Raw genomic sequence first — 57,671 nt, forward strand, 5'->3', positions numbered from 1 at the left:
GTTGGGTAGGGGAGCGTTCTGTAAGCCTGCGAAGGTGTACTGTGAGGTATGCTGGAGGTATCAGAAGTGCGAATGCTGACATAAGTAACGATAATGCGGGTGAAAAACCCGCACGCCGGAAGACCAAGGGTTCCTGTCCAACGTTAATCGGGGCAGGGTGAGTCGACCCCTAAGGCGAGGCTGAAAAGCGTAGTCGATGGGAAACGGGTTAATATTCCCGTACTGGTGGTAACTGCGATGGGGGAACGGAGAAGGCTAGGTTGTCCGGGCGACGGTCGTCCCGGTTCAAGCATGTAGGCAGAGTGATTAGGCAAATCCGGTCACTTAATGCTGAGGTGTGATGACGAGCCACTAAGGTGGTGAAGCAATTGATGCCCTGCTTCCAGGAAAAGCCTCTAAGCTTCAGGTTACCAACAATCGTACCCCAAACCGACACAGGTGGTCAGGTAGAGAATACTCAGGCGCTTGAGAGAACTCGGGTGAAGGAACTAGGCAAAATGGTGCCGTAACTTCGGGAGAAGGCACGCTGGCGGTAAGTGAAGTCCCTTGCGGACGGAGCCGAAGCCAGTCGAAGATACCAGCTGGCTGCAACTGTTTATTAAAAACACAGCACTGTGCAAACACGAAAGTGGACGTATACGGTGTGACGCCTGCCCGGTGCTGGAAGGTTAATTGATGGGGTTATCCTTAGGGAGAAGCTCTTGATCGAAGCCCCAGTAAACGGCGGCCGTAACTATAACGGTCCTAAGGTAGCGAAATTCCTTGTCGGGTAAGTTCCGACCTGCACGAATGGCGTAATGATGGCCAGGCTGTCTCCACCCGAGACTCAGTGAAATTGAACTCGCTGTGAAGATGCAGTGTACCCGCGGCAAGACGGAAAGACCCCGTGAACCTTTACTATAGCTTGACACTGAACATTGAGCCTTGATGTGTAGGATAGGTGGGAGACTATGAAGTGTGGACGCCAGTCTGCATGGAGTCAACCTTGAAATACCACCCTTTAACGTTTGATGTTCTAACCTAGGCCCGTAATCCGGGTCGGGGACCGTGTCTGGTGGGTAGTTTGACTGGGGCGGTCTCCTCCTAAAGAGTAACGGAGGAGCACGAAGGTTGGCTAAGCATGGTCGGACATCATGCGGTTAGTGCAAAGGCATAAGCCAGCTTGACTGTGAGAGTGACGGCTCGAGCAGGTACGAAAGTAGGTCTTAGTGATCCGGTGGTTCTGAATGGAAGGGCCATCGCTCAACGGATAAAAGGTACTCCGGGGATAACAGGCTGATACCGCCCAAGAGTTCATATCGACGGCGGTGTTTGGCACCTCGATGTCGGCTCATCACATCCTGGGGCTGAAGTAGGTCCCAAGGGTATGGCTGTTCGCCATTTAAAGTGGTACGCGAGCTGGGTTTAGAACGTCGTGAGACAGTTCGGTCCCTATCTGCCGTGGGCGTTGGAAGATTGAGAGGGGTTGCTCCTAGTACGAGAGGACCGGAGTGAACGCACCACTGGTGTTCGGGTTGTCATGCCAATGGCATTGCCCGGTAGCTAAGTGCGGAAGAGATAACCGCTGAAAGCATCTAAGCGGGAAACTTGCCTCAAGATGAGTCTTCCCTGTCACCTTGAGTGACCTAAAGGAACGTTTAAGACTAAGACGTTGATAGGCTGGGTGTGTAAGCGTAGCGATACGTTGAGCTAACCAGTACTAATGAACCGTGAGGCTTAACCTGACAACACCGAAGGTGTTTTGTCTGAGAGACAAAGATGAATGAAGTAAGCTTGTTTAAGATTGAATATTGCTGGTTATGACGAGAAATCGAAGTAACGAGTAGTAAAATAGACCAGTTTGTCTGGAACAAACTGGAACAGTGCGGAGCACTGGCCCCAAAGGGGTGAGTCTCAGGAAGAGACGAATAATTAAAGAATTTAAAGAATTCTGCTTGGCGGCCATAGCGCAGCGGTCCCACCTGATCCCATGCCGAACTCAGAAGTGAAACGTTGTAGCGCCGATGGTAGTGTGGGGTCTCCCCATGTGAGAGTAGGGAACTGCCAGGCATTAAATAAGACGAAAAAGCCAACCCAATGGGTTGGCTTTTTTGCGTTTGGAGTTTTTAAATCTCAAAAAATGAGCCATCTATTCTATATTTAAGTTGTTAATAAGATAATTGCTAAATAATACCTTGGCTCCAACGAGAAAATTGCTCAATTCCCATTCGATTTAATATATAACGAAACCAAACACTGTAATTTTGTGCATTCTCTTCAATATCTTGATAAAGAGAATCGAGGGAGATCCAGCGGTAATTCATCACTTCATCTGGATTACTCTGGGGTAATTCGTTACTAAACCCAAGAAATAGATGATCAAACTCATGTTCTATAAGATCATCAGTCACTTTTTCGTTATACAGAATAGTTCCAATAGATTGCATATCACATTTCATGCCTAATTCTTCATTTAAACGACGATGAATGGCATCTGAAAGTAATTCGTTTGGAAGAGGGTGACTACAACATGTATTTGCCCATAAACCACCGGAGTGGTATTTGGATATTGCACGTTGTTGAATAAGTAATTGCTTTTTTGAATTAAAAATAAATATTGAGAAGGCTCGATGCAAGGCGCCTACAATATGAGCTTCAAGCTTTGGCATCGTTCCCAGCTCATTATCATTTTTATCTACGAGAATAACAGCGTCTTCCACAAGAAATCACCTTAATAAAATAATATATTGTTATATCGTGAATATAGCATGACTGTATATCAAATAACGATTCATTGTGTTGTTCTTTTTATGGCATCACCGTGATGATGCCTTTATTATCGTAATAAATACGTAGATAATCTGTTTTTCAAAAAATGTAAAATAACTATTTTTTTATATAAATTAAAAATAATTAACGAAAATGATTTAGATAATGATTATTAGAGAGTTTACTAGATTCATATTATGATGAGAGGTAATATGAAATACTAATTCTGCTATTGTGTGTAGCAAAATCTAAAATAAAGGAATTTAGTTATGTCATCTATATTACCTCGCTCTGTAACCTCACCAAAAAAATTCTTTATTGGTAGCCAATTACTGTCTTCTGTCGGTAAATATGTAAAAGATTTTGGTGATAACGCATTTATTATTAGTGATGAGTTTTTTTTAGAAAAAGTAACTAAAGAAGCCATTCCTTCTCTAAAAGAAAATAACATTGTTTCACTAGTTGAAAAATTTAATTACGAATGTACTGAGGCTGAAGTTAATCGCCTCGGTAAAATTGCGGTTGAAAATAAAGCGAACGTGATTATTGGTATTGGGGGAGGTAAGACATTAGATGTGTCTAAAGCCGTTGCTTATTATCAGCACATTCCTGTTATTTTATTCCCAACTATCGCTTCAACTGACGCGCCTTGTACTGCATTGTCTGTGTTATACAAAGAAAATGGTGAGTTTGATAAATATTTATTCTTGCCACAAAACCCGGACGTTGTTATTGCAGATACCGCTATTATTGCATCTGCCCCACAACGCTTTTTCTCAGCAGGTGTTGGTGATGCCCTAGCGACTTACTTTGAAGCTCGTGCTTGCTATCAAGCAGACGGCTTAAATTTGGTCAATCAACGTCCATCACGTACAGGTCTTGGCTTAGCACAGCTTTGCTTTGAAATGTTAAGTGAAAACATTGATAAAGCAATGGACGCTATTCGCCATAAAATTACCACTCCTGCATTAGAGCAAACTATTGAAGCAACAATCTACCTGAGTGGTGTTGGTGCTGAAGCCGGTGGCTTAGCTGCTGCTCATGCAGTAAATAATGGTATGTCAGCGGTTGAGTCTTTACACCGTGTTCAACATGGTGAAAAAGTAGTATTCGGTTTATTAACTCAATTAGTGTTAGAAAATGCACCACAAGAAGAAATTGATGAAGTGATCCGTATTATTAAAGCGGCAGAATTACCACTGACACTTGAAGATATGGGTATGAAAGAATTTATTGAAAGCGAATGGCGTACTGTGGCGAAAATTGCCTGTGCTGAAGGTGATACCATGGGCAATATGCCAATGAAAGTTACTGAAGATGATGTTTATAACGCAATGATCGCGGCTAACGCATTAGCTCATCGCTATAAATAATTCTTAGCTTGGCAAATGATTATCTTAAAACCCCAAATTTATTTTGGGGTTTTTCTTTAATCCAAGGTTGGATTCATGTGGGCAAGATCGAATGGTGTTATCTGATAAACATAGTAATTCAACCAATTTGAAAACAATAAATGCCCATGACTACGCCAAGAAGCGATAGGTTTTTTTCTTGGATCATTATTAGGAAAATAATTTTCTGGTAATTGAGGATCTAGCCCTGCTTTAACATCACGATGATATTCATCTGCTAGTGTATTGGGATCGTATTCTGGGTGCCCAGTTGCAAAGACAACTCTTTTATCTTTTGATGCAAACAAATAAGCGCCAGCTTCTTCTGAAGTCGCGAGGATCTCTAAATCAGTATTATTTTGAATAAGGTCGATAGGAAAACCAGCATAACGAGAATGTGGCGCAAAGAAAGTCTCATCAAATCCGCGAGTTAACAGTGAAAATGGTGAGCAAGTGTTATGATTATATACGCCTGAAATTTTTTGTTCTAGCGTGTATTTAGGCAGGCCGTATAAGATATTCAATCCAGCTTGAGCCGCCCAGCAAATAAAGAGTGTAGAAGTGACATGCTCTTTAGCCCATGTAATTACTTCTTTTATTTCATTCCAATAAGCCACATCTTTAAATTCGACTAGCCCTAATGGTGCGCCAGTGACGATAAGTCCATCGAAATTTTGTTCTTTAATTTGGTTAAAATCGCAGTAGAAAGTATCGAGATGCTCTACTGGGGTATTTTTAGGTATACGAGAGTCAATACGTAATAATTGAATATCAATTTGAAGAGGGCTATTAGAAAGTAATCGCAGAAATTGATTTTCTGTTTCTATTTTCTTTGGCATTAAATTAAGGATAAGCACTTTTAAAGGGCGAATATCTTGAATACTCGCTCTACTGGATGTCATAACAAAGACATTCTCTTTTTGTAAACAACTGACTGCGGGTAGCTCATCGGGTACTCTAATTGGCATTTTAATAACCTCTAAAAACATCTAGACATCTAGAAGCCCAAATTTAGCTAATAACCTTTTGAATGTCGAGGTCTTCATGTTGTATATGAAGAATATTCATATAAGAAAAAGCTATATAGCCAAAATTATCAAACATTAACATTCCTTTTCTCTGTCTATTATCGATCTCTTCCAGAGCTCTCGAATTATTTTGTAATTCTGATTTTTGTACAATAAAAAAACAACGATGTAATCACATTGTTAAAAATTATTTAAATAAAAATGGAATTCATTTTTGATTTTTGTAAAAACTGCATTAATCTTAATCAGGTGTGTAAACGCTTTTAGGGGAATGCAGAATGTCACAATCGTTAACTAAAGAAGAACTAAATTTTACGCAATCTTTTGGTAAACAGGAAAAAGAGATATTAAATCATGATGTTAAGTTGTTTTTAACTGACTTGTTAAATCACTTTTCAGATAGACGCCATACTTTATTAGCTGAAAGAGATAACTGGAAAAACAGAGTTGATAATGGTGAACTTCCTAATTTTATTTCGGAATCAGATTCCATTATAAACTCAGAGTGGAAAGTTAATCCCATACCTAAAGATCTTCAAGACCGTCGTGTTGAAATAACAGGGCCCGTTGATCGCAAAATGGTTATCAATGCATTAAATGCGAATGTAAAAGTCTTTATGGCGGACTTTGAAGATTCCTTAGCACCTACATGGGACAAAGTGATTGATGGTCAAATTAATCTGCGTGATGCCGTTAAAGGCACTATTTCTTATACCAATGAACAAGGTAAATGCTATCAACTTAAAGCGTCACCGGCAGTATTGATTGCCAGAGTAAGAGGACTCCACCTGCCCGAGAAGCATGTGCTATGGAAAGGGGAGCCTATTGCAGGGGGATTATTTGATTTTGCTTTGTATTTTTACCATAACCACAAAGCCCTATTAGAAAAAGGGAGTGGCCCTTATTTTTACATTCCTAAATTGCAAACATGGCAAGAGGCTAAATGGTGGAGCGATGTTTTTCATTTCACTGAAAAGCGCTTTGGTTTAGCAACAGGAACCATTAAAGCCACGGTATTAATTGAAACTTTACCCGCTGTTTTCCAAATGGAAGAAATTCTCTTTCATATGAAAGAGCATATCGTTGGACTTAACTGTGGCCGTTGGGATTATATTTTTAGCTATATCAAGACATTAAAAAATTATCCTGATCGTGTCTTACCTGATAGACAGGGGATCACGATGACTCAACCTTTCTTAAGTGCTTATTCGCGTTTACTGATCCAGACTTGCCATAAGCGAGGTGCTTTTGCTATGGGCGGAATGTCGGCGTTTATTCCAAGTCGAGATCCTGAGCAAAACGGCATTATTTTGAAAAAAGTATTTGATGATAAAGAACTTGAAGCAACAAATGGCCATGATGGCACTTGGATTGCTCATCCAGGCCTTGCTGAAACGGTATTATCTGCTTTTGATGCGGTATTGGGAGCTCGCTCTAATCAGCTCGATGTGCAACGTAATGAAAAAATAACGGCAGAAATGTTATTAGCACCTTGTACAGGTGAACGTACAGAAAAGGGCATGAGAGCTAATATTCGTGTTGCCGTGCAATATATCGAAGCGTGGATTTCGGGTAATGGTTGCGTACCTATCTATGGATTAATGGAAGATGCCGCAACGGCAGAAATATCGCGTACTTCTATTTGGCAATGGATCCGCCATCAAAAAACACTGTCTGATGGGCAAATTGTGACTAAAGATCTCTTTCGTAACATGTTGAAAGAAGAGCTTGAGGTGATACGCCAAGAAGTCGGTGATACTCGTTTTGAAGAAGGGCGTTTTAAAGAAGCGGCTTCTTTAATGGATAAGATCACAACCCAAGATGAATTAGTCGATTTTCTGACTTTACCGGGTTACCAACTTTTAAATTAAAAAAGATACGTCACAACGTATTTATAAACTGCAAACATCATCACTACCGTATTTATAGGAGCTGTTTTTATGACTATTAGTAGATCAGAGCAAATCGCCCAATTAGAGAAAGAGTGGGAACAACCCCGCTGGAAAGGTATTACCCGTCCTTATAGCGCTGAAGATGTTATTAAATTAAGAGGTTCGGTTAACCCAGAACATACCTTAGCACGACGTGGCGCTCAAAGGCTTTGGTCATCATTAAATGGAAAATCGAAGAAAGGCTATGTTAATGCATTGGGTGCTTTAACGGGTGGGCAAGCATTGCAACAAGCAAAAGCAGGATTAGAAGCTGTTTATCTTTCAGGGTGGCAAGTCGCTGCTGATGCAAACACGGCTGCAAGCATGTACCCTGATCAGTCGCTATATCCAGTTGATTCTGTTCCTAATGTTGTCCAACGTATTAATAATACCTTTAGACGTGCAGATCAAATTCAGTGGTCAAATGGCATTGGTCCTCAACATAAAGATTATATTGATTTTTTCCTTCCTATTGTGGCTGATGCAGAAGCTGGCTTTGGTGGCGTATTAAATGCCTTTGAATTAATGAAGGCGATGATTGAAGCGGGAGCAGCCGGTGTTCACTTTGAAGATCAGTTAGCCGCAGTGAAAAAATGCGGTCATATGGGGGGAAAAGTCTTAGTTCCAACCCAAGAAGCTGTCCAAAAGCTGGTTGCTGCACGTTTAGCCGCAGATGTGTCTGATGTGCCTACATTACTTGTTGCAAGAACGGATGCCGATGCCGCCGATCTCTTAACTTCAGACTGCGATCCTTATGATAGTTCGTTCTTAACTGGAGAACGCACACCTGAAGGTTTTTTCTGTACTCATGCTGGTATTGATCAAGCCATTAGCCGAGGGCTTGCTTATGCGCCTTATGCCGATCTGGTGTGGTGTGAAACATCGCTACCTGATCTGAAAATGGCAGCTAAGTTTGCTGAAGCTATTCACGATAAATACCCAGGGAAAATGCTGGCTTATAACTGTTCTCCTTCTTTTAACTGGAAAAAAAATCTTGATGATCGCACGATTGCGCATTTCCAAGATGAGCTTTCTGCAATGGGATATAAATTCCAATTTATTACTTTAGCGGGCATTCATAGCATGTGGTTTAACATGTTTGATTTAGCACATGACTACGCTAAAGGTGAGGGTATGAAGCATTACGTTGAAAAAGTACAAGAAAAAGAATTTGCTGCACTTAATCAAGGCTATACCTTCTCATCACATCAACAAGAGGTGGGAACAGGGTATTTTGATAAAGTCACGACGATTATTCAAGGTGGTATGTCTTCAGTGACGGCACTAACAGGCTCAACAGAAGAGCAGCAATTCTAAAGATCCAAAAATATTATTATCTGTTTTTGTGGTGATAATTCAGGAGCAGGATGCTCCTCTTTTTCGTGAGGTTGCTATGACGCCAGAAGATTTAATTGCTCAAACAATTTTACAAGGCTTTGATGCTCAATATGGTCGTTTCCTTGAGATAACGTCAGGAGCTCAATATCGTTTTGAGCAAGCGGATTGGCATGGTGTGCAAATCGCGATGAAAGAGCGCATCCGTTTATATGATAATCATGTTGGATTAGTGGTAGAGCAACTTAAATGTATTCGACATGACATTGATAAAGATAGTCTTTTTCTACAAAAGGTGAAAGAGAACTATACGCAATTATTGCCCAATTACCCTCGATTTGAGATTGCAGAGAGTTTTTTTAATTCTGTTTATTGTCGTCTGTTTTACCATCGTGAATTGAATAAAAAAAACCTCTTTGTTTTTTCATCACAGCCAGCTTATCGCTTTACACAAGCGCCTCGACCGTTATCAAAGCAGTTTGTTATTCAAAGTGATTTATCCGCATTACTGCAAGATATTTTATCACGCTTACCTTTACGATTGCCGTGGCAAAATAAGCAACGCGATATTCACTCTATTTGTAATGTACTTACCGCTCAGTTCTCTTCGGAACAATTACAGAGCGCAGTATTTCATATCGCAAATGAACTCTTTTATCGCAATAAAGCTGCTTGGCTGATAGGTAAAATTGTTATTGATAATCAATATATTCCGTTTCTATTACCTATTCATAATATTGAACAACAATTGTTGATTGATACTTGTTTGATAACCGCAGATGAAGCCAGTATTGTCTTTGGTTTTGCCCGTTCTTATTTTATGGTTTATGCGCCATTTCCTGCGGCATTAGTCGCATGGTTAAGAGATATATTACCGAGCAAATCTATTGCTGAGCTTTATATGTCGATAGGGTGTCAAAAACACGGTAAAACAGAATACTATCGTGAATACCTTGCCTTTATGAATTTTTCATCAGAGCAATTTATTGAAGCTCCTGGTGTAAAGGGTATGGTGATGTTGGTATTTACATTACCAACTTATGATCGTGTTTTTAAAGTGATCAAAGATAAGTTTGCACCACAAAAAACGATCACGGCGGAGCGTGTAAAAGAATGCTATCAATTGGTTAAAGAGCACGATCGTGTTGGACGAATGGCAGATACCCAAGAGTTTGAGAATTTTATAATCGAGAAGAAAAGAATTAGCCCTGAGTTAATGGCTGTCTTTGAACAGGAGATCCCCAATAAATTGGAAGATCTAGGTGATAAGCTACTGATCCGCCATCTTTATATGGAACGGAGGATGATACCACTCAATATCTATATGGAGCAGTGCGATGATAATCAACTTAAGGCTGTTGTTGAAGATTATGGACAAGCGTTGAAAGAGCTTATTGCTGCGAATATTTTTCCCGGTGATATGCTGTTTAAAAACTTTGGTGTGACTCGACATCATCGTGTGATTTTCTATGACTATGATGAAATTAGTTATATGACAGATATGAATTTTCGTGCGATCCCTCCTGCTCGTTACCCTGAAGATGAATTAGCGAGTGAGCCTTGGTATAGCGTTGCACTCAATGATGTTTTTCCAGAAGAATTTCGCTATTTTCTATGTAGTGATAAGCGAGTTTGCCACTATTTTGAAGCGCAACATCGTGAGCTTTTATCACCCGAATATTGGCAACAACGACAGCAAAAAATTAAAGATGGCTATATTGAAGATGTGTACGCTTATTCTCAAACTAAGCGATTTGCATATCAGGCAAAGTAAGCAAAAAATATGAATAGAAATAAAAGATAGGCGCAAAGGAAAGAACCTATCTTTATTGAATTTAAATCATCAAATTAATGCGTTGCCCCTGCAACGGCTTCTTTCGCTAATTCAGTAATACGCTGGAAATCACCTGCTTTCACCGCATCATTAGGCACTAACCAAGAACCACCAATACAAAGCACGCTCTCAAGTGCAAGGTAATTACGATAGTTTTCTGGCGAGATGCCACCAGTTGGGCAGAAGCGAATTGTTGAGAATGGTCCTGCAATTGCTTTTAAAGCCTTTACCCCACCATTCGCTTCTGCTGGGAAAAATTTAAATTCATTTAAGCCATAACTCATACCGAGCATTAGCTCAGAAACTGTTGAAATACCCGGAATTAAAGGGATTGTTCCAGCCACCGCAGCTTTGAGTAGCGCTTCTGTTAACCCTGGGCTAATAGCAAATTGAGCGCCTGCTTCAGTAACTTGTGCTAACTGTTGTGGATTAATCACGGTTCCTGCACCCACAATGGCTTCTGGGACTTCTTTCGCAATACGTCGAATAGCTTCAATCGCGCAATCTGTACGTAATGTGACTTCTAAAACTTTTACACCACCGGCGACTAATGCTTTTGCAACAGGGACTGCATCATCAATATGGTTGATAACAATAACAGGAACAACAGGCCCTGATTTTAGTACAGACTCTGCACTTGTATTCCAATGATTCATCATTTGTATTTCCTAATTAGAAAATGGTGAGCAAATGAATTAAATCTGCTCCTCGTTAGGCATTAAAACTTGTTGCCATTAAAAATCAATACAACAAGCACCTTGTTCAGCTCCGGATAAATGACGACGCAAATTCACAAACAGTTCACGGCCACAGCCTATATCGTTCGCACTTAAATCAGGCATCTTATCTTGGCGAGCATTGAGTGTTTGTTCATCAACAAGGAGTGTTAACTCACCTGTTTTACCATTAACACGAATGATATCACCATCACGTACTTTGGCTAATAAACCGCTATTTACAGCCTCTGGTGTAACATGAATTGCAGCGGGAACTTTACCTGAAGCCCCTGAAAGTCGACCATCTGTCACTAATGCTACTTTATAACCTTTATCCATTAATACACCTAAAGGTGGCATCAGTTTATGCAATTCAGGCATACCGTTAGCTTGCGGTCCTTGATAACGCACAACAACCACACAATCTTTATTTAGCTCACCGGTTTCAAATTTAGCGGCAATATCATGTTGGCTATTAAACACCACCGCAGGGGCTTCAATAATTTTATTTTCATCAGGTACGGCAGAAGTTTTCATTACAGCTCGACCTAAATTGCCTTGCATCACTTGTGTACCACCATGTGATGAGAATGGTGTATTGATATCAGCAATGACATCTTTATCTAAAGAGCTCGTTGTACCTTCGCGCCAATCCAGTTTACCCTCATTTAACCAAGGTTCTAAGGTATAACGCTCAATGCCAAACCCTGCAACAGTATTGACATCACGATGAATTAAGCCTTTTTTCAGTAGTTCACGAATAATCAGTGCAATACCACCTGCTGCTTGAAACTGATTGATATCGGCAGGACCATTAGGATAAATACGAGCAATAAGTGGCACAACTTGCGAAAGTTCAGAGAAATCATCCCAATTAATGATAATGCCAGCTGCGCGTGCCATGGCGACTAAGTGCATAGTGAGGTTAGTTGAACCACCTGTTGTGAGTAGCGCAATAATGCCATTAACAATGACTTTTTCATCAACTAACTGACCGATAGGAAGATAATTACCTGAGTTTTCTGTCAATCGTACAATCTGACTTGCCGCAGCATCTGTTAATGCATCACGCAATGGTGTATCTGGATGGACAAAAGAAGCGCCAGGTAGATGTAATCCCATCATTTCCATGACCATCTGATTTGAGTTCGCTGTACCGTAAAAGGTGCAGGTACCAATGCTATGGTAAGACGCTGCTTCGGCTTCTAATAAAGCATGGCGATCTACTTTACCTTCAGCATAGAGTTGGCGAATACGGACTTTTTCTTTATTGGGTAAACCGCTAGTCATAGGGCCTGCTGGAACAAAAATCGCAGGAAGATGACCAAAAGAGAGCGCTGCCATCGTCAGTCCGGGAACAATTTTATCGCAGATCCCTAAATAGAGTGCCCCATCAAACATATTATGGGATAAACCAACTGCCGCTGACATTGCAATCACATCACGACTCAGGAGCGATAACTCCATACCATCTTGTCCCTGAGTGACTCCGTCGCACATTGCCGGAACACCGCCTGCTACTTGTCCTACAGCACCAACAGCATGTAATGCTTTTTTAATTTTTTGAGGATAATTTTCATATGGCTGATGAGCAGACAACATATCATTGTAAGCCGTGATAATGGCAATATCATTATGAACCATATTTTTCAGGCGATTTTTGTCGTCAGCCTGACAAGCAGCGAAACCATGAGCCAAATTACCACAAGCCAATTGAGCACGATGTACAGTTTGGCTTTTTGCGGCTTCGATTTTTTTCAGATAAGCACGACGAGTTACATGTGAGCGAGCAATAATGCGCTCAGTCACCTGTTTTACTGTCTCATTAAGCGGAACAAAGTCGTTCTGAATTGGGTCATGGTTTTTAGGGGTCATAATGATGCTTCCTTTATTCACACAGGGTGATGAGCGTTACTATTGGCTATGAAAAGAGAGTATTTGAATTTAGCTATAGTATTTGTTACCGGTAACATTGTTACGGGTAACAAGAAGAGTTGCAATACTCTTAATGCGTCTTAAACAACATCTGTGATCAACATCAATTTTTTTAGGTGATAAATAACAGTTTTTTAATATTTAACGAATATAAAGCCGAAACTCTGTCTTTTTAAAAAGCTGAATCGGTTTAATTAAGGAGTTCCTTCCTCATTGTTTGGTAATGAGGAAGGTGAAAGAGAGGATCAGCTTTTTACCCCACCATATTCACGGCTAATTTGTTTTGCTGCTTTGATAACCATTGCGCCTAATTCAGTGATACGTGAATCAGTCATTCTAGAAACCGGGCCTGAAAGTGAAATTGCTGCAAAAGGCTGGTGGTGTTCATCATAAATACAAGCACCAATACAGCGTAAGCCTAAAGCATGCTCTTCATCATCGAAAGAAAAACCTTGTTTACGGGCTTGCTCTAAGTTTTCTTTTAGTGAAGAAGGGAGTGTTCGGGTGTGAGGTGTATAAGCCATTAAGCCTTTTTTCTGGAGCAAAGGCAGTAATTTATTTTCTGGCAACGTAGAAAGGAACGCTTTACCCGCACCGGATGCGTGCATCGGTAATTTACCGCCAATAGGCGCCGACATTCTCATTAGCGCGTTACATTGCACTTGATCGACAATCACGGCATCAAATTCAATTTGGTCAAGAATAGCCAGATTGACGGTTTCACCAGAATCTTCCATCAACTGACGCAAAATAGGATGCACCATGACCAAAAGATTACGAGTTTGTAGAAAGCTACTGCCAACAATAAAGGCGTGTGTACCAACAACCCACAATCCTAAATCACCAACTTGACGGACAAAACCATGTTGCTGAAGTGTCGTGAGTAAGCGGTGTGTTGTGGAATTAGGTAATCCAGCTTGAAAGGCGAGATCGGTTAGGGCGATACCACCCGGAGATTCGGAAATATATTCCAATAATGTCAGTCCTCGACTTAATGACTGAACGGGGCCTCCTTGTGTAGTGCTTTGAGTGGCAGTTGTTTTCGTCTTACGCACTTTTTTATTTGTAGGGGAAACTGTCATGTATACACTCCAGAAATGCTATCCATATTAGTATCTATTATGAACTATCCCGTGTAATAAAACTCCTCCGATCACTGCATTTTTCAAAACAATATGTGTGATAAGAAATATTTATTAAAAGTATTTATCACTAAGTGAAAATCTCTCATCTTCGTCTTAGAAATCTTTGCAAAAAGATATGGTAGGATAAAAAAACAACGAAAGAAAAATAAAGAAATAAGAATAAAAACATTCTCGATTAAGAGGAAGCAACGTGGCAAACATAAAACAACAACTGGTGGAAGCATTAGAAAAACGCATCTTAGTACTTGATGGCGCAATGGGGACAATGATCCAGCAATATCAACTAACAGAAGCTGATTATCGAGGTGAACGTTTTGCTGATTGGAATTGTGATGTTAAAGGAAATAATGATCTTTTAGTGTTAACACAGCCCCAGATTATTGCGGACATACATGATGCTTATTTTCAAGCGGGTGCTGATATTGTTGAAACCAATACCTTTAACTCAACTTCCATTGCGATGGCTGATTATCACATGGAGTCACTCTGTTTCGAGCTAAATGAAGAGGCTGCAAAATTAGCAAAAGCCTGTGCAGATAAATGGAGTGCTTTAACACCTGATAAACCGCGTTATGTCGCGGGTGTGTTAGGGCCAACAAACAGAACGGCATCTATATCCCCAGATGTTAATGATCCGGCTTTTCGTAATGTTTCGTTTGATAAGCTGGTAGAAGCTTATCGAGAAGCAACGCGCGGATTAATTAAAGGCGGTGTTGATTTAATTATGGTCGAAACTATTTTCGACACACTAAACGCGAAAGCCGCTATTTTTGCGATTAAATGTGAATTTGAATCGCTCAATATTGAATTACCTGTGATGATATCTGGCACCATTACAGATGCATCAGGGAGAACCTTAACAGGGCAAACAACAGAAGCGTTCTATCACTCTTTACGTCATGCTGATGCACTCTCATTTGGTCTAAACTGCGCGTTAGGGCCTAAAGAATTACGTCAATATATTCAAACACTTTCACAAATTTCTGAAACTTATGTTAGTGCTCACCCTAATGCTGGTTTGCCTAATGCATTTGGAGGCTATGATTTAGATGCTCAAGAAATGGCTGAGCAAATTAAAGAATGGGCGCAAGCGGGTTTTCTCAATATTGTAGGGGGATGTTGTGGAACAACACCTGCACATATTCTTGCCATTTCACAAGCAGTAGAAGGTATCGCACCAAGAGTATTACCGACTCTTAAGAAAGCGTGTCGTCTTTCAGGTTTAGAGCCTTTAGTGATTGATGATAATTCACTGTTTGTAAATGTGGGGGAACGAACTAACGTCACAGGTTCTGCGAAATTTAAGCGCTTGATAAAAGAAGGCAATTACCAAGAAGCATTGGATGTTGCACGTCAGCAAGTTGAAAATGGTGCTCAAATCATCGATATCAACATGGATGAAGGCATGTTAGATGCGGTGGAAGCTATGACACGTTTTCTCAATCTTATTGCAGGTGAGCCTGATATTGCCAAGGTTCCGGTGATGATCGACTCTTCAAAATGGGAAGTAATAGAAGAGGGACTAAAATGCATTCAAGGCAAAGGCATTGTTAACTCTATTTCGATGAAAGAAGGAGAAATACCTTTTCTTGAACACGCTAAATTGGTGCGTAAATACGGTGCCGCTGTTGTTGTTATGGCGTTTGATGAAGTGGGGCAAGCGGATACTCGAGAGCGTAAAATCGAAATCTGTCGTCGAGCTTATCAGTTATTAACAGAGCAAGCAGGTTTTCCACCTGAAGATATTATTTTTGATCCTAATATTTTTGCCGTTGCGACTGGTATTGCTGAACATAATAATTATGCTGTTGATTTTATTGACGTCTGTGCAGATATTAAATCTCAACTACCTTATGCCTTAATTTCTGGTGGGGTCTCTAACGTTTCATTCTCATTTCGGGGTAACGATCCTGTTCGTGAGGCTATTCACTCCGTTTTTCTCTATTATGCCGTCAAAAATGGTATGGATATGGGAATTGTGAATGCAGGGCAACTTGCCATTTACGACTCATTACCAGATGAACTGCGTAATGCGGTTGAAGACGTCATTTTAAATCGCCATGAAGAGAGCACCGACAATTTATTAGCACTTGCTGAGCGTTATCGCGGAAGTAAAAGTGATGAGCAAAATCATCAGTTAGCAGAATGGCGACAATGGGATGTAGAAAAACGCTTAGAATACGCGTTAGTAAAAGGGATCACCGAATTTATTGTTGAAGATACGGAAGCTTGTCGTCAACAAGCATCAAGCCCAATTGAAGTCATCGAAGGGCCATTGATGAATGGTATGAATACAGTGGGTGATTTGTTTGGCGAAGGCAAAATGTTTTTACCCCAAGTTGTGAAATCAGCTCGTGTGATGAAACAAGCGGTTGCTTATCTCGAACCTTATATTCAAGCGACAAAACAAGCAGGTACTTCCGCAGGTAAAATTTTACTCGCTACCGTAAAAGGGGATGTTCACGATATTGGTAAAAATATTGTCGGAGTTGTTTTACAGTGCAATAACTACGACATTATCGATTTAGGTGTGATGGTGCCTTGCGATAAAATTTTGCAAACAGCAATTGATGAAAAAGTCGATATTATTGGTCTTTCAGGGCTGATCACACCTTCACTGGATGAGATGGTGAATGTTGCTAAAGAGATGGAAAGGCGCGGTTTTTCTTTACCATTAATGATTGGTGGAGCAACAACATCTAAAGCGCATACGGCAGTAAAAATAGAACCCAATTACAGTCATCCTACCGTTTATGTACAAAATGCATCGAGAACTGTAGGTGTTGTTGCCGCACTATTATCTGAAACACAAAAAGCGGATTTTGTTGCAAAAACACGGCGTGAATATGAAGTCGTACGCCAGCAATATGCCAGAAAAAAACCTCGTACGCCTCCTGTTTCTTTAGAAGCTGCACGACAGAATGCGCTACAAATTGATTGGCAAAATTACATACCACCAAAGCCTAATCAATTAGGCGTGCAGGAGATCGCTGCAAGTATTGAAACCTTGCGTGAGTATATCGATTGGACACCTTTCTTTATGACGTGGTCTTTAGCGGGTAAATATCCTCGAATTTTAGAAGATAACGTGGTGGGCGAAGAAGCAAAACGTGTATTTGCCGATGCAAATGCGATGCTGGATAAATTAAGTCACGAAAAATTATTAACACCAAAAGGAATTGTTGGGTTATTTCCTGCAAATCGTGTCGGTGATGATATTGTGATTTATCGCGATGAAACTAGGCAACAACCGTTGTTATATAGCTGCCATTTACGTCAGCAAACAGAGAAAAAAGAGTTTCCTAACTACTGTTTAGCCGATTTTATTGCTCCTGTAGAAAGTGGTGTTCCTGACTATTTCGGTGCTTTTGCTGTAACAGGAGGGTTAGAAGAAGACACGCTCGCCAATGCTTATGATAATGCTCATGATGATTACAATAAGATTATGGTGAAAGCATTATCAGACCGTCTTGCTGAAGCTTTTGCGGAATACCTTCACCAACAAGTGAGAACAAAAATTTGGGGATATAACCCTGATGAAGCTCTCTCTAATGACGAGCTTATTCGAGAAAAATATCAAGGAACACGACCTGCACCGGGATATCCGGCTTGTCCTGAACACACAGAAAAAGCCAAAATTTGGCAACTGCTTGATGTTGAAAATCGTATTGGTATGAAGCTAACAGATGCTTATGCAATGTGGCCAGGTGCTTCAGTATCCGGTTGGTATTTTAGTCATCCTGAAAGTAAATATTTTGCAGTTGCTCAAATTCAAAAAGATCAGGTTGACGATTACGCAAAACGTCGAGGGATGAGTGTTAGTGAAGTTGAACGTTGGTTAGCGCCTAATTTAGGGTATGAGTCTTAATTTGTCTTTATTCTAAGATCTCAACAATATAATAATCTAGAGGGGATAGCGATATCCCCTTGTTATTTCCTCTCGCAGTTCCCATTAAAGGTGTATAAGCTATAAGCCTGTATCAGAAAAAAGGACATGACGATGAACTATACTTTGTACCTTCAGAAAACCCCACCTGCTGGCGTTGAGGTGCCGTTTCCTTCTTTAGCAAAAGGGAATTATCCATTAAGTGAAGTTTTAATTAATGCTTTTTTAAATCTGATGCAATTAACAGGAAGTTTAGATACAGAGGCAATTTTAGACGAAAAAGCATTTGACAATATTTGGCTAAAAGCAGAAATGACGCCTGCACGAATTGAAGAAGTTGGAGACTATATTTATCATAAAATTCCTACTTCTCCTGAGCCTGTTGATGAAGAAATTGTGTTATTTAAGCAAGCCATGAAAGAAGAAGAAGCGTTATTAGCCAAAGAAAGTGACAAAGAAGGTCATATTCCTATTCATAAATTTGCCACTAATGATGGTTGGATTGTCACTCCGAATGAGTGTGAAATCATTGCAGTTACGCTTACCGCTAAGTTACTAGAAGATAACCGAGTTTTTGTTGAGAAAATTGCAAAGATGTCTCATCTAGCTCATCGTTCTTTAGAAATTGCTTTAATTGATTTTGGTAAATTTAACCAATTTGCGAAAAAATATGGCGGTTATCGAGTCTATTAAAAAAATAAAGTATTTTTAATGTAACGTATGAAAAGTAGAAGAGAAATAATGTATTATCTCTCTTCTATATCTTGAAATTAGTCATTAATTAAAACAGTGTATCATGTAATTTACGCACAATATTATCCGCATCTTTCCCATCAACCAATAAGCATAAATTATGGGTACTTGCGCCGTGACTTATCATTCGAATATTGTAGCTTTCTAATGCGCCAAAAATCTGGCTTCCTAAGCCATTCACTTGTGAGAGTGAATTACCGATAATCGCAACCAGAGCCAAATTTTCTTCTACTTCAACACGACATAATGCGGATAGTTCCGTTAAGAGCGCATTGGTTAATAAACTACCTGATGCGCTGGTGGTACCTGTTGTATCGAGGGTTAACGCAATGCTTACTTCAGATGTGGTTATCACATCAACAGAGATATGATGACGCGATAAAATAGTAAATATTTCTGCTAAAAAACCGCGTGCATGAAGCATTTTCAGGCTATGTAACGTGAGTAAAGTTTGTTTTCTACGTAGCGCAATCGCGCGAAATACAGGTGGATTTTCTGTTTGAGCACAAACTAATGTGCCACCTTCTTCGGGGGCTTTACTTGAGCCAACAAATACAGGAATACCACTACGAACTGCGGGTAATAATGTCGCAGGATGCAAAATTTTAGCGCCAAAAGTTGCCATTTCTGCGGCTTCATCAAAGGCAATTTGATCAATACGATGTGCCTCTGGCACTATTCTTGGATCAGTGCTGTAAATACCCGGTACATCCGTCCAGATATCTACACGAGACATTCCCAGCGCCTCACCAATCAGAGCAGCCGTATAATCACTACCACCACGACCTAGCGTTGTTGTTCTACCTTTTGGCTCTTGACCAATAAAGCCTTGTGTGACAATCACTGTTTCCTCTAAACGAGGTTGAATAAGGCTTTGTGTGAGCTCTGTTAATTGCATCATATCGGGTTCAGCATGGCAAAACAGATCGTTGGTTTTCATCACTTTTCTGACATCAAACCAGTCTGCTTGTACACCTTTTTCACGCAATAGTTCAACAAAGAGCAATGTCGACATTAATTCACCGTGGCTGACTAATTCATCTGTTAATGCATCAGATGTGGCAAGTGACGCTGCTTCTGAGAGCATCTCAATATTCTCAAGCAGGCGATTTATTTCTTGAGAAATAATTTCTGGCTGAGAAAGCTGATTGATAATCGCATACTCAATATCACGCACTTGTGAGAGTAAAGCTTCTCGTTGTGAAAGTTCAGTCCCTGATGCAAGTTCAATTAATAAATTAGTTATTCCCGCAGATGCCGAAAGAACGACGACACGAACTGATTTTTGTTTAAGAATAATATCTGCACACTTTTCCATTGCTGAATAGTTAGCAACACTAGTGCCACCAAATTTAGCGATAGTGTATGGCGATGATGCAGATGAAGGCGTAGCAGTATTATCAGTCATTGTCGTATTCCTTTAGGCAAAAATGAGATGTTGGACACAACTTAGAAATATCGGTTATTAAGTAGAGAGTCAATGTAGAGTGAAGAATAATCAATTTAATTAATAATCAGCTCTGCATTATCGGTTTTACCTATGAAAGTAATTAGTACTAGATTTGTTGAATGGTTTTGACCAATATCATCAAATGAGAAAGAATTGACTGTAACTATTAAATGTCAGGCTACAATCTGAGAATATCAGATTGTAATCTTAAGAGAGTATTGTGAATGAAAAATGTAAACCCAACCCAAACACTCGCCTGGAAGGCATTAGAAAACCATTTTTCGGTTATCAAAGATACCGAGATGAAAACACTTTTTGCTCAGGAACCATCACGCTTTGAGCAATTTTCAAAAGTATTTTCAGACCAAATTCTAGTGGATTTTTCAAAAAACCGTATTACGAAAGAAACATTAGATAAATTGCAGGCTTTGGCTAAGGAATGTGACGTAGAAGGTGCGATACATAGCATGTTTACGGGTGAAAAAATCAACCGTACTGAAGATCGTGCTGTATTGCATACCGCATTACGTAATCGTAGCAATACTCCCGTCATCGTTGATGGCAAAGATGTCATGCCAGAAGTTAATGCCGTGCTGAATAAAATGAAACAGTTCAGTGAACGTATTATTAGTGGCGAATGGAAAGGTTATACAGGCAAAGCAATTACTGATGTTGTGAATATTGGTATCGGTGGATCCGATCTCGGCCCTTATATGGTAACAGAAGCATTACGTCCGTATAAAAACCACCTTACTATGCATTTCGTTTCGAATGTTGATGGTACACATATTGCCGAAACACTGAAAAAATGTGATCCCGAAACGACATTATTCTTAATTGCGTCAAAAACATTTACCACACAAGAGACCATGACAAATGCGCATTCAGCAAGAGATTGGTTCTTAGCATCAGCGAAAGAGAGTGCTTTTGTCGCTAAACATTTCGTCGCGTTATCTACGAATAGCACCGAAGTTGAAAAATTTGGTATTGATACGGCCAACATGTTTGAGTTTTGGGATTGGGTCGGTGGTCGTTATTCATTATGGTCAGCAATTGGTTTATCTATCGCGTTATCTGTTGGTTATGACAACTTTGAGCAATTACTGGAAGGTGCTCATGCAATGGATAACCACTTTAGAACCGCTGATGCTGAAAATAACATCCCAACAATCCTTGCACTGATTGGCATTTGGTATAACAATTTTTTTGGTACAGAAACTGAAGCGATTCTGCCATACGATCAGTACATGCATCGTTTTGCTGCTTACTTCCAACAAGGCAATATGGAGTCAAATGGTAAGTATATTGATCGCGATGGAAATAAAGTCAGTTACCAAACAGGGCCTATTATTTGGGGCGAACCGGGTACAAATGGCCAACATGCGTTTTATCAACTGATCCATCAAGGTACAAAAATTATCCCTTGTGATTTTATTGCACCTGCAATTAGCCATAATCCTCTATCTGATCATCATGCAAAACTGATGTCTAACTTCTTTGCTCAAACAGAAGCACTCGCTTTTGGTAAAACTCGTGAGCAAGTTGATGCTGAATTTGCCGCAGCAGGAAAAGATCCTAAAACCATGGACTATGTTGCACCTTTTAAAGTATTTGAAGGTAATCGACCAACAAACTCTATTTTATTAAAAGAAATTACGCCTTATTCATTGGGGGCATTGATTGCCATGTATGAACATAAGATCTTTGTACAAGGTGTTATTTTCAATATCTTCACGTTTGACCAATGGGGTGTTGAATTAGGTAAACAGCTAGCTAACCGCATTCTTCCTGAATTAGAAGGTAAGGAAAGTGTTAACAGCCATGATAGCTCAACAAATAATCTGATTAATCGTTATAAAGCATGGCGTTAATCGAATAAACTGAATATAAGTAGTCGGTTAGATACAAAGGAGGTTTTTATGGCCTCCTTTATTTTTCGAATGTTTCGTGCTCAATCTAATTTTCTTTTAACGCTTTTTTAGATTATTTATGCGAAATGTTATCAGCTTTTAACTTCCCTGAGTCACATCATGATATCCTTATGAATAATAAATCGCATAAGCTAGGATCATCAACGCGTGATGATGAAATAATGTTCAAAAAATCAATAATTACTCCCGCTCCTATCCATTGGTTACCTAATGAGGAACACGAAAGTATTAAAGAAAGTACATTAAGTTGGTTAATGGAATTAGGCTCGATGACTCGACGTTTTGAGCAATATTGTAATAAAGTCACTGTAATGCCTTACCAAGAAGGATTTGTTGACTTTATTGAACTTGCTGACGAAAGAGCGTGTTTACCCAAAAGTCAGCGTTATTGGTTAAGAGAAGTGGTATTGTGTGGTGATGATATTCCTTGGTTATTAGGGCGGACGTTAGTGCCAGAAGAGACATTGACAGGCGAAGACAGAAAACTGGTCAATCTAAGAACCGTTCCACTTGGGCATTATCTGTTTCAGGAAACAACCTTAAGTCGTGATTTTATTCATATCGGGCAACAAAATGGGTATTGGTTACGCCGTTCTCGTTTTCAGCTTTCAGATAAACCTTTATTATTAACCGAGATGTTTCTACCTGCATCACCAGTTTATGAGAAGTAATTAAGGGGAGCTAAAATTGGAGGGAAGTATGACGCAAAGTAAATGGCAAGCATATAGCCGTTTAATGCGTATAGATAAACCTATCGGAGCGCTATTACTACTTTGGCCAACTTATTGGGCTTTGTGGATTGCCGCTAAAGGCTTTCCAGATTGGCATATTCTGATTGTCTTTACTATTGGCGTGTTCTCTATGCGTGCCGCTGGGTGTGTAATAAACGACTTTGCTGACCGAAAAATTGATGGCAGTGTTGAACGAACTAAAAATAGACCATTACCTAGTGGGGCAGTGACAGAAAAAGAGAGCAAAATCTTATTTATCGTTTTGGTACTCTTGTCATTTGCATTAGTTCTAACACTTAACACCATGACTATTTGGCTCTCTGTGGCAGGGCTTGCACTGGCGTGGTTTTATCCTTTCGTTAAACGGTTTAGTAACTTACCTCAGCTTATTTTAGGTATGGCTTTTGGTTGGTCAATTCCAATGGGATTTGCCGCCGTTTCTGAAACTTTGCCGTTAGTGTGCTGGCTATTATTCCTGGTTAATATTGTCTGGTCTGTTATTTACGATACGCAATATGCAATGGTTGATCGTAATGATGATATAAAAATAGGGGTTAAATCTACCGCTATTTTATTCGGTCGTTATGACAAAATTATTATCGGTATTTTACAACTGGTGATGCTGGCATTATTAGTGGGTATTGGTATTTTGCTGAATTTGAAAGGTATCTACTACTGGTCGCTATTGTTAGTCACAGCTCTGTTTATTTATCAACAGAAGCTTATTGCAGAGCGTGAAAGAGCGCCGTGTTTCCAAGCTTTTATGAATAATAACTATGTTGGTTTTGTTTTGTTTGCGGGTATTTTATTTAGTTATTTTTAAGATAAATAAGCGCTAAAGTATTCTCTATTATTGAGTAGAAATAAAAAGGGATAAGCAATGAGCTTATCCCTTTTCTATTTCGGTCATAATGCTAATTACTGATTATTCATCAGCTTTAGGCTCACTTTTTTCGTCAACAGCTTGTACTAAATTGTTATCTTCAGTGATCCCGACGCTTTCAATGGTTAAGCGAATTTCTGGTGACATTAATTTTGCAATCACTTGGTAAAGGGCAGATGCATCTGCTTTTAGGATATCTTCATTATCATTGAGATACCCTTCTTCACGTAGCGTTGAAACTAAGGTAGAGAATACCGCTTTATCAAAGAATTCAGGTGCGTTGATACCATGCAAAACTGAAAGACGTTGTGCCAAGATACGGCTCTCTTTTTCCAATAATGCACGGCTAATTTCAGGTGCAAAATTGAGTAAAGAGAGTGTAATGCCATAGCGTTGCAGTGTTTCTCTGACACTGGCGGCTAAAAGCTGTAATGGACGAATACGCGCTGGATTGATACGCAGTAAGCCATCACTATCACAACAAATCAGGCGCTGACGGCACAATTCTGCAATCAAAGTATTAATGACTTCAGGGAGTTCTTCTTTCTCATAACGAATAAATAGTTCCGCTTTAATAAGAGGGAAGATGAGCTCAACTTGTTTCATTAAATCATCACGATGAATTTTTTCATGATGTAAGACGATGCTTGCAATTAATGACGGAGTGATCATTAAGTGGATTGTGTTATTGCGGTAATAAGTCATTAATACCGCGCTTTCACGAGGGAGTACCACAATATCACCCAAGCTGTCTTTTTCGACTTGGAATTTATCTGACTGTAGAGCGTGTTCTAATAAGGCTTTAGCGTTTTTATCAGACACAATCATATCCGTCGAATAAGGCACATTGCGTAATAATTGTAGATAACAATCTATTTGCTCTAACAGTTGTTCTCTCGTGAGTGCGCGTTGACGTGATGCCAATAAGGCTGTTGAAACAAGATTGATTGCATTAATAGATGCTGCATTATTGATATGAACCATAATGTTATCAGCGAGTGTGCTTACTGTTGGGTTTAACCAACTTGGGCGCTGTGGCTCAATGGGGTCAATATCATCACGCCATTGTGGTACAGCTTGATTTAAGTATTGTACAACAGAAATTGGCTCACCAAAATTCACATAGCCTTGACCAAGGTTACGTAATTTACGTAATCCCCTGACCATCTGCATAAAGCCTTCTTTCTCTTTTGTTGCGCCACGTAATTCTTTGGCATAGGTTGCCACTTCCATAACGTGTTCATAACCAATGTAAATTGGAACAACAGAGATAGGACGTGTTTCACCACGCAACATGGCTTGTACCGTCATTGAAAGTGTTCCTGTTTTAGGATCTAACAATCGACCTGTACGAGAGCGGCCACCTTCAACGAAATATTCAATGGAGTAGCCACGTGTAAATAGCTCGCCTAAATATTCACGAAAAATGGTGGAGTAAAGCTTGTTACCTTTAAAGGTTCTTCGAATAAAGAAAGCCCCTAAACGGCGGAAAATAGGGCCGGCTGGCCAGAAATTGAGGTTAATACCTGCTGCTATATGTGGGGGGACTAAACCTTGGTGGTAAAGTACATAAGAAAGCAGTAAGTAGTCCATGTGGCTACGGTGACAAGGAACATACACGATTTCATGCCCATCTTGCGCGAGTTTACGTACTCGTTCGGCATTATAAACGTTGATACCTTGGTAGAGCTTATTCCATGTCCAACTTAATACGCGATCACTAATACGCACTGCTTCATATGAGAAATTAGCTGCAATTTCTTCCATGATATCTGTGGCATTTTTACGCGCTTTGTCAAGTGAGATTTTCTTCGCTTTTGATTCATCTTCAATCGCTTTTTCAATTGCTTTTGATGAAAGCAATTTATTGAAGAGATCTTGGCGTGCTGGCAATTTAGGGCCAACAGCGGCTAAACGCTGGCGTGAAAAGTGAATACGTGCAACACGTGCAAGTTTTCTCGCTATACTCGTGTCCGTGCCGTGTTCGTTCGCCATTTCACGCATTGATACAGTGGGTGAAAAACGAACAAAACTATCACGACCTAACCAGAGGATAGCGATAAATTTTTGGATACCGTTAAGCACGCGTAAATGTGGAACACCATTATGGCCTTCACGACCAGGAGAGCGTCCAAACATCACAGAAACTGGCAACATCTCGATATCAAGATGTGGGTTATTACGATGTGCATCAAGATAAGCGTGGAATGTCTTCACGGAATCTTTACGAGGATCGGGGGAGTAGTAACGGAATACTCTTGGGCCGTCATCAATAAAGACATAAGCAGGAAGCTTTGTACCGCCTATCTCAATGGGTTGCAGTGGATCAGGCAATCCTAAAGATAAACATTGCTGTCTTAATGTCAGTAAGTCCGCCTTTGAATGATAAGGCAGAACATAAAGGAAAGATCGCGACGTATCTAACCCTAATTCAGTGATAGGATCAGTCGGAACTCGTTTGCTTTTTACCAGTAATTTTAGTGGTAAATTCAATGTGTTATAATATAGTTTACGCCAAGCTGACATAAATAGTTGTAGCCTCTTATTAGCAATACTTCGAAAGCATAACAGAAAGTCTTTCGTAGATCTGTGGTGCTGTGACAATATTAATAGAGAAAAGTGGCAAAATAATCGTTTGTTTTCGATAGAGTTTATTATGGCTAATCAAAATAAAGGTCTTACCCGAATCATCAAAGCAGGTGGCTATTCATACAAAGGCATTCGTGCCGCTTGGATTAATGAAGCCGCTTTTAGACAAGAAGCAATTGTGACCTTGGTTGCAATTATCCTTTCATTTTTCATCGATGTCAGTGGTCTAGAGCGCATTTTACTCATTGGTTCCGTTGTATTGGTTGTGATCTTGGAACTGGTAAATAGCGCAATAGAAGCGGTTGTCGATCGAATTGGATCTGAATACCATGAATTATCCGGACGTGCAAAAGATATGGGTTCTGCCGCCGTTCTGATTGCTATTATATTGGGATTATTTACTTGGGTAACCATTCTTTGGGGGCATTTCTTCGCATAAAGTTAAAAATTTCGCTTTTTGTCGAAAAATAATCCAGAGATGCGTGTTTTATATTCATTTTAGGTTTCAAATCGTCATATACCTGTATATACTCACAGTTTGACTGTATAAACAAACAGGGGGCGGAATGAAAGCATTAACTGCAAGGCAGCAGCAGGTTTACGATTTGGTTCGTGATCACATTTCGCAAACGGGTATGCCACCAACACGGGCTGAAATAGCTTCCCAGCTTGGGTTTCGCTCACCAAATGCGGCAGAAGAGCACTTAAAAGCTCTTGCTCGTAAAGGCGTGATAGAAATTGTCTCTGGTGCATCCAGAGGTATCCGTTTGCTAATGGAAGAAGAACCAGAAGGATTGCCATTAATTGGGCGAGTCGCGGCGGGTGAACCACTTTTAGCGCAAGAGCATATTGAAAGCCATTATCAAGTTGACCCAATGCTATTTAAACCAAGTGCAGATTTTTTATTGCGTGTTAATGGCATGTCAATGAAAGATATCGGTATTATGGATGGTGATTTACTTGCTGTGCATAAAACGCAAGATGTTCACAATGGGCAAGTGATTGTGGCGCGTATTGAAGATGAAGTGACAGTAAAGCGCTTCAAGAAAAGCGGTAATAAAATTGAGCTTCATGCAGAAAACCCAGAGTTTTCACCAATTATCGTCGATTTACGCGAACAAAGCTTTACTGTGGAAGGTTTAGCCGTTGGGGTTATTCGTAACGGCGAATGGCTGTAATTTGTACCGAAGTAAGTCAACACAACTTATTTTAAAAAGATGCAGATGATGTGTAAAAACATAAAATCATCTGCATTTTTTATTTTTCTAGTTTGTATAAAAAAACACCATTACACTACAAATGTAATTACAATATGATGTGTTTTAATTGCGTAAGTGCTTATGACAACGATACAAGTTAGAGTAGGCGATGAGCTAAAAAAAGAAGCTTATCAAGTGGTTGAAAAATGAACCTATCTCCTTCAGATGCTATAAGATTAAATTACGAGCATCTGGTTTTCGATTGGTTTACCAAATTATTGATTCAGAAGTCGTTATTTTAGTTATTGCTATTGGTAAGCGTGAAGAAAGTAAAGCTAATTCATTAGCTGAAATGAGAATTCAAAAGTAGAACACGTATTAGCCAGCATTTAGCTGGCTTTTTGTATTTTATAAGTTTAACGAGGCTTATAGTCGCCGGTTTTTTTCTGCTTAAGATTATCATCCATACTATGATCATGATGACAACCTTCAGGATGGGTACACTCTTGTGCTTCGTGGCATTGTGAACACAATCCATGAATTTCGATGACGCTATGTCGTAAATGAAATCCACTCTCTTTTGCTAGTAATGAAATCGCATCTTCGATTTTATGACTATTCTTTTCAGTGACAGATAAGCAACGGTCACAAATTAGCATTACTGACGTATGTTCAACATCATCAAAATGATGACAAAGCACATAACTGTTGGTGGATTCTATTTTATGAATAAATCCTTGCTCAAGTAAAAACTCTAATCCGCGATAGACTGTTGGCGGTTTTGCTTGAGGCTCAACTTGGCGTAATAAATCCAACAAATCATATGCGCTGATAGCAGAAGGTTGCTGGATTATCAGACGTAATACTGCCAGACGTTGTGAAGTCAGGCGAACACCTCGTTTCTGGCAGATCTTTTCTGCCTGAGCGAGCAATTTCTCTTCATTCATGGGGATAAGATGCTCTCAGACGTTGTTAATAACATAGATCCTATCATATTTTTCAAGAGTAAACCTTTGTGTAAAGTGGGGTTTTGTGAAAATAACTGTAGGATTACATCCTTTTTAAAAGGATCTGCTGTTCGATAAAAAAACATGTTTTCTTTCAACAATATAAAGTAGGTACTTTTAAAGAGAGATAAATACGTAATAATTTATCGTGTAAAGCAAGTTGATTCACATGGGCGAAATGGTTTTTCATGTTGATATGTACTGACCATTAGTAACAAAAAACCCAGCCTAAGCTGGGTTAATTTTTTAGATGATTTTAGATAATTTGTTCTGAACCGTTGGGTAGGACACGTGCGCCCTCAAAAGGGTTAGCCGTTGTCCCCCCACCGAACCGTACGTGCACATTTCTATGCATACGGCTCTCCGCTAGACTTAGCAAAGTTTCTATAGTCTGGCAGCTTCCCTCTGTGAAGATCGACATGACAGTCCTTACATAAAACTAACGTCTTCCGATGTCGGGCAATCATCAGTCTTTTCCAAGGCTCTGTACCATCCTTAATATCCTTCAGTTTACGCACATGGTGAACTTCAAGATATCCAGTAACGGTGCCGCAGTATTCACATTTGTTACCTGCCATTCTGTCTAGCAATTCAGTTCTGCTCGAATATTTATAAACATTCGGAAACGGGTCGGCAAAACTTGCTAGAGACACACTTCGATTTTTAAGTTGAAAAACTTCAAGTTCATAAAGTTTTCCATTACGAATTTCTCTGTGGATATATCGACCATCAGCCTGCTTCAATCGTTTAGCGATTTTAGTTCTAGATGAACGATGTTTTCCAGCCAGCGTCTTTAACAGACTATTCATCCATATCCAATGTAGCTTATTCAGATATAGAACTGGTGCTAAGTTATAGTAATTGGCATAGCCACGCATTTCAGCATTGTATTGACTAATAATTTCATAGTCAGACAAATACATCATTGCAGGCTTTCCTCTGCAACCGTCCATGCCAGATTCGTAATTCCCGTAGCCACGGAGCGCACAGAATTTCTGTATTTTCGCTCTCGGAACACCAAGGTGAATGTGTTCAGTAATGGTGCGCTTAACAGCGTGAGTTTTACTGCCATCCGAGTTGTGTCCCACAACACATTTAACTCGTTTATTTTCCCTACGACATAGAATTTCATATCCGAGAAAGATAAAACCTTGTTTCGGGTCAACTACGCTTGATTTCTCTTTCGATACTTCAAGCTTTAATTCCGACTCAACAAATTCAGTAATGTCAGACATTACTTGCATTGCTTCCTGTTTAGAACCAATGATCCCAATTAGAAAGTCGTCAGCATACCGAACATAACGCATACGCTTAAAGTCAGGGTCGTCCATAAGAACACTTGAGGTATTAACCAATTGCTCTTCAAGGTTTTTGATTTCCATTTCCCACTTGGCAATTTTCTGCTCATCAGCAGGGTAGCCAGATGCACCAAAGCCTTGTCTTATCCACTTTATACGATTAGCTCGATTTTGTAGTGCCCGCTTGTATTCAGGATTAGGTTTTCTTCGTCCTCCATTGCTAAACTCTTTGATTTTAATTTTCATAAACTCATCAAGTTCATGGAGAAAAACATTGGCTAGTATAGGGGATATGATTCCCCCTTGCGGTGTCCCACTGTGGGTGCCAAAGTAACGCCATTCTTCCATGTAACCAGCTTTCAGAAACTTCTTTAGAAGCCCAAGAAAAGCCCGGTCATCAATCTTATTGCTAAGAAATTTCAGCAATAAGTCATGGTTAATATTGTCGAAGTATCCCTTAATATCGACATCACAAACCCATTTGGTGCTTTTCCAACCATTACGTATTTCAGTAAGTGCTGTGTGGCATGATTTGTTGGGTCGAAATCCATAGCTCCAATCGCTAAAGACTGGTTCATAAATTTCCTCAAGGATCATTCTCATGACCTCTTGAATCAACTTGTCGTCACCACTGGGAATTCCTAAAGGTCGTTTCTTACCATTCGGATTCCTAGCATCCTTGGGGATGTGTGTGCGTCTGCAAGGCTTTGGACGATAGTCACCTGATTTAATTAGGTTGATAATATTTTGAACTCTATCAACACCCATACCATCGAGTGTGTTTGAGTCTACCCCTTTCGTCATGGCTCCACGATTAGAGTAGATGTTGGCATACGCCTGCATCCAAAGATCTTGATGGTTACACATTATTTTATGTAATTTCTTGACCTTATAGCCTTGCTTACTTGCTTTATTAATACCAATCAGAGCATTGAGTGTTCTTTGTAATAGCACTGACTATTGAACCTCGCTTCTTTTAGTATCGTGTCTAACTGTCTCCCTTCCCCCCTACATTTAAGCTTTCGTATGAGTTACCTCGATACTTATACTCAAATTTCAGGTCGGATTTAAACCGACTGCTACCTCATTACAAGGCTACGTTGGGTACTATGGAGCCTCCGTCACCATATTGGTTGTTTATCTCAAACCAACTTAGGTGATCCCGCATTTCTTTATAAACAAGATGCGTCCCACTTAGGTTCCACTTACGTCCAATTACCACTCTCACCGAGCAGGTGCCAAGATTGTTGGATACGATAGCCTTTTAACAATAATTATCGTAAATCTTGGTATGACTCCTGAACTATCGTGAGTCAAAGATATCCCGAAACCCACTATGGACTATGATTCAACCAATCAGGTTTAACCTTATGGGACTTGCAATGACTGGCGCAAAGTAGATAGTTTCCCCGCCACCAGCCTTTTGACCTAACATGCTGCACTCCCCTCCCTCTTTCGAGGTTCAAGTCTATTACTAGACAAGGATAAGTTAGGCTTGCAATAGGCTTTCCAACAGCCTATACTTGCGACATAAATTAGCCGTAAGCGCTTGATTTACAAAGCAAAATGGCGCACTTAAAACGGAATGTCGTCATCAAAATCCATTGGTGGTTCATTGCTTGGTGCTGGAGCTGCAGCGGGTTGTTGTGGGCGAGATTGAGCACCACCGCTAAATTGTTGTGATGCTTGTGGCTGTTGTGGTTGACCCCAACCGCCTTGGCCACCTTGAGATGGCGCGCTGTCTTGGCCGCCACGGCCACCTAACATCTGCATTGTGCCGCCGATATTAACAACAACTTCAGTGCTATATCTGTCTTGGCCGCTTTGGTCTTGCCATTTACGTGTTTGTAATTGGCCTTCGATATACACTTGTGAACCTTTACGCAGATATTCGCCTGCAATTTCCGCTAATTTGCCGAAAATTACCACACGGTGCCACTCGGTTTTTTCTTTCATTTCACCGGTTTGTTTATCGCGCCAGCTTTCTGATGTTGCCAATGTTAGGTTGGCAACTGCACCGCCACTTGGCATATAACGGATTTCTGGATCCTGCCCTAAATTACCGATAAGAATAACTTTGTTTACGCCTCTGCTCGCCATGTGAGGTACTCCTGCGAAAGTAAATTTTTTGAAATCATAAACGAATAAGTTTATCACGTACGCTAAAATTTGAATATGACGTGTGATGAATTTCTCAATTGTGAACATTGTCGAAATTTTTTTGTCTCAAAATGACAGGTTTACATCATCATTCAATTTCACTATATATACTGTATATCCATTCAGTTAACTTTGTGTCATAATTATCCGATTATTTCTTTTTCGGCGACTCTCTCAATCCGGGATATATTCATGGATAAAATCGAAGTACGGGGCGCTCGCACCCATAATCTAAAAAATATCAATTTGGTCATTCCTCGCGATAAACTTATTGTTATTACGGGACTTTCAGGCTCAGGTAAATCCTCTTTAGCCTTTGATACGCTTTATGCAGAAGGGCAACGACGTTATGTTGAATCACTTTCTGCTTATGCTCGTCAGTTTCTTTCGTTAATGGAAAAGCCTGATGTTGATCACATTGAAGGTTTATCTCCCGCTATTTCGATTGAACAAAAATCTACATCACATAACCCACGTTCAACGGTGGGAACCATTACCGAAATACACGATTACCTACGTCTATTATTTGCGCGTGTTGGTGAACCTCGTTGCCCTGATCATGATATTCCATTAGCCGCTCAAACAGTGAGCCAAATGGTTGATAATGTACTTGAGCAACCAGAAGGTAAGCGCTTAATGCTGTTAGCACCGGTGGTGAAAGAACGTAAAGGTGAGCATATTAAGCTACTCAATAATCTTGCTGCTCAAGGTTATATTCGTGCGCGTATTGACGGCGAAGTGTGCGATCTTTCTGATCCACCAACATTAGAATTACAGAAAAAACATACCATTGAAGTGGTAATTGACCGTTTTAAAGTACGTGACGATCTGGCTCAACGCTTAGCGGAATCTTTTGAAACTGCGTTAGAACTTTCAGGTGGTACTGCCGTTATCTCTGATATGGATGATAACAATGCAGAAGACATTATTTTTTCTGCAAACTTTGCTTGTCCTGTTTGTGGCTACAGCATGAGCGAGTTAGAACCTCGTTTATTCTCTTTTAATAACCCTGCAGGGGCTTGTCCAACTTGTGATGGTTTAGGTGTTCAGCAATTTTTTGATCCTGAATTAGTGATCCAAAATAGAGACATCTCCCTTGCTGGTGGTGCCATCAAAGGGTGGGATCGCCGTAACTTCTACTATTTCCAAATGCTACGCTCATTGGGTGAGCACTATCATTTTGATGTTGAAGCACCATTTGATTCGTTACCAGATAATATTCAAAAAGTCATTTTAACGGGATCAGGCAAAGAGAATATTGAATTTAAATACACAAACGATCGTGGTGATGTTGTTGTTCGTCATCATCCTTTTGAAGGTGTATTAAATAATATGGAACGCCGTTACCGCGAGACAGAATCTAGTGCGGTACGTGAGGAGCTTTCTAAATATATTAGTAATCGTTCTTGTGCTTCTTGTGGTGGTACACGTTTACGCCGAGAAGCGCGCCATGTGTATGTTGAAAACACCACATTGCCTGAAATAGCAGATTACAGTATTGGTCATGCCATGACCTTTTTCCAAAATCTAAAATTGAGCGGTCAGCGAGCGAAGATTGCAGAAAAAGTCTTAAAAGAGATCAGTGACCGATTAAAATTCTTGGTCAATGTGGGATTAAATTACCTCACACTTTCTCGTTCTGCAGAAACTTTATCAGGTGGTGAAGCTCAACGTATTCGCTTAGCCAGTCAGATTGGTGCGGGATTAGTTGGTGTGATGTATGTATTGGATGAACCTTCGATAGGGTTACATCAACGAGATAACGATCGTCTACTTGAAACGCTGATCCACTTGCGTAATTTGGGTAACACTGTGATCGTCGTAGAACATGACGAAGATGCCATCCGTGCCGCTGATCATGTTATTGATATTGGTCCTGGTGCAGGTGTTCATGGTGGTGAAATTGTCGCTCAAGGGACACTTGAAGATATTATTAATAACCCGAATTCATTAACGGGGAAATTCTTAAGTGGTGAACGTCGCATCGCAATTCCAGAACAACGAGTGCCTGTTGATCGCGAAAAAATGCTGACCATTCTTGGCGCAAAAGGTAATAACCTAAAAAATGTAAATCTAAAATTACCAGTAGGTTTATTTACCTGTATTACAGGTGTTTCAGGATCAGGTAAATCAACGTTGATCAACGATACGTTATTTCCTATCGCACAACGCCAATTAAATGGGGCAACAAATAGTGTACCTGCACCTTATTTAGATGTTGAAGGGCTAGAATATTTCGATAAAGTGATTGATATTAACCAAAGCCCAATTGGTCGTACTCCTCGTTCAAACCCCGCAACTTATACCGGTGTCTTTACACCTATTCGTGAGCTATTTGCGGGTGTACCTGAATCTCGTACTCGTGGTTATACACCGGGGCGGTTCAGTTTCAACGTAAAAGGTGGGCGTTGTGAAGCTTGCCAAGGTGATGGCGTTTTAAAAGTTGAAATGCATTTTTTACCTGATGTGTATGTACCTTGTGATCAATGTAAAGGTCAGCGTTATAACCGTGAAACTCTTGAAGTTAAATACAAAGGAAAAAATATCCACGAAGCGTTAGATATGACCATTGAAGAGGCGAGAGAGTTCTTTGATGCTGTGCCAGCATTGGCTCGTAAGCTACAAACATTGATTGATGTTGGCCTTTCTTATATTCGCTTGGGACAATCAGCAACGACGTTATCGGGCGGTGAAGCGCAGCGGGTTAAGTTAGCAAAAGAGTTGTCAAAACGTGGTACGGGACAGACTCTCTATATTCTCGATGAACCCACAACAGGACTTCACTTTGCTGATATTGAGCTGTTACTTGACGTGCTTCATAAGTTACGCGACCAAGGTAATACCATTGTTGTGATTGAACACAATCTTGATGTGATCAAAACAGCCGACTGGATTGTGGATCTTGGCCCTGAAGGCGGAAGCGGTGGTGGCCAAATTTTAGTGTCAGGTACACCAGAACACGTTGCAGCGTTTGAAGGCTCACATACTGCAAGATTCTTAAAACCAATCTTAGAACGCGGTTATTAAGATCACGCCGCTTATTTCCTTATGATCTAAGCGCTACAGACAATAACTTCTTTCTTGTTTGTAGCGCGATTTCTTCAAGAAAAGTAAATCCATGAAGTACGATAGAATTTAATTCTATCGAAAAAAGTATTCTCTTTTGGTTATACACTTCCTTATCTATTTTTATCTTATCAATCGTCTATTTTTATAAAAAACAGATTAAATGGTTAATTATGCTATTTTGCAACAGTATTTTAACCAAATACGAGATAACAAAGCTAAATAGAAAGGATTATCATAGTATATCGTGATAGACAGCACAGTTTATTTGGTGATTTGTTTCAATTGTTATACTTGACTATTATTGTATAACAACATGTATTTTTCGTTATTTATCAAATATTTACTTGCTTTTAAAGGTCGCGGTAGAAGGTAGGTTATTATTTACTGTGCTCTTTGAACAGATAATCCTACTTTTCTCCTTACGATAGAATTTTTTTCCAAATCATTTCGGGCTATCACGATTTATAACAACTTTTTTCTCCGTAATATTTCCTATCATTTACCCATAATAAATAATACCTGCAAAGAGTAAGGTTATTTTGACATCGCAATGTTAGATAGACTTTTTTTACCCCCAAAATTCGTTTTGCTATTAACAATTACAATATAAAAAGTGAGTACTAATATGGAAACGGCTTCCTCAAAAACAGAGACAACAAGCTATCCCGCAACTAGTGCTGGCGCGCGTCGCGCAGGTATGACTGAACAAGAATGGCGTGCAGCTATTAAATTCGACGGCAATGATGTGGGCTGGGTTATCATGAGCATCGGTATGGCGATCGGTGCAGGTATTGTGTTTTTACCTGTACAGGTAGGCCTGATGGGATTATGGGTTTTCCTACTATCCTCACTGATTGGTTATCCAGCGATGTACCTTTTCCAACGTCTATTTATTAATACGTTGGCTGAATCTCCAGAGTGTAAAGACTACCCAAGCGTTATCACAGGTTATCTTGGTAAAAACTGGGGTATTTTATTAGGCGCACTTTACTTTGTTATGTTGGTCATTTGGATGTTTGTTTACTCAACAGCCATCACCAATGACAGTGCTTCTTACTTACAAACATTTGGTGTGACTGAAAGTTTACTGTCAGAAAACCCATTCTATGGATTGATCCTGATTTGTGCTTTAGTGGCCATCTCTTCTCGTGGTGAGCAATTACTGTTTAAATTATCAAGCTTTATGGTGCTGACTAAACTGCTGGTTGTTGCAGCGTTAGGGCTCTCCATGATTGGTATGTGGCACCTTTATAACGTAGGAGCATTACCACCTGCTGGACGTTTAATCAAAGAAGCAATCATTACATTACCTTTTACACTGACTTCAATTCTGTTTATCCAAACATTAAGTCCAATGGTTATCTCTTACCGTGGTCGTAATAAAAACCGTGAAGTTGCTCGTCACAAAGCGTTACGTGCAATGAACATCGCGTTTGGTGTGTTGTTCTGTACAGTTTTCTTCTATGCAATCTCATTCACATTAGCAATGGGTCATGATGAAGCCGTTAAAGCGTATGAACAAAATATCTCTGCATTAGCGATTGCTGCGAAATTCTTCCCTGGCGGTTGGGTTACAGTAGTAAGCGTTATGCTGAATATCTTCGCTGTAATGACGGCATTCTTTGGTGTCTACTTAGGTTTCCGTGAGGCGACACAAGGGATCGTCATGAACATTCTGCAACGTTATATCCCATTAGAAAAAATCAACCAAAAATGGGTACAAAATGGCATCATGATTTTCGCTGTGCTACTGGCATGGGGTGCAATCATCCTTAATGCACCAGTACTAAGCTTCACTTCAATTTGTAGCCCAATCTTCGGTATGGTGGGTTGTCTTATCCCTGCATACTTAGTGTACAAAGTACCTATGTTACACAAATACAAAGGTGCGTCACTCTATCTGATTATCTTTACCGGTTTACTGCTCGTTATCTCTCCGTTCTTGGCATTTTCATAGTCGCCAGCTTCGGTTCTAGTTAGGAGTTGTTTTTAAAAACTAAATTAATCCAAGGTGTTAGATTATGAGCCAGAACAAAAATTCTCATTTATGGTCACAGTTTGTTCGTCAGTTACGTGAAGGTGTTAAGCCAGCAGTCGGTTGCACTGAGCCAATATCATTAGCATTGGCAGCAGCGAAAGCAACTGCGCTTTTAGGAGAGCCAGTTGTTCGTATCGAAGCTTGGGTTTCGCCAAACTTGATGAAAAACGGAATGGGCGTAACAGTGCCGGGAACGGGAATGGCTGGGCTACCTATTGCTGCAGCATTAGGTGCGACAGGAGGAGATCCTGATGCTGGATTGGAGGTCTTATTAAAAGCATCCGCTGATGCGGTTGCTCAAGCTAAAACACTGGTTGCTCAAGGTAAAGTCACCGTGGGTGTAAAAGCACCTTGTGAGGATGTTCTTTATTCTGAAGCGAAAGTGTATAGCCAATCTGGTTATGCCATCGTCAGTATTGCAAGAGAGCATACACACGTTGTTCGTTGTGAATGTAACGGTAGCGTTGTTTTTGAAGAAGATAAATCAGCACTTACCAATAATGGTGCATGTACTGATGAAAAACCTTTTACTGATGTTTGTGCTGAAGATATCTATAACTTCGCACTTAATGTACCCGTGAGCGAAATTGAGTTTATGCTTAATGCTGCTCGTTTAAACGGTGCTTTATCAGAAGAGGGGCTACAAAACACCTATGGATTAGCTATTGGCCGTACCTTAATTCTGCAACAAGAGAAAGGTTTGTTAGGTAAAGACTTACTTAGTGAAATCATGATCAGAGCATCAGCAGCTTCTGATGCTCGCATGGGGGGAGCGGTATTACCTGCAATGAGTAACTCAGGCTCTGGTAATCAGGGTATTGCCGCAACATTGCCCGTAATGGTTGTTGCTGAATTTATTAAAGCAGATGATGAAACTTTATTGCGTGCGTTAGTTTTATCACACTTAATGGCAATTTATGTCCATAGCCATTTTCCACCACTTTCTGCTCTTTGTGCTGCAACTACAGCTTCAATGGGGGCAGCAGCAGGAATGGCATGGTTACTGACAAAAGATTTCACCACTGTCAGTATGTCTATCAACAGTATGATTGGTGATATCAGTGGCATTATCTGTGATGGCGCATCCAATAGCTGTGCAATGAAAGTATCAAGTAGTGCAGCGAGTGCCTATAAAGCAGTATTGATGGCGATGCAAAATCAAAGTGTTGCGGGTACTGATGGTATTGTCAGCGACAATGTTGATAGCTCAATAGCGAATCTCTGTGCATTAGCGAGTCATGCAATGCAACATACCGATATTCAAATCATTGAGATTATGGAAGAAAAAGCGCGTCGTAATGCTGGGGAAAAGAAGCAAGTTGTCAATATATAAAAGGTGAAAACCTAAAGCGACAGTAATGTTGTGATGCAGTAAAAAGAAATACCTGCTTATGAAAAATAGGCAGGTATTTTTTTATCATGAAATCGTGTTAATTGGTTTAAATACTCACAGCCGCAAAGGCTTGAGCAATACGCTGAACATTACCGGTATTAACACCTGCCATACAAACACGGCCAGTACCAACAAGATAAATACCAAATTCGTCACGTAATCTATCAACTTGTGCTTGTGTAAAGCCGGTATAGCTGAACATACCGCGTTGAGTTAATAGATGATCAAAATTCTTTTCAGGCAGTGCAACTTTTAAAGCTTTGACTAACGTAACACGCATCTCTTTAATGCGATCACGCATATGCGCGACTTCTTTTTGCCATTGTGCAGTTAAAACTTGGTCTGATAGCACTTTATTGACAATTTGTGCACCATAGTTTGCAGGGCTTGAATAGATACGACGTACACCCGCTTTCAACTGACCTAACACATGTTCGCATTCAGTGGCATTATCACAAACAACGGATAAGCCGCCAGCACGTTCACCGTAGATCCCAAATATTTTTGAAAAAGAGTTACTGATAAGTATCGGTAATCCTGCTTTTGCCATAGTACGGATCGCGTAAGCGTCATCATCTAAGTTTTCAGCAAATCCTTGATAAGCAATATCTAAAAATGGAATTGCTTGACGAGATTTTAATACTTCAGTGACTTGATCCCATTGATCTTTAGTCAGATCAGAACCTGTTGGGTTATGGCAACAAGGATGCATCAATACAATGCTTTTTTCAGGCAGTTTTTTAAAGCAATCTAAAAGTGCTTCAAATTTTACGCCTTTGGTTTCAGGATCAAAGTAAGGGTAGTCATTCACTTTGAAACCTGAGCCTGCAAAAATAGAACGATGATTATCCCAAGTTGGATCACTTATCCACACTTCTGATCCTGGGAAATAGCGATGCAGAAAATCAGCACCCACTTTTAATGCACCTGATCCACCTAATGTTTGGATTGTGGCTATTTTCTTTTCTGCAATTAGAGGATTATCTGCACCGAAAAGGAGATCTTGAATTTCGCTACGATAAGGTGCTAGCCCTTCCATTGGTAAATAAAGTGTTGCTGTGGGGGTCATGGCATTGAGCTGCTGACGTGCAACTGACACTGTTCCTAAAATAGGGGTCTTGCCTTCTTCATCATAATAAAGACCAATGCTTAAATTAATTTTATCCTGACGCGGGTCTTTGTTATAAACATCCATCAATGAGAGAATCGGATCTCCCGGAAACGCTTCAACCTGTTGAAACACGGCTTCTTCTCCAATCACTTTTAGTGTGTCATAGGGATACAATATCGTGTGTATTATTGTTCGTCTAGGTATTCCATGATGACGCGCGAGGTTAATTTTGTAATCAACTCATAGGCGCTAATACCACTATATTTGGCAATTTCTTCTACAGGCAGCACATCTCCCCATAAAATAGCTTCATCACCGACACTATCAATCAGTTCAGTCCCTAAATCGACGCTGATCATATCCATCGAAACACGACCCACAATAGGCACTTTTCGACCATTAATCCACACCGGAGTACCTGACGGCGCACTGCGAGGATAGCCATCACCATAACCAATGGCGATCACACCAAGATAAGTGTCTTTTTCACTGACCCAGGTGCCGCCATAACCAACAGGTTCACCCGCTTTATGTTTACGAACGGCGATCAGACTTGTTTTCAGTGTCATTGCCGGGGTTAAACCAAAGTCTTTGCCCGTTCTTTCATCACCAGTAGGTGAGATGCCATAAGTGATAATGCCGGGGCGAACCCATTGATAATGAACTTGAGGCCAAAATAAAATACCAGCAGAAGCTGAGATAGACTTATCACCGGCTTTATCTTGAATAAAATCTTGAAATAGTGAGATTTGTTTTTGTGTTGCTTCAGGAACATCAGGTTCATCAGCGCGACTAAAATGGCTCACAATATTGACAGGTTGTTGTACATTTTTGCAGGCAGAAAGTCGTAAATAAAAAGCTTGTGCATCTTCAGGGCGTATACCTAAACGGTGCATACCAGTATCGATTTTCATCCATACTTTTACGGGTTCATCTAAATTGGCTTGTTCTAAGGCTTCTAATTGCTCTTGGCTGTGAACAACGGTTTCAATATGGTTGACGACCAAAATAGGTAAATCAGCAATATCAAAAAAACCTTCTAACAGAAGAATGGGTTTTACAATGCCCCCACTTCGTAAGGTTAATGCTTCACCAATACGTGCAACACCAAAACAATCAGCATTATCCATTAAGGTATACGCTGTTTCTAATAACCCATGACCATAAGCGTTTGCTTTCACGACAGCTATCAGGTGGCTATGTGGGGCATAGTCTCTCACATGCTGAAAATTGTGACGCAGAGCGCGGCGATCTATCACTGCGGTTGCCGCTTTCATATTATTCCAATACTTCCTCTAATTAAATCAAGGTTAGTGATTATTCATCGTCGTAAGCTGGGCCAGCGTAGTTATCAAAGCGTGACCATTGACCGTTAAAGGTAAGTCTGACTGTACCAATTGGACCATTACGTTGTTTACCGATGATAATTTCTGCAACACCTTTTAAATCACTACTTTCGTGATAAACCTCGTCACGATAAATAAACATGATAAGGTCAGCATCCTGCTCGATAGAGCCCGATTCACGTAAGTCGGAGTTAACAGGGCGTTTATCAGCACGTTGTTCCAAACTACGGTTTAACTGTGATAGTGCAACCACGGGAACTTGCAGTTCTTTAGCTAATGCTTTTAAAGAACGAGAAATTTCAGCAATTTCTAAAGTTCTGTTTTCAGATAATGAAGGTACTCTCATTAGCTGTAAGTAGTCAATCATGATAAGACTTAAACCACCATGTTCACGATAAATTCGACGAGCACGAGAGCGTACTTCTGTTGGTGTTAAACCCGATGAATCATCGATATACATATTGCGTTTTTCAAGCAAAATACCCATGGTGCTTGAAATACGCGCCCAATCCTCATCATCAAGCTGGCCTGTACGAATTCTTGTCTGATCGACACGAGATAATGATGCCAACATACGCATCATAATTTGGTTACCAGGCATCTCTAAACTAAAGATAAGTACGGGTTTTTCTTCTGTCATTGCCGCATTTTCACATAAGTTCATGGCAAATGTGGTTTTACCCATCGAAGGACGTGCCGCGACAATAATTAAATCTGATTTTTGTAATCCTGCGGTTTTTTTATCAAGATCTTGATAACCACTTGAAACACCTGTGACACCATCATGAGGTTTTTGATAGAGCTGTTCTATTTTTTCAACTGTCTCTTCTAAAATGGCATCTATTGCTTTAGGACCTTCGTCTTTATTGGCTCTTGTTTCAGCAATTTGGAACACTCTTGATTCAGCAAAGTCGAGTAGATCTTCACTGGTGCGTCCTTGAGGATCAAAACCCGCATCTGCAATTTCGTTGGCGACTTTTATCATATCGCGAACAACAGCACGTTCTCGGACAATATCGGCATAAGCGTTGATGTTCGCCGCACTTGGCGTATTTTTAGAAAGTTCTGCTAAATAAGCAAAACCGCCAACACTGTCTAACTCGGCATTTTGTTCTAATGCTTCTGATAGCGTAATAAGGTCGATAGGTTTGCCTAATTCCAACAAACGTTGCATTTGAGAGAAAATAGTACGATGAGGTCGGCTATAAAAGTCTTCTGCGGTGACGCGTTCAGAAACATTATCCCAACGTTCATTATCTATCATCAGACCGCCTAACACGGACTGCTCTGCTTCCAGCGAATGGGGAGGTAGCTTTAATCCCTCCATTTGTCGGTCTTTAATATCAGACATCAGCTTGTCAGTGGTCTTGTTTCTGGCCATAAATCCTGCATAAAATCGAAAAAGTCTCAGTCAGCGTATTAGTATACGCTAACCCAATTATCTGTGCCTTGTAGAAATAGCTATCCTTTGTCATTATCTCTAAAGGTCTTTTTGCGCTCGTGTATTTAACCTCTCATCCTACAAAGGAGATAGTAATGGCTAAACGTATTCAATTTGCAACTCATGGTGATGCAGATGTTCTTGAGTTAGTAACATTTACACCCGCTCCTCTTGGTGATCACGAAGTTCAAGTTGCCAATAAGGCAATTGGTATTAACTATATTGATACTTATGTACGTAGCGGATTATATCCTGTAAGCCAATTTCCAAGTGGATTAGGCACTGAAGCTGCGGGCATTATTATCAAAACAGGCGCTAAAGTGACTTCACTAAAAGAAGGGGACAGAGTTGTGTATGCGCAATCTCCGCTAGGGGCTTATAGCGATACGCATAATGTACCAGAAAATAAAGTGGCGCGTCTGCCTGATAATATCTCTTTTGAACAAGCAGCAGCCTCTTTTTTAAAAGGATTAACGGTTTATTATCTCTTCAATGAAACCTATAAATTACAAACTGGTGAAACTTTCTTATTTCACGCGGCTGCTGGTGGTGTTGGTTTAATTGCAAGCCAGTGGGCAAAAGCCATTGGCGCAAAAATGATTGGTACAGCAGGCAGTGATAAAAAAGTTGCTAAAGCAAAAGCCGCAGGTGCATGGGAAGTAATTAATTACCAGACTGAGTCGATTGTGGAACGTGTTTTGGCGCTAACTAATAACCAAAAAGTGCCAGTTGTTTATGATTCTGTTGGTAAAGCGACTTGGTTAGACTCGTTAGACTGTTTGCAACATCGAGGCTTAATGGTGAGTTTTGGTAACGCATCAGGTGCAGTAACGGGTGTTGATTTAGGTATTCTCAATAAAAAAGGTTCTTTATATGTGACGCGCCCATCTATTTCGGGTTATATCACAACGCGCGAAGAGCTAGATGCTGCAAGTGAAGCATTATTTGCATTAATTGGTAGTGGTAAAATTGATGTTAGTGTGCCAGATAATCAGAAATTTGCTTTAGCAGATGCCAAAGAAGCGCATCATTATCTTGAAAGCCGACAATCTCAAGGATCAAGCTTACTTATTCCTTAATTATTATTTTTAAGATTTAAAAACCTGTTTAAAATAAATTAGACAGGTTTTAAATATTTATCTTTTATTAATAAATATAATGCACTCCTATTTTTATTATCAAAAAAAAACCTTATTTTTATTTTATATTTATTTTTAACTTTATCTCTTTTAATTTACGTTTCTACTAATTTTATTAATAGAGTATGGAGTGCTTATGCAAAAGAATGAGTTAAATGATTTTATTGATTTTATCTATGAGGATAATAAAGTCAGTAATGTTGAATTACAGTTTATTCGTGATGTGGCTGATGAAAAGATAGAAGCATTATTTAAACGATTGGGTGAAAATAATAATTTATCTGCATTTCAAAAATCAATGGATGTATCAGTTCAATTAATGCAAAACGCCTTTTTTGATATTAAAAAGAAAGAGGGTTCAGAAGAAGGTAAAAGTGAAGTTAAAGAGGCTTTTGAATTTCAAATCGCTTATTTAATTGCAAATTATAATCGTTTCTTCTCATTACTTTAATTAAAATAAACCAGCCTTTAGGGGCTGGTTTTATTTTTTACATTATTTATCAGTCACAAATTTCAGGGCATTTTCTAATACAGATAAATCAGCACCTTGTTTATGCGCATTTTCACTTAAATGACGACGCCATTGTCTAGCGCCCGGAATACCTTGGAAAATCCCTAACATATGACGAGTAACATGTCCTAAATAAGTCCCTTGTGAGAGTTCTTTTTCAATATAAGGATACATTGCTCTTACGGCAGCGACAGCATCAGCAATAGGCAATTGATTATCAAAAAGTTCATGATCAACATGCGCTAAAATTGATGGGTTTTGATAAGCTTCACGGCCAACCATAACACCATCCATATGTTTTAAGTGTTCCTTAGCTTCTTCTAACGATTTAATTCCGCCATTAATCGCCATAGTGAGATGCGAGAAATCACGCTTTAATTGATAAACACGAGGATAATCTAGAGGTGGAACTTCACGGTTCTCTTTTGGGCTTAAACCTGATAACCATGCTTTACGTGCATGAATAATAAAAGTATCGCAATTATTATCGCGACTGACAGTCTCAATAAAATCACATAAAAATTCGTAGCTATCTTGGTCATCGATCCCAATGCGTGTTTTTACTGTGACAGGAATATCAACCACATCACGCATGGCTTTCACACAATCTGCGACAAGCTGTGCATCCCCCATTAAACAAGCACCGAAACGCCCATTTTGTACGCGATCTGAAGGACAACCTACATTTAAATTAATTTCATCATAACCACGTTCTTGTGCCAATTTTGCACATTGCGCTAAAGCTTGGGGATCGCTTCCACCTAATTGTAATGAAACTGGATGTTCTTCTTCACTGTATTTTAGATAGTCACCTTTACCATGAATAATGGCACCTGTTGTCACCATTTCAGTATAAAGCAGCGTGTTTTTACTGAGCTGACGAAAGAAATAACGACAATGACGATCAGTCCAATCGAGCATCGGTGCAACAGAGAAGCGGTTCAAATTATATTTTTTTGAATTGCTATTAACATCATGATTTTCTGTTGATTTATTGAGTTCTATATTTTCTGACATGTTGTAATTCTTTCGTCTATTTAGGCGGTGATTATCTCTAAATTATTAAAGGAGATAAAATGAGCGCGCATTATAGCATAGAGGATAGCTTACACATGCTAGATCTGATGCTAGGATGATTTTATAAAGCCGAAGATAAGTGATAATAAACTATAAAATAGGAAAACATATGCCAACAGAAAAAAGAGCATTACCTTATTTTAAATATCATCCTGAACCGATAAAAACAGGTGTTTTTATCACAGATGATACCGTTATATGTGATTGTTGTGGAAAGGAAACTGATATCTATTATGGTAGCCCTTTCTACTCAGTAGAAGATATTGATGCACTATGCCCGTGGTGTATTGCGGATGGTTCTGCAAGTGAAAAGTTTGATGGTGAATTTCAAGATATTGCAAGCATTGAAGGCGGAGAAGTTCTTTATGACGAAGAGGGAGAGTATTGTGGTTCTACTCTACCTCCTATAGATAAAAATAAACTCGATGAATTAACAAAACGGACGCCTAGTTATCATGGCTGGCAACAAGAATATTGGCTAATACATTGCGATGAACCTTGTGCCTTTATTGATTATGTAGAATGGGACGATATCAAAGATAAATTAGAACAATTTGCTTCTTTAGAACAAGATATTCAAGACGTTGGTTTTGAACTTTCTGATTTATCAGAGCGCTTATGGGATGATGGTGGATGCCAAGGTTATTTATTTAAATGTTGTTGTTGTGGAAAATTACGTCTACATATTGATTTTAGTTAATAAATATCATTCAAATAATATTAAGCCTATTTTTAGAGTACAGGCTTGATATTATTTTTTATAAAACAATCTATTTATATTATCTCTACTAAAAATGGAAATAGTCACTGCTCAATATTTTACGCTATAAAGCAAAAAAATAAAAAGAGGAGCATTGAATATGAACATTAAAAGAAAAATCCTTATAAAAGTAAAACACATTGATTATGATAATAAAAATCTGTTATTTTCTAATTTTCATAAAAAATATTATCCCTTTTTAACTAATATATCTTTAGTTCCAATAATGTCCTCTGCTCATCAATTACCCCCAAAAAATTATATTGATTCTATTTCAATAAATTTTAATGATCTAAATAAATATTATTACCTTAATTTGCCAGAGAGTAATCATTATTCTTTAGATGAAATGATTAAAGTATTACAACAACACCCTGATATCGAATATGTACAAACGATACCGATACAGCCTATTGAACCTCCTAATATTACGCCTGATTTTACTCAATATCAGCAATACCTAAATATGCCAGAAAAAACGATAAATATTAATAAAATTAATGGATTGGGGATTTCTGAAGCATGGAAACAAGAAGCTTATGGACAAGGGATACAAGTCGCTGATATTGAGTGGGATTTCAATCTTTCTCATCATGATTTATCAACGGATAATATTACACCATTACTCCCTTTTAATGAAAAAACCAGTCAGGCTGATCACGGTACTGCGGTTGCAGGATTAATAATGGGAAAAAAAGATGGTAAAGGGATCACAGGGCTCGCTTATAAATTAGATATGTTTTATGCCATCTCTGAATTAACTTGTGGGCGCATTGATGCGATTATTGCCAGTAAACGCATATTACATGCGGGCGATATCGTTTTATATGAAATGCAAACCATCTGTGAGCACCAAGCTTACGTACCCGCTGACTATGAAATGCATATTTGGGAAGCGACTCGCGCATTAACAGATGCTGGGATCATTGTGATTATGGCGGCTGGTAATGGAGGGGTAGATTTAGATTTACCTGCTTATGAAAGTTATCGACAACGTCATGATAATAATTCAATACGTGTTGGTGCGGGTTCACCCTATACATTAAATCGATTGCCTTTCTCAACGCATGGTTCACCTATTCATGTACAAGCGTGGGGAGAAGATGTTGCAACGGCTGGTTATGGTGATCTGTTTAGAAGTGATGATAACCATACTTATACGGCTAATTTTAGTGGTACATCGTCAGCTAGTGCTTTAGTTGCAGGAGCTGCAGCGGTGATCCAATCTTGGTATAAAGACCATACAAACAGTGTGTTAACGCCGATACAAATGCGTGACTTATTAATTAGAACAGGTACGTTTCCACTGTTAAATGACAAAATTGGCCCTTTACCCAATGTGAATAACGCAATTTTGTATTTAAAAAAATTAATAAAACGTCATTAAGTAAAATGGCATCCATTCCTTTAACACCTCCAAAATATTAGGAGGTGTTATTTCAATTTCATCTATATGATATATAAAGTTTTTATCATCATGATAAGATAAAAATATAAAAAGAAGCGTAATTTAATTAACTTTTTGTATGAATAACGATACAAAAAAATAGTACTGCAAATAAATGAGCTAATAAGTATTTATAGGAAAATAAGGCGATTAGACAACTTCTAGGCGAAATTTTATTTAATCATAAACTTAATTGGTTTTTGCTATTTATATAAATTAATAGTATTTTGATTTTATTGTGTTTTTATCATAAATCCTAAAGAGCATAGTTTATGATGAAAAACTTAAATATGAATAGTTTTTCATTGTTTAAGCACCTTTTTGCTTTCAATTTCACGTCACTGCGTTTATCATTTTCCGCTTGTACTATACATACGGCGTCGCTGGTTTTGGGCTTCTGTGGAGCATAATGCTCCGGCAGCTCACACAGTCTTTTCCAGTGGCGGTTCTATCTGCATTATTCTTCGGGATAGAGTATTACCTTAAATGACTGAGAAAACATCTCTGATACCAGTTGTCGAATTAAAATCCTTAAGTAAAGGTTTCGACGGAAAACAAATTATTTCCCGCCTCGATCTCACTATCAACCATGGCGAGTTTTTAACCATCCTTGGTCCTTCGGGCTGTGGTAAGACGACGGTTTTGCGCTTAATTGCGGGTTTAGAAGACGTTGACGATGGGCAAATAATTCTTGATGGGCAAGATATTACGGATATCCCAGCGGAACAACGTTTTGTAAATACGGTTTTCCAAAGTTACGCACTTTTCCCTCATATGACTGTTTTTGAAAACGTCGCATTTGGTCTTCGCATGCAAAAAACGCCTGCTGAAGAGATTAATGTTCGCGTTGAAGAAGCCTTGCGTATGGTGCAACTTGAAGATTTCGCCCAACGTCGCCCTGCACACCTTTCAGGTGGACAACAGCAACGTGTTGCGATTGCGCGTGCTGTTGTAAATAAACCAAAGGTCTTATTGCTTGATGAATCATTATCTGCACTGGATTACAAATTACGTAAACAGATGCAAAATGAATTAAAAGCCTTACAACGTAAATTAGGAATAACCTTTATTTTCGTGACTCATGACCAAGAAGAGGCGCTGACTATGTCAGACCGGATCGTGGTGATGCGTGAAGGGCGTATTGAGCAAGATGGAACACCGCGTGAAATTTATGAAGAGCCAACAAACCTGTTTGTTGCGCAATTTATAGGTGAAATTAATATCTTTGATGCACGTGTACTCCATCGTATTGATGAAACGCGTATTCGTGCTGATGTTGAAGGTCATGAATGTGATATTTATACCACATTACCTGTGACACAAAACCAGCAACTCAAAGTATTACTTCGACCTGAAGATCTCCGGGTTGAAGAAATTCACGATCTTGAAAATCTGCCTGGTCTGATTGGTTATGTTCGTGAACGTAACTATAAAGGTATGACGCTAGATTCTGTTGTTGAAATGGAAAATGGCAAGGTGGTGATGGTTAGTGAATTCTTTAATGAAGATGATCCAGATGTTGATCACTCGTTAGACCAAAAAATTGCAGTGACTTGGGTTGAAAGCTGGGAGGTCGTGCTGGCAGATGAAGAAAACACGTAAACTATTTCAAAACATCGTAATTACTGGTGTTGTGGGTTGGTTGATGGTGTTCGTCTTCTTGCCGAATATCATGATCATTGCGACCAGTTTTTTAACGCGTGATGATGCTAACCTTGTCGAGATGGTCTTTACACTCGATAACTATTATCGCTTATTTGATCCTATGTATGCAGAAGTATTACTGCATTCAATCAATATGGCGGTGGTAGCAACATTAGCGTGTTTATTATTAGGTTATCCTTTTGCTTATTTCCTTGCAAAAATGCCTAAGAAAATACAGCCATTACTGTTGTTTTTATTGATTGTACCTTTTTGGACAAACTCCCTTATTCGTATTTATGGATTAAAGATATTCCTAAGTACAAAAGGTTATTTTAACGAATTTCTGTTGTGGATTGGACTTATTGATAAACCACTCAGGATTATTTATACCCCAGAAGCCGTTGTACTGGGGCTGGTTTATATTTTACTACCTTTTATGGTATTACCGTTATATTCCAGCATTGAAAAGTTAGATAAACCTTGTTTAGAAGCAGCGCGCGATTTAGGTGCTAATAAATTTCAAACCTTTATTCGTATTATTATTCCATTAACAATGCCAGGCATTATTGCGGGTTGTTTACTCGTGATGTTACCTGCTATGGGGTTATTCTTTGTCGCTGATTTAATGGGGGGCGCGAAGAATTTATTAATTGGTAACGTAATAAAAAGCCAATTCTTAAATATTCGTGACTGGCCTTTTGGTGCGGCAACCAGTATTTGCTTAACATTGGTGATGGGATTAATGCTGTTTGTGTATTACCGAGCCGTGAAACTACTGCATAAGAAGGTAGAAATAGAATGATAGGACGGTTATTGCGTGGTGGATTTATGTCCATTATTTACGCGTATCTTTATATCCCGATTATCATTCTGATAGTTAACTCTTTTAACTCATCGCGTTTCGGGATTAATTGGAAAGGATTTACCACAGATTGGTACGCCATTTTATTTAATAATGACAGTCTGCTTCAAGCCGCTGGGCATTCATTAACGATGGCGGTCACGTCTGCGACATTTGCGACATTAATTGGCTCATTGGCAGCGGTTGCACTTTATCGCTACCGTTTTCGTGGCAAAAAATTTGTCGGTGGTATGTTGTTTGTTGTCATGATGTCACCTGATATTGTGATGGCAATTTCATTGCTTGTGCTGTTTATGATCCTAGGTGTTTCATTGGGATTTTGGTCGCTTTTATTTTCACATATTACATTTTGCCTACCTTTTGTTGTAGTAACGGTGTACTCACGATTAAGTGGATTTGATGTGAAAATGTTAGAGGCAGCCAAAGATTTAGGTGCGGGTGAATTTACTATTTTACGTAAAATCATTATGCCCTTAGCCATGCCAGCAGTGGCTTCAGGTTGGTTATTAAGCTTTACGTTATCCATGGATGACGTGGTGGTTTCTTCTTTTGTGACGGGACCAAGCTATGAGATTTTACCACTGAAAATTTACTCAATGGTGAAAGTTGGGGTTTCACCTGAGGTGAATGCGCTTGCAACCATCCTCTTAGGTCTATCCTTAGTATTAGTGTTAATTAGTCAGTTGATCTTAAAAGACCGAACTGGCAAAGCGTAATGACATGTATTAGTGCGAGTTTCTCGCACTTTTTGGGGTCTTAATGACCAATCTGTTGGAGGTAGGCTAGCTGCCTATTTGATATTAACGCATCAACCACTGAAGGAAACATAAATGAAAAAGTGGTCCTCTGTACTTGCTGCCAGTGTAATGGCATTAAGTATCGGCACAGCATCGGCTGATGATGGTAAGACATTATATTTCTACAACTGGACGGAGTATGTGCCGCCTGGTTTGCTTGAACAGTTTACGAAAGAAACTGGGATTAAGGTGATTTATTCCACCTATGAATCCAATGAAAGCATGTATACCAAGTTAAAGACCTATAAAGAAGGTGCATATGATTTGGTGGTTCCTTCTACTTATTTTATTTCTAAAATGAGTCATGAAGGCATGCTACAAAAAATCGATAAATCAAAATTAACTCATTTTGATAATCTCGATCCTAGTTTATTACATAAATCATTCGACCCAGAAAATGATTACTCAATCCCTTATATTTGGGGAGCGACAGCTATTGGTATTAATAGCGATGAAGTTGATGTGAGTAGCATTACTTCATGGGCAGATTTATGGAAACCTGAATATAAAGATAGCCTGTTATTAACCGATGATGCCCGTGAAGTGTTCCAAATGGCATTATTGAAATTAGGTTATTCGGGCAATACAACTGATCCTAAACAGATTGAAGAAGCCTATAAAGAGCTACAAAAGTTGATGCCAAATGTATTAGCATTCAATTCAGATAACCCCGCTAACCCTTATATGCAAGGGGAAGTTAATTTAGGGATGATTTGGAATGGCTCGGCATTTATTGCTCGTGATGCTGGCGCCCCGATTGAAATGGTGTGGCCAAAAGAAGGGGGTATTTTCTGGATGGATAGCTTAGCGATACCTGCTAATGCTAAGAATGTCGAAGGTGCTCATAAACTTATCGACTTCTTATTACGTCCAGAAATAGCCGCCAAAGTTGCAGAGAATATTGGTTATCCAACACCAAACCTTGCCGCACAAAAATTACTACCAAATGTGATCACTAAAGATAATTCTCTTTATCCAACAGAAGAGATTATTAACAAAGGCGAATGGCAAAATGATGTGGGTGATGCAACTGTATTATACGAAAGCTATTACCAAAAATTAAAAGCCGGACGCTAATTACCTTTAATTTTTACCCTAAAGCCACCGTTAAGGTGGCTTTTTTATAATAGAAAAGAATACATATTTATTTAATTAAAAATAAAGAGAAGTAAAAGATAGCCAGTAATGAGAAAAAGAGTAAATAGATTACGTTCAATTAAAATCATTCTTAATACAGCTTTCGGCAATTAACCGATTGTTTTTTTCTTGAGTTTTTCTTCGTTGTTCAATACTTGAAATATGATTACTTTGTAAGAAGTAACTAATATGAACATCAAATTTCTCAGAGATACGATAAATTAATTCGATACTGATCCTATTTGTTCCTCGTTCATAACGAGAAAGCTGTTGCTGGCTTATCTCTAATTCTTTAGCGAATAAAGTACCTGAATATTTTAATTTTTTTCGTAAATGGCGTATTCGCTGACCTATACGAAAATTAATGGTTTTGCTGTTATCTATCATTTATCAGCCTTAAAAATTCAAATCATCATTGATAAGAAAAAGTCAGACTGGCCAACCCGTTTGCTTTACCAGGTTTTAGTGTTCCAGTCGTGATATACCGAGTTGACAGGTTTAATGTGTAGTTTTCGTTATTAGATGTTGTTATATGAAGTAAACGTTGGTTAGGTTGTCCCGTTGCACTAATGTCAGGTCCATAAGTTACGGGGGTAGGGGTATCATTAAAGAAAAATTGAATACCAATACCTGATGCATCTGAATCTGATGTTAAGGTGAGAATATCCGTATTATTAGAATAGGTAGATTGATCGGTCATACTGGCGTACAAGTGAACATTGGTATCACAAGTCACTGAAATGGGCTTTGTTTGTATTTTTGAAGTTGAACCAACAGCACTCATCTCTCTCATTGAAATATCACCTAACTCATAGGTTAGGTTTTTGGTATTGACTGTGCAGCCACGAGCTTTAATGGTGATTGTTACAGGATTTATCGCGACAAGTGAGGTGTTATTTCCTTTATGAGCACCGCCGTACTCAGACCAAGTATTGGCAATTACGGTGTAAGGAATATTATAAACGCCAGTTTCTAAGTGTTCGTCAGTAACGACAAAGACAACTTTTGCTTTTAATGAGACGCGGTCTACGCCTTTGTTTACTGTTGAGCCTGCTGCGGGATAAATAATCGTTGCACTTGAGCCTGTGCCGACATCAATAGGCACATAAGAAACATTGTCATTATTATCTTTTAACCCAAAGGCATAACCAATACCTTTTACGCCAGCAAGAGCATACACAGGATATCGATTACTGCCTTCATAATAGTAGATCCCACTTATTTTTGAACCTAATGCATTGGCATAGAGTGTTTCAACCCAACATTTTTGTAGGAATTTGTTCTCACATTTGAAACCATTATAAACAGATGTTTCCCCAATCCATGTTGAAGTGATTGGCGTACCGGCTGGCGTTCCATCAGCAGCACCATCAAAACTCATAGGTACAGGTGATACAATAAGAGGATCTGCCACTGCCCATACCCTTTTCTCAGGGATAAACACTAAAAAAACCAGTAATGATAAGAAAGAAAGGAAATATTTCATTATTGGTACTCCAGTAAAAAAGTCGCAGTCGCATTAGCTTGCCCTGAACTAACAGGCAAATGTGTTGCGACGTAGCGGGCATAGAATTGCAAGGTATTATCTTGATTAGGCAATAACAGGTAAGATTGGCTTTTCTCATTGATGGCAATAGGTGTGCCTGATTTATCCATAAGTGCAATAGCAATACCTTGAGCACCATCCTGATTAACTGCAAGTAATGTATTATCTGATGCAGAAGGCGTCCCTTTGAAGCTGACTTTCACGCCACTGGCTTCGGGTTGGCAATCTACCAACTTAATACTAAAAGGGATAATAGGTGTACGTTGTTGAGTAATTGTCGTTGAAGTGAAATCTTTAGTCGCAATATTACCTAGTTTCACCGTAATTGTTTTTGAGTTGGTTTCTACTGTACAAGTGTTGCCGGTTACTCGGGCATTAATTTGAATCAAAGTATCATAAGTATTGCCTTTGCTTATAGAAAGTATCAATAAAGCCAAAACAAGCATTAATCTGCGCATTATTGGCACTCCTGTGTCATTTTTACAAAGGGTTCATTGTGTTGTTCAATAGGTAATTGATAGTTCACTTGGCAATGTTTAGATGATTCATTGCCCCAGCGAACATCTAATAGGCCTGAGTGAGGTACGCCAGAGAGGTAGAGCAAACCATCATCGCCCACAATACCGGAGAGATGATTCTGTTTATCGGTAGCGATAGCACCGAAAGGTAGCGGTCGCCCTTGTTGTTTTAATGTCAGTAATAATCGATATCCTGTTTTAGCGTCAAAGTTAACTTTAATAACTGCACCTTGAGTAGGAATGACTTGTTGAATATTTTGTTCAATTTCGATGTTATCTGGGAGAGCCGTGGTATCTAGAGCAACTTTGTTTTGGCGATAAGCTGTGGCATAGGGAATAACCGCGAATCCACGCCAATCAGTATAAATTCCTGTTGCATTATCAATCGGTACATCTGCTGTTTTGCCAGCATCAACTAAAATGGTATTTGAGCTTAATGGCTGACTTAATGTGATCCCTTCACTGTGTAACAGCATGCCACCTGCAAGGCTGTAATTGAGTTGCTGAGCATCTTGATGGTAGTTATAACCAGCATTGAAATTGCCATAGCGACTTTGATATCCAAGAGAAGCACTTCCCGTATAATTGCCACCTTGATTGCTATATCCCTGTTGAACACTGTAATTTAACGTATTGTCGTCAAGCAATGTGCCAGCAACACCTGCATTATGAGCAGAATAACCGTTATTATTATGGCTGTAGTTATAAGTGAGATAGGCACTATTGATGGGTTGATAACCTGAAGGCATAAGAAGTTGTAACGGAATAGAAACGCCAAAAGAGAGTGTTTGATCCCTTTCTCCACTATTCATCATGCGGTTATAACTGTAAATAATGTTGTAAGAAAGTCCTTTGATATTGCCGTTATAACCCGTTTGGACTAAGACGTTTTTCTCATTCGTTCCCCAATAGTTTTGCCAGTGTGTTGTCATAAAAACAGAGCCATAATCGGCAAGTTGTTGTGATAAATTGATCTGGAGACTGCCTTTTTTATGATTACGCAAGTCAAAATAACGTGAAGGAGTCTGTTGATTATCTTCATAGAGATAGCCAGACATACGTGTGTTGAGCGTCTCTTCTAGCGTGTAAAATCCAGAAGTAGAATAGCGATAGCCTAATAATTGAAAATTAGTACCAAATTGGTTAAGTGATTTTGCGTAGAGAAAGCGTAAAGAGTAGCCTTCTGATGTCGAATTATCTGGTAGTTTACTATGAGCAAAAGTGATATCTGTTGATAATGCACCTAAAGAGCCCATATTTTTACCGGCTCCAAGTGCATAAGATTGATAATCAGCGCTAACTAAAGCCCCACCATATACTGTTGTGTCATAAGGCAATCCATAGATTAGATGGCCTTGTAGAAAGCGTGGTTTTTTATTTTGGTTATTTTGGCGGATTTCACCTGCTTGAATAACAAATTGTTTTTGACCTTCTCGCTGTAAAATGGGCACTGCAGAATACGGCACAACATAATCATGTTTACTGCCATCATTCTCTTCAATAGAAACATAGAGATCTCCGCTATTTGATGTTGGATAGAGATCCTTAATTTCAAATGCTCCAGGCGCAACAAAGGTTTGGTAAATAACATAGCCATTTTGTTTTATAACGACTTTGGCATTACTATTTGCTATTCCCCTAACAATAGGGGCAAAACCTCTTTGGCTATCAGGCAACATGGTGTCATCGCTTTCTAAGGAAATACCTCGGAAATTAATGCTGTCAAAAAGTGTTGATGACGTATAACTGTCGCCAATTTGTAATTGGCTTTTTAACGACACGATATTGCGTTGAAGATAGGTGTTGATGTGGTTCCACTGGTTTTTTCCATTAGATGAATGCCAAGTGGAATAATCTCTTAATCGCCAAGCGCCAATATTGATCCCACTACGTAGATTTAAATAGTAACTATTATTATGAGAATTTCCCCAACTGTTGGCACCGCTAAAGGTATAATTTAATATTCCCGCAGTAATACCGTTATCCCATTTTTCTGGTGGAATATAACCACGTGCTTTAAGATCTAAAGCTGCTTGAGGGATTTGAATTTTTAATGCTTGTTTCTCAATATCATAATTAATAACAGAGTCGGGAATAATGTCTTCAATATTAATACATTGTTTATCTGAGGCGTTTTCAATATCAGAAAATAGTTTAGTATTAATATTTAATGATAGATAAAAAGATTTATTTAAACAAGGAGTTACACTTTTATCTTGGCTAATAAAATGAATGTTTTCTGTTCTCAGATATTCATTATTAAAAATAATATCAAGAGGGTAATCTCCTGGTTTGATACTATTTCCGGCTTCAAAATAGCTTAAGTCAGCGACAGAATCGGGAGAGTCAGCCAAAAATGCAGGATTAAATCGGTTTGCACTGTGTGCTAAAAATGGCAAAGCCATTAATATTGTGATAGCACCAGAAAAGAAGAAATAAACTGTATTTTTATTAATCATGTTTTTTGACCAAGAAGTCTTGAGCTGATGTAATCTTTAATGAGAAATTTCTTTTTTTAATACAGCCGTCTGTGCGCCATAATCATTAATTGTTTGGAATGAAATGAGATTTGCATTACTTTTTATTTTTCCTAACACTAATTGAGATAACGGATTTATCATGATGCTGGTAGGAAGTTGATTATCCTTTACCGCTAAATTCACCATAGTTATATGATAAGGTGTTGGGTTATTCGCAATAAGCTCACCATTCTGGTAAGAAAAAGAAATCTGATTTGCAAACTTTTCATTATAAGCAGGCAAATTTCCGGGGCGATAGAAAAGCTTTATTCGGCTCTGTATTGCAATTTGTAGTGTATTTTCCTTAGCTAGTTCATCTTGTAATGAAGGGATTACTTTTACATTCATCCAAAATAAACTTTCTTTATCTTCAGGTAGTGGTGCACCGGTATACATAATTCTTAATGCATTTTCTTTATTGGCATCAAGAATATATAAAGGGGGCGTGACAATAAAATTATTATTTTTAACTCCGTTATTATCAGAAACCCATGACTGAATTAAAAAGCTATTTTCTTTATCTGAGTTAGTAATAACAAGGTTGGTTTGTTTAATATTTGAATTATAAATAATACGTGTGGCACCTAATGAAACACCATTAGAATAAGATAATAATGGAAAGAGAAAAATAGTAAGGAATATAAGTATTTTTTTCATAATAAAAATATATTAGGTAATGAATATAGGGCAATTGTATTTTTTGATAAAAATATGCCGTCCTTGGCAATCAGATATCAATCAAAAATGATGAGCAATTAAGAGTAAGTAACCATAAAGTTTGTGGTAACGTTTGCGCTACCTGCCTTAACGGTGTCATCAGTTGAAACAAGCGATGCGTTATAATTTAATTGGTTTTCGCCTTCAATTAACTTTTGAGTTGTTGATGGTTGGCCAGGAATAACATTTTTACTGCTTGAGTCAGTAATTTTTAATGCTACATTTGTCGCTGCACCACTACCTTGCAACGCAAATGCGCTTGCATCGCCGTCAGAGGCTGTACCATTAAAAGTAATTGCAGCTAATGTTGAAACAGTAATATCGCAGTTATTTAATTTAATACTAAAAGGAATACGACCTGTTTCATCACCTTTTTTAGTAAATTCGGCAACGCGGAATTGACCTAAACGAACAGTTTGGTTTGCTGAGCTACTATCAACACCACAAGCTGCATTAACAACAGAACCTTCAAAGTTTACAGTACCGCCATTAACGGTGACTTCTGTTGGTGCAGGAGTGCCGGTGTCTTCTGCAAATGCAGGTGCTACAATAACTGCCATTGCAGAAGTGATAATTGCAGACAATAATAACTTTTTCATTAATTATTCCTATGTTTTAAATATATATTTAACTATTAACTTAATATATT

General features: G+C 39.2%; 43 protein-coding genes and 2 rRNA genes. 25 read left to right on the forward strand and 20 right to left on the reverse strand.

Features of this window, described 5'->3' with window-relative positions; genetic code table 11:
• Both GWI59_RS04085 and rrf read left to right on the forward strand, forming a co-directional pair.
• A 23S ribosomal RNA gene (locus tag GWI59_RS04085) occupies positions 1-1,724 on the forward strand; the annotation flags it as partial.
• 209 nt (positions 1,725-1,933) lie between these two features.
• Positions 1,934-2,049, forward strand: a 5S ribosomal RNA gene (gene rrf / locus GWI59_RS04090).
• 113 nt (positions 2,050-2,162) lie between these two features.
• On the opposite strand, the gene idi is transcribed toward rrf, so the two are convergent.
• Positions 2,163-2,699 (reverse strand): isopentenyl-diphosphate Delta-isomerase, encoded by a 537-nt coding sequence (gene idi / locus GWI59_RS04095; protein WP_161724036.1) that lies wholly within the window; start codon positions 2,697-2,699, stop codon positions 2,163-2,165.
• Positions 2,700-3,017: 318 nt separating this feature from the next.
• On the opposite strand from idi, the gene GWI59_RS04100 reads away from it, so the two are divergent.
• On the forward strand, positions 3,018-4,121 hold the full coding sequence (locus tag GWI59_RS04100) for a glycerol dehydrogenase (RefSeq protein WP_072065201.1): 1,104 nt from the start codon (positions 3,018-3,020) through the stop codon (positions 4,119-4,121).
• A gap of 56 nt (positions 4,122-4,177) precedes the next feature.
• On the opposite strand, the gene metA is transcribed toward GWI59_RS04100, so the two are convergent.
• Entirely contained in the window at positions 4,178-5,107 is a 930-nt protein-coding gene (metA, locus tag GWI59_RS04105; protein ID WP_161724038.1) for a homoserine O-acetyltransferase MetA, read from the reverse strand.
• Between the two features lie 338 nt (positions 5,108-5,445).
• Between metA and aceB the strand changes: the two genes are divergently transcribed.
• The 3 genes from aceB (at position 5,446) to aceK (ending at position 10,207) form a co-directional block, all read left to right on the forward strand.
• On the forward strand, positions 5,446-7,038 hold the full coding sequence (gene aceB, locus GWI59_RS04110; RefSeq protein WP_161724040.1) for a malate synthase A: 1,593 nt from the start codon (positions 5,446-5,448) through the stop codon (positions 7,036-7,038).
• Between the two features lie 69 nt (positions 7,039-7,107).
• Positions 7,108-8,415: an isocitrate lyase gene (gene aceA, locus GWI59_RS04115; RefSeq protein ID WP_072065199.1), complete on the forward strand. Its 1,308-nt coding sequence runs from the start codon at positions 7,108-7,110 to the stop codon at positions 8,413-8,415.
• A gap of 76 nt (positions 8,416-8,491) precedes the next feature.
• Positions 8,492-10,207, forward strand: a complete 1,716-nt coding sequence (aceK, locus tag GWI59_RS04120; RefSeq protein WP_161724042.1) for a bifunctional isocitrate dehydrogenase kinase/phosphatase — start codon at positions 8,492-8,494, stop codon at positions 10,205-10,207.
• A 74-nt stretch (positions 10,208-10,281) separates the two neighbouring features.
• On the opposite strand, the gene GWI59_RS04125 is transcribed toward aceK, so the two are convergent.
• From GWI59_RS04125 to iclR, 3 genes are all read right to left on the reverse strand, one after another.
• A complete protein-coding gene (locus GWI59_RS04125) occupies positions 10,282-10,923 on the reverse strand; it encodes a bifunctional 4-hydroxy-2-oxoglutarate aldolase/2-dehydro-3-deoxy-phosphogluconate aldolase (RefSeq protein WP_161724115.1) in 642 nt (213 codons plus the stop codon).
• Between the two features lie 78 nt (positions 10,924-11,001).
• Positions 11,002-12,858, reverse strand: coding sequence for a phosphogluconate dehydratase (edd, locus tag GWI59_RS04130; protein WP_161724044.1), 1,857 nt, complete (start codon positions 12,856-12,858; stop codon positions 11,002-11,004).
• A gap of 305 nt (positions 12,859-13,163) precedes the next feature.
• Positions 13,164-14,000, reverse strand: coding sequence for a glyoxylate bypass operon transcriptional repressor IclR (gene iclR, locus GWI59_RS04135; RefSeq protein WP_109400135.1), 837 nt, complete (start codon positions 13,998-14,000; stop codon positions 13,164-13,166).
• Between the two features lie 253 nt (positions 14,001-14,253).
• Here iclR and metH point away from each other — a divergent pair, with 253 nt between their 5' ends.
• A complete protein-coding gene (metH, locus tag GWI59_RS04140) occupies positions 14,254-17,931 on the forward strand; it encodes a methionine synthase (RefSeq protein ID WP_161724046.1) in 3,678 nt (1,225 codons plus the stop codon).
• Positions 17,932-18,063: 132 nt separating this feature from the next.
• Positions 18,064-18,642, forward strand: a complete 579-nt coding sequence (locus tag GWI59_RS04145) for a hypothetical protein (RefSeq protein ID WP_229096596.1) — start codon at positions 18,064-18,066, stop codon at positions 18,640-18,642.
• Positions 18,643-18,730: 88 nt separating this feature from the next.
• On the opposite strand, the gene lysC is transcribed toward GWI59_RS04145, so the two are convergent.
• Positions 18,731-20,110, reverse strand: coding sequence for a lysine-sensitive aspartokinase 3 (gene lysC, locus GWI59_RS04150; RefSeq protein ID WP_161670912.1), 1,380 nt, complete (start codon positions 20,108-20,110; stop codon positions 18,731-18,733).
• A 266-nt stretch (positions 20,111-20,376) separates the two neighbouring features.
• Between lysC and pgi the strand changes: the two genes are divergently transcribed.
• The 3 genes from pgi (at position 20,377) to ubiA (ending at position 23,637) form a co-directional block, all read left to right on the forward strand.
• Positions 20,377-22,023 (forward strand): glucose-6-phosphate isomerase, encoded by a 1,647-nt coding sequence (gene pgi, locus GWI59_RS04155; protein ID WP_109400131.1) that lies wholly within the window; start codon positions 20,377-20,379, stop codon positions 22,021-22,023.
• 221 nt (positions 22,024-22,244) lie between these two features.
• Entirely contained in the window at positions 22,245-22,754 is a 510-nt protein-coding gene (gene ubiC / locus GWI59_RS04160) for a chorismate lyase (protein WP_161670920.1), read from the forward strand.
• Positions 22,755-22,782: 28 nt separating this feature from the next.
• Entirely contained in the window at positions 22,783-23,637 is an 855-nt protein-coding gene (ubiA, locus tag GWI59_RS04165; RefSeq protein ID WP_006536376.1) for a 4-hydroxybenzoate octaprenyltransferase, read from the forward strand.
• 102 nt (positions 23,638-23,739) lie between these two features.
• Here ubiA and plsB read toward each other — a convergent pair whose 3' ends face one another.
• Positions 23,740-26,223: a glycerol-3-phosphate 1-O-acyltransferase PlsB gene (gene plsB, locus GWI59_RS04170; RefSeq protein ID WP_161724056.1), complete on the reverse strand. Its 2,484-nt coding sequence runs from the start codon at positions 26,221-26,223 to the stop codon at positions 23,740-23,742.
• A 130-nt stretch (positions 26,224-26,353) separates the two neighbouring features.
• Here plsB and GWI59_RS04175 point away from each other — a divergent pair, with 130 nt between their 5' ends.
• The 3 genes from GWI59_RS04175 (at position 26,354) to GWI59_RS04185 (ending at position 27,855) form a co-directional block, all read left to right on the forward strand.
• Positions 26,354-26,725, forward strand: a complete 372-nt coding sequence (locus GWI59_RS04175) for a diacylglycerol kinase (protein WP_006536373.1) — start codon at positions 26,354-26,356, stop codon at positions 26,723-26,725.
• 127 nt (positions 26,726-26,852) lie between these two features.
• Positions 26,853-27,464 carry a transcriptional repressor LexA gene (gene lexA / locus GWI59_RS04180; protein ID WP_023583074.1) on the forward strand — a complete coding sequence of 204 codons (612 nt, stop codon included), beginning with the start codon at positions 26,853-26,855 and terminating at the stop codon, positions 27,462-27,464.
• Between the two features lie 283 nt (positions 27,465-27,747).
• Positions 27,748-27,855, forward strand: coding sequence for a type II toxin-antitoxin system RelE family toxin (locus tag GWI59_RS04185; RefSeq protein ID WP_375804005.1), 108 nt, complete (start codon positions 27,748-27,750; stop codon positions 27,853-27,855).
• A gap of 46 nt (positions 27,856-27,901) precedes the next feature.
• Here the strand turns inward: GWI59_RS04185 and zur are convergent, their stop codons facing one another.
• The 3 genes from zur to ssb1 all read right to left on the reverse strand — a co-directional run bounded on the left by zur (position 27,902) and on the right by ssb1 (position 31,890).
• The gene (zur, locus tag GWI59_RS04190) at positions 27,902-28,432 is read right to left on the reverse strand and encodes a zinc uptake transcriptional repressor Zur (RefSeq protein ID WP_006536370.1); all 531 of its coding nucleotides are present in this window, start codon (positions 28,430-28,432) and stop codon (positions 27,902-27,904) included.
• 407 nt (positions 28,433-28,839) lie between these two features.
• On the reverse strand, positions 28,840-30,744 hold the full coding sequence (locus GWI59_RS04195) for a reverse transcriptase domain-containing protein (RefSeq protein WP_161724058.1): 1,905 nt from the start codon (positions 30,742-30,744) through the stop codon (positions 28,840-28,842).
• 621 nt (positions 30,745-31,365) lie between these two features.
• Positions 31,366-31,890, reverse strand: a complete 525-nt coding sequence (ssb1, locus tag GWI59_RS04200; protein ID WP_072065188.1) for a single-stranded DNA-binding protein SSB1 — start codon at positions 31,888-31,890, stop codon at positions 31,366-31,368.
• Between the two features lie 252 nt (positions 31,891-32,142).
• Between ssb1 and uvrA the strand changes: the two genes are divergently transcribed.
• From uvrA to GWI59_RS04215, 3 genes are all read left to right on the forward strand, one after another.
• On the forward strand, positions 32,143-34,977 hold the full coding sequence (uvrA, locus tag GWI59_RS04205) for an excinuclease ABC subunit UvrA (protein WP_161724060.1): 2,835 nt from the start codon (positions 32,143-32,145) through the stop codon (positions 34,975-34,977).
• 667 nt (positions 34,978-35,644) lie between these two features.
• A complete protein-coding gene (locus GWI59_RS04210) occupies positions 35,645-36,976 on the forward strand; it encodes an amino acid permease (RefSeq protein ID WP_006536365.1) in 1,332 nt (443 codons plus the stop codon).
• A 64-nt stretch (positions 36,977-37,040) separates the two neighbouring features.
• A complete protein-coding gene (locus GWI59_RS04215; RefSeq protein WP_109848136.1) occupies positions 37,041-38,390 on the forward strand; it encodes an L-cysteine desulfidase family protein in 1,350 nt (449 codons plus the stop codon).
• Positions 38,391-38,496: 106 nt separating this feature from the next.
• Here the strand turns inward: GWI59_RS04215 and GWI59_RS04220 are convergent, their stop codons facing one another.
• From GWI59_RS04220 to dnaB, 3 genes are read right to left on the reverse strand one after another with little or no spacing between them, the layout of a single operon-like run.
• Entirely contained in the window at positions 38,497-39,693 is a 1,197-nt protein-coding gene (locus GWI59_RS04220) for an amino acid aminotransferase (RefSeq protein WP_161724062.1), read from the reverse strand.
• Positions 39,694-39,746: 53 nt separating this feature from the next.
• A complete protein-coding gene (gene alr / locus GWI59_RS04225) occupies positions 39,747-40,838 on the reverse strand; it encodes an alanine racemase (RefSeq protein ID WP_006536361.1) in 1,092 nt (363 codons plus the stop codon).
• A 40-nt stretch (positions 40,839-40,878) separates the two neighbouring features.
• Positions 40,879-42,288 (reverse strand): replicative DNA helicase, encoded by a 1,410-nt coding sequence (gene dnaB / locus GWI59_RS04230; protein WP_023583065.1) that lies wholly within the window; start codon positions 42,286-42,288, stop codon positions 40,879-40,881.
• 155 nt (positions 42,289-42,443) lie between these two features.
• On the opposite strand from dnaB, the gene GWI59_RS04235 reads away from it, so the two are divergent.
• Both GWI59_RS04235 and GWI59_RS04240 read left to right on the forward strand, forming a co-directional pair.
• Positions 42,444-43,427 carry a quinone oxidoreductase gene (locus GWI59_RS04235; RefSeq protein ID WP_109400125.1) on the forward strand — a complete coding sequence of 328 codons (984 nt, stop codon included), beginning with the start codon at positions 42,444-42,446 and terminating at the stop codon, positions 43,425-43,427.
• Positions 43,428-43,623: 196 nt separating this feature from the next.
• Positions 43,624-43,938, forward strand: a complete 315-nt coding sequence (locus GWI59_RS04240) for a hypothetical protein (RefSeq protein WP_072065183.1) — start codon at positions 43,624-43,626, stop codon at positions 43,936-43,938.
• A gap of 42 nt (positions 43,939-43,980) precedes the next feature.
• Here GWI59_RS04240 and dusA read toward each other — a convergent pair whose 3' ends face one another.
• On the reverse strand, positions 43,981-45,015 hold the full coding sequence (gene dusA / locus GWI59_RS04245; RefSeq protein ID WP_161724064.1) for a tRNA dihydrouridine(20/20a) synthase DusA: 1,035 nt from the start codon (positions 45,013-45,015) through the stop codon (positions 43,981-43,983).
• Positions 45,016-45,184: 169 nt separating this feature from the next.
• Here dusA and cbrC point away from each other — a divergent pair, with 169 nt between their 5' ends.
• The 6 genes from cbrC to potD all read left to right on the forward strand — a co-directional run bounded on the left by cbrC (position 45,185) and on the right by potD (position 51,662).
• Positions 45,185-45,775, forward strand: coding sequence for a PF03691 family colicin E2 tolerance protein CbrC (gene cbrC, locus GWI59_RS04250; protein WP_161724066.1), 591 nt, complete (start codon positions 45,185-45,187; stop codon positions 45,773-45,775).
• A 409-nt stretch (positions 45,776-46,184) separates the two neighbouring features.
• On the forward strand, positions 46,185-47,222 hold the full coding sequence (locus GWI59_RS04255) for a S8 family serine peptidase (RefSeq protein WP_229096586.1): 1,038 nt from the start codon (positions 46,185-46,187) through the stop codon (positions 47,220-47,222).
• Between the two features lie 546 nt (positions 47,223-47,768).
• Positions 47,769-48,884: a spermidine/putrescine ABC transporter ATP-binding protein PotA gene (gene potA, locus GWI59_RS04260; RefSeq protein WP_161669375.1), complete on the forward strand. Its 1,116-nt coding sequence runs from the start codon at positions 47,769-47,771 to the stop codon at positions 48,882-48,884.
• Entirely contained in the window at positions 48,868-49,728 is an 861-nt protein-coding gene (gene potB / locus GWI59_RS04265) for a spermidine/putrescine ABC transporter permease PotB (RefSeq protein ID WP_161724068.1), read from the forward strand. Before potA ends, potB begins: the two co-directional genes overlap by 17 nt.
• The gene (gene potC, locus GWI59_RS04270) at positions 49,725-50,504 is read left to right on the forward strand and encodes a spermidine/putrescine ABC transporter permease PotC (RefSeq protein WP_006536346.1); all 780 of its coding nucleotides are present in this window, start codon (positions 49,725-49,727) and stop codon (positions 50,502-50,504) included. The genes potB and potC overlap by 4 nt, the downstream gene beginning before the upstream one ends.
• Before the next feature lie 114 nt (positions 50,505-50,618).
• Entirely contained in the window at positions 50,619-51,662 is a 1,044-nt protein-coding gene (gene potD / locus GWI59_RS04275) for a spermidine/putrescine ABC transporter substrate-binding protein PotD (RefSeq protein ID WP_006536345.1), read from the forward strand.
• Between the two features lie 135 nt (positions 51,663-51,797).
• Here potD and GWI59_RS04280 read toward each other — a convergent pair whose 3' ends face one another.
• The 6 genes from GWI59_RS04280 to GWI59_RS04305 form a co-directional block, all read right to left on the reverse strand.
• On the reverse strand, positions 51,798-52,109 hold the full coding sequence (locus GWI59_RS04280; protein WP_072064475.1) for a helix-turn-helix domain-containing protein: 312 nt from the start codon (positions 52,107-52,109) through the stop codon (positions 51,798-51,800).
• 25 nt (positions 52,110-52,134) lie between these two features.
• Positions 52,135-53,208 (reverse strand): fimbrial protein, encoded by a 1,074-nt coding sequence (locus GWI59_RS04285; protein ID WP_109848142.1) that lies wholly within the window; start codon positions 53,206-53,208, stop codon positions 52,135-52,137.
• A complete protein-coding gene (locus GWI59_RS04290) occupies positions 53,208-53,726 on the reverse strand; it encodes a fimbrial protein (protein WP_109848143.1) in 519 nt (172 codons plus the stop codon). The genes GWI59_RS04285 and GWI59_RS04290 overlap by 1 nt, the downstream gene beginning before the upstream one ends.
• A complete protein-coding gene (locus tag GWI59_RS04295; protein ID WP_109848144.1) occupies positions 53,726-56,245 on the reverse strand; it encodes a fimbria/pilus outer membrane usher protein in 2,520 nt (839 codons plus the stop codon). Before GWI59_RS04295 ends, GWI59_RS04290 begins: the two co-directional genes overlap by 1 nt.
• Before the next feature lie 36 nt (positions 56,246-56,281).
• On the reverse strand, positions 56,282-56,962 hold the full coding sequence (locus GWI59_RS04300) for a fimbrial biogenesis chaperone (protein ID WP_109400119.1): 681 nt from the start codon (positions 56,960-56,962) through the stop codon (positions 56,282-56,284).
• A gap of 98 nt (positions 56,963-57,060) precedes the next feature.
• Entirely contained in the window at positions 57,061-57,621 is a 561-nt protein-coding gene (locus GWI59_RS04305) for a fimbrial protein (protein ID WP_006536338.1), read from the reverse strand.
• Positions 57,622-57,671 lie beyond the last annotated feature (50 nt).

The sequence above is a fragment of the Proteus sp. G2673 genome, assembly GCF_009915125.1.
In the GTDB taxonomy this organism is placed as follows: Bacteria; Pseudomonadota; Gammaproteobacteria; order Enterobacterales; family Enterobacteriaceae; genus Proteus; species Proteus penneri.

Excerpts from the sequence above, each read along its gene's own strand:
- GWI59_RS04100 (WP_072065201.1), top strand. The coding sequence starts at position 3,018 with ATGTCATCTATATTACCTCGCTCTGTAACCTCACCAAAAAAATTCTTT.
- metA (WP_161724038.1), bottom strand. The coding sequence starts at position 5,107 with ATGCCAATTAGAGTACCCGATGAGCTACCCGCAGTCAGTTGTTTACAA.
- aceB (WP_161724040.1), top strand. The coding sequence starts at position 5,446 with ATGTCACAATCGTTAACTAAAGAAGAACTAAATTTTACGCAATCTTTT.
- aceA (WP_072065199.1), top strand. The coding sequence starts at position 7,108 with ATGACTATTAGTAGATCAGAGCAAATCGCCCAATTAGAGAAAGAGTGG.
- aceK (WP_161724042.1), top strand. The coding sequence starts at position 8,492 with ATGACGCCAGAAGATTTAATTGCTCAAACAATTTTACAAGGCTTTGAT.
- GWI59_RS04125 (WP_161724115.1), bottom strand. The coding sequence starts at position 10,923 with ATGAATCATTGGAATACAAGTGCAGAGTCTGTACTAAAATCAGGGCCT.
- edd (WP_161724044.1), bottom strand. The coding sequence starts at position 12,858 with ATGACCCCTAAAAACCATGACCCAATTCAGAACGACTTTGTTCCGCTT.
- iclR (WP_109400135.1), bottom strand. The coding sequence starts at position 14,000 with ATGACAGTTTCCCCTACAAATAAAAAAGTGCGTAAGACGAAAACAACT.
- GWI59_RS04145 (WP_229096596.1), top strand. The coding sequence starts at position 18,064 with ATGAACTATACTTTGTACCTTCAGAAAACCCCACCTGCTGGCGTTGAG.
- lysC (WP_161670912.1), bottom strand. The coding sequence starts at position 20,110 with ATGACTGATAATACTGCTACGCCTTCATCTGCATCATCGCCATACACT.
- pgi (WP_109400131.1), top strand. The coding sequence starts at position 20,377 with ATGAAAAATGTAAACCCAACCCAAACACTCGCCTGGAAGGCATTAGAA.
- ubiC (WP_161670920.1), top strand. The coding sequence starts at position 22,245 with ATGTTCAAAAAATCAATAATTACTCCCGCTCCTATCCATTGGTTACCT.
- ubiA (WP_006536376.1), top strand. The coding sequence starts at position 22,783 with ATGACGCAAAGTAAATGGCAAGCATATAGCCGTTTAATGCGTATAGAT.
- plsB (WP_161724056.1), bottom strand. The coding sequence starts at position 26,223 with ATGTCAGCTTGGCGTAAACTATATTATAACACATTGAATTTACCACTA.
- GWI59_RS04175 (WP_006536373.1), top strand. The coding sequence starts at position 26,354 with ATGGCTAATCAAAATAAAGGTCTTACCCGAATCATCAAAGCAGGTGGC.
- lexA (WP_023583074.1), top strand. The coding sequence starts at position 26,853 with ATGAAAGCATTAACTGCAAGGCAGCAGCAGGTTTACGATTTGGTTCGT.
- zur (WP_006536370.1), bottom strand. The coding sequence starts at position 28,432 with ATGAATGAAGAGAAATTGCTCGCTCAGGCAGAAAAGATCTGCCAGAAA.
- ssb1 (WP_072065188.1), bottom strand. The coding sequence starts at position 31,890 with ATGGCGAGCAGAGGCGTAAACAAAGTTATTCTTATCGGTAATTTAGGG.
- uvrA (WP_161724060.1), top strand. The coding sequence starts at position 32,143 with ATGGATAAAATCGAAGTACGGGGCGCTCGCACCCATAATCTAAAAAAT.
- GWI59_RS04210 (WP_006536365.1), top strand. The coding sequence starts at position 35,645 with ATGGAAACGGCTTCCTCAAAAACAGAGACAACAAGCTATCCCGCAACT.
- GWI59_RS04215 (WP_109848136.1), top strand. The coding sequence starts at position 37,041 with ATGAGCCAGAACAAAAATTCTCATTTATGGTCACAGTTTGTTCGTCAG.
- alr (WP_006536361.1), bottom strand. The coding sequence starts at position 40,838 with ATGAAAGCGGCAACCGCAGTGATAGATCGCCGCGCTCTGCGTCACAAT.
- dnaB (WP_023583065.1), bottom strand. The coding sequence starts at position 42,288 with ATGGCCAGAAACAAGACCACTGACAAGCTGATGTCTGATATTAAAGAC.
- GWI59_RS04235 (WP_109400125.1), top strand. The coding sequence starts at position 42,444 with ATGGCTAAACGTATTCAATTTGCAACTCATGGTGATGCAGATGTTCTT.
- GWI59_RS04240 (WP_072065183.1), top strand. The coding sequence starts at position 43,624 with ATGCAAAAGAATGAGTTAAATGATTTTATTGATTTTATCTATGAGGAT.
- dusA (WP_161724064.1), bottom strand. The coding sequence starts at position 45,015 with ATGTCAGAAAATATAGAACTCAATAAATCAACAGAAAATCATGATGTT.
- cbrC (WP_161724066.1), top strand. The coding sequence starts at position 45,185 with ATGCCAACAGAAAAAAGAGCATTACCTTATTTTAAATATCATCCTGAA.
- GWI59_RS04255 (WP_229096586.1), top strand. The coding sequence starts at position 46,185 with ATGATTAAAGTATTACAACAACACCCTGATATCGAATATGTACAAACG.
- potA (WP_161669375.1), top strand. The coding sequence starts at position 47,769 with ATGACTGAGAAAACATCTCTGATACCAGTTGTCGAATTAAAATCCTTA.
- potB (WP_161724068.1), top strand. The coding sequence starts at position 48,868 with ATGAAGAAAACACGTAAACTATTTCAAAACATCGTAATTACTGGTGTT.
- potC (WP_006536346.1), top strand. The coding sequence starts at position 49,725 with ATGATAGGACGGTTATTGCGTGGTGGATTTATGTCCATTATTTACGCG.
- potD (WP_006536345.1), top strand. The coding sequence starts at position 50,619 with ATGAAAAAGTGGTCCTCTGTACTTGCTGCCAGTGTAATGGCATTAAGT.
- GWI59_RS04280 (WP_072064475.1), bottom strand. The coding sequence starts at position 52,109 with ATGATAGATAACAGCAAAACCATTAATTTTCGTATAGGTCAGCGAATA.
- GWI59_RS04285 (WP_109848142.1), bottom strand. The coding sequence starts at position 53,208 with ATGAAATATTTCCTTTCTTTCTTATCATTACTGGTTTTTTTAGTGTTT.
- GWI59_RS04290 (WP_109848143.1), bottom strand. The coding sequence starts at position 53,726 with ATGCGCAGATTAATGCTTGTTTTGGCTTTATTGATACTTTCTATAAGC.
- GWI59_RS04295 (WP_109848144.1), bottom strand. The coding sequence starts at position 56,245 with ATGATTAATAAAAATACAGTTTATTTCTTCTTTTCTGGTGCTATCACA.
- GWI59_RS04300 (WP_109400119.1), bottom strand. The coding sequence starts at position 56,962 with ATGAAAAAAATACTTATATTCCTTACTATTTTTCTCTTTCCATTATTA.
- GWI59_RS04305 (WP_006536338.1), bottom strand. The coding sequence starts at position 57,621 with ATGAAAAAGTTATTATTGTCTGCAATTATCACTTCTGCAATGGCAGTT.